46 protein-coding genes, 6 tRNA genes and 3 rRNA genes (2 of these 55 only partly in view) are annotated in these 57,671 nt (G+C 38.6%); 24 read left to right on the forward strand and 31 right to left on the reverse strand.

The genetic code is table 11. The features are described 5' to 3' along the window. The 8 genes from secA to TOL5_RS03335 all read left to right on the forward strand — a co-directional run. Positions 1-1,326: the final stretch of a preprotein translocase subunit SecA gene (gene secA, locus TOL5_RS03300; RefSeq protein ID WP_009584669.1), read on the forward strand. 1,395 nt of this gene lie to the left of the window's left edge; 1,326 of the gene's 2,721 nt are visible here — the last part of the coding sequence; its start codon lies off the left edge, out of view; the stop codon is at positions 1,324-1,326. Positions 1,327-1,464: 138 nt separating this feature from the next. Then, the gene (locus tag TOL5_RS03305) at positions 1,465-1,827 is read left to right on the forward strand and encodes a hypothetical protein (RefSeq protein ID WP_004830228.1); all 363 of its coding nucleotides are present in this window, start codon (positions 1,465-1,467) and stop codon (positions 1,825-1,827) included. Between the two features lie 168 nt (positions 1,828-1,995). Then, entirely contained in the window at positions 1,996-3,216 is a 1,221-nt protein-coding gene (gene argJ / locus TOL5_RS03310; protein ID WP_121774407.1) for a bifunctional glutamate N-acetyltransferase/amino-acid acetyltransferase ArgJ, read from the forward strand. A 149-nt stretch (positions 3,217-3,365) separates the two neighbouring features. Beyond that, positions 3,366-4,433, forward strand: coding sequence for a quinolinate synthase NadA (gene nadA / locus TOL5_RS03315; RefSeq protein ID WP_046760117.1), 1,068 nt, complete (start codon positions 3,366-3,368; stop codon positions 4,431-4,433). Positions 4,434-4,585: 152 nt separating this feature from the next. Further along, a tRNA-Pro gene (locus TOL5_RS03320) sits at positions 4,586-4,662 on the forward strand. Between the two features lie 44 nt (positions 4,663-4,706). Beyond that, positions 4,707-4,783, forward strand: a tRNA-Arg gene (locus TOL5_RS03325). A gap of 41 nt (positions 4,784-4,824) precedes the next feature. After that, positions 4,825-4,900 (forward strand) — tRNA-His (locus TOL5_RS03330). A 23-nt stretch (positions 4,901-4,923) separates the two neighbouring features. Next, positions 4,924-5,000, forward strand: a tRNA-Pro gene (locus TOL5_RS03335). 141 nt (positions 5,001-5,141) lie between these two features. Here the strand turns inward: TOL5_RS03335 and TOL5_RS03340 are convergent. The 3 genes from TOL5_RS03340 to TOL5_RS03350 are packed head-to-tail and all read right to left on the reverse strand — an operon-like array spanning position 5,142 to position 7,267. Continuing rightward, entirely contained in the window at positions 5,142-5,621 is a 480-nt protein-coding gene (locus TOL5_RS03340) for an OmpA family protein (protein ID WP_121775880.1), read from the reverse strand. Positions 5,622-5,637: 16 nt separating this feature from the next. Beyond that, positions 5,638-6,855 (reverse strand): sensor domain-containing diguanylate cyclase, encoded by a 1,218-nt coding sequence (locus tag TOL5_RS03345; protein WP_004830220.1) that lies wholly within the window; start codon positions 6,853-6,855, stop codon positions 5,638-5,640. 4 nt (positions 6,856-6,859) lie between these two features. Further along, a complete protein-coding gene (locus TOL5_RS03350; protein WP_009584663.1) occupies positions 6,860-7,267 on the reverse strand; it encodes a YfiR family protein in 408 nt (135 codons plus the stop codon). 613 nt (positions 7,268-7,880) lie between these two features. Here TOL5_RS03350 and TOL5_RS03355 point away from each other — a divergent pair. From TOL5_RS03355 to rrf, 5 genes are all read left to right on the forward strand, one after another. Beyond that, positions 7,881-9,419 (forward strand): 16S ribosomal RNA (locus TOL5_RS03355). Positions 9,420-9,478: 59 nt separating this feature from the next. Then, positions 9,479-9,555 (forward strand) — tRNA-Ile (locus TOL5_RS03360). Positions 9,556-9,599: 44 nt separating this feature from the next. Continuing rightward, positions 9,600-9,675: transfer RNA gene (locus TOL5_RS03365), tRNA-Ala, on the forward strand. Between the two features lie 357 nt (positions 9,676-10,032). After that, positions 10,033-12,923 (forward strand): 23S ribosomal RNA (locus tag TOL5_RS03370). Positions 12,924-13,093: 170 nt separating this feature from the next. Continuing rightward, positions 13,094-13,208, forward strand: a 5S ribosomal RNA gene (rrf, locus tag TOL5_RS03375). The 16S, 23S and 5S rRNA genes sit together here with 2 tRNA genes alongside, the layout of an rRNA operon. A 123-nt stretch (positions 13,209-13,331) precedes the next feature. Here the strand turns inward: rrf and TOL5_RS03380 are convergent. Beyond that, positions 13,332-14,705, reverse strand: coding sequence for a dihydrolipoyl dehydrogenase (locus TOL5_RS03380; RefSeq protein ID WP_121774489.1), 1,374 nt, complete (start codon positions 14,703-14,705; stop codon positions 13,332-13,334). Positions 14,706-14,915: 210 nt separating this feature from the next. Between TOL5_RS03380 and TOL5_RS03385 the strand changes: the two genes are divergently transcribed. Then, on the forward strand, positions 14,916-19,382 hold the full coding sequence (locus TOL5_RS03385) for a hypothetical protein (RefSeq protein WP_121774488.1): 4,467 nt from the start codon (positions 14,916-14,918) through the stop codon (positions 19,380-19,382). Positions 19,383-19,694: 312 nt separating this feature from the next. On the opposite strand, the gene TOL5_RS03390 is transcribed toward TOL5_RS03385, so the two are convergent. The 4 genes from TOL5_RS03390 to thyA form a co-directional block, all read right to left on the reverse strand. Continuing rightward, the gene (locus TOL5_RS03390; protein ID WP_121774487.1) at positions 19,695-20,135 is read right to left on the reverse strand and encodes an META domain-containing protein; all 441 of its coding nucleotides are present in this window, start codon (positions 20,133-20,135) and stop codon (positions 19,695-19,697) included. Between the two features lie 82 nt (positions 20,136-20,217). Next, positions 20,218-21,279, reverse strand: coding sequence for a DUF4105 domain-containing protein (locus tag TOL5_RS03395; protein WP_121774486.1), 1,062 nt, complete (start codon positions 21,277-21,279; stop codon positions 20,218-20,220). Positions 21,280-21,310: 31 nt separating this feature from the next. Next, complete coding sequence (locus TOL5_RS03400) at positions 21,311-21,823, reverse strand: dihydrofolate reductase (RefSeq protein ID WP_009586372.1); 513 nt, start codon at positions 21,821-21,823, stop codon at positions 21,311-21,313. Between the two features lie 79 nt (positions 21,824-21,902). Then, the gene (gene thyA, locus TOL5_RS03405; RefSeq protein ID WP_121774485.1) at positions 21,903-22,745 is read right to left on the reverse strand and encodes a thymidylate synthase; all 843 of its coding nucleotides are present in this window, start codon (positions 22,743-22,745) and stop codon (positions 21,903-21,905) included. A gap of 169 nt (positions 22,746-22,914) precedes the next feature. Between thyA and TOL5_RS03410 the strand changes: the two genes are divergently transcribed. Together TOL5_RS03410 and TOL5_RS03415 are read left to right on the forward strand one after the other, a co-directional pair. Continuing rightward, positions 22,915-23,712, forward strand: coding sequence for a YwqG family protein (locus TOL5_RS03410; protein WP_121774484.1), 798 nt, complete (start codon positions 22,915-22,917; stop codon positions 23,710-23,712). Between the two features lie 401 nt (positions 23,713-24,113). After that, entirely contained in the window at positions 24,114-24,641 is a 528-nt protein-coding gene (locus TOL5_RS03415) for a CHAP domain-containing protein (RefSeq protein ID WP_121774483.1), read from the forward strand. A gap of 88 nt (positions 24,642-24,729) precedes the next feature. Here TOL5_RS03415 and TOL5_RS03420 read toward each other — a convergent pair whose 3' ends face one another. The 3 genes from TOL5_RS03420 to lgt all read right to left on the reverse strand — a co-directional run bounded on the left by TOL5_RS03420 (position 24,730) and on the right by lgt (position 26,398). Next, positions 24,730-25,107, reverse strand: a complete 378-nt coding sequence (locus TOL5_RS03420) for a hypothetical protein (protein ID WP_004830201.1) — start codon at positions 25,105-25,107, stop codon at positions 24,730-24,732. Positions 25,108-25,118: 11 nt separating this feature from the next. After that, a complete protein-coding gene (locus TOL5_RS03425) occupies positions 25,119-25,493 on the reverse strand; it encodes a hypothetical protein (protein WP_010590969.1) in 375 nt (124 codons plus the stop codon). A gap of 86 nt (positions 25,494-25,579) precedes the next feature. Next, positions 25,580-26,398, reverse strand: a complete 819-nt coding sequence (lgt, locus tag TOL5_RS03430) for a prolipoprotein diacylglyceryl transferase (RefSeq protein WP_121774482.1) — start codon at positions 26,396-26,398, stop codon at positions 25,580-25,582. A 94-nt stretch (positions 26,399-26,492) separates the two neighbouring features. On the opposite strand from lgt, the gene TOL5_RS03435 reads away from it, so the two are divergent. Beyond that, positions 26,493-27,275: an NRDE family protein gene (locus tag TOL5_RS03435; protein WP_121774481.1), complete on the forward strand. Its 783-nt coding sequence runs from the start codon at positions 26,493-26,495 to the stop codon at positions 27,273-27,275. Between the two features lie 49 nt (positions 27,276-27,324). On the opposite strand, the gene TOL5_RS03440 is transcribed toward TOL5_RS03435, so the two are convergent. From TOL5_RS03440 to tatA, 4 genes are all read right to left on the reverse strand, one after another. After that, positions 27,325-29,490, reverse strand: a complete 2,166-nt coding sequence (locus tag TOL5_RS03440; RefSeq protein ID WP_221260660.1) for a PhoX family protein — start codon at positions 29,488-29,490, stop codon at positions 27,325-27,327. Between the two features lie 400 nt (positions 29,491-29,890). Next, a complete protein-coding gene (gene tatC / locus TOL5_RS03445; protein ID WP_004830193.1) occupies positions 29,891-30,673 on the reverse strand; it encodes a twin-arginine translocase subunit TatC in 783 nt (260 codons plus the stop codon). Beyond that, on the reverse strand, positions 30,670-31,137 hold the full coding sequence (gene tatB / locus TOL5_RS03450; RefSeq protein ID WP_004830192.1) for a Sec-independent protein translocase protein TatB: 468 nt from the start codon (positions 31,135-31,137) through the stop codon (positions 30,670-30,672). The genes tatC and tatB overlap by 4 nt, the downstream gene beginning before the upstream one ends. 17 nt (positions 31,138-31,154) lie before the next feature. Next, positions 31,155-31,379 carry a Sec-independent protein translocase subunit TatA gene (gene tatA, locus TOL5_RS03455; RefSeq protein WP_004830191.1) on the reverse strand — a complete coding sequence of 75 codons (225 nt, stop codon included), beginning with the start codon at positions 31,377-31,379 and terminating at the stop codon, positions 31,155-31,157. Positions 31,380-31,552: 173 nt separating this feature from the next. Here tatA and TOL5_RS03460 point away from each other — a divergent pair, with 173 nt between their 5' ends. Further along, positions 31,553-32,434, forward strand: a complete 882-nt coding sequence (locus TOL5_RS03460) for a permease (RefSeq protein ID WP_121774480.1) — start codon at positions 31,553-31,555, stop codon at positions 32,432-32,434. Between the two features lie 115 nt (positions 32,435-32,549). Here TOL5_RS03460 and rdgB read toward each other — a convergent pair whose 3' ends face one another. The 12 genes from rdgB to TOL5_RS03520 form a co-directional block, all read right to left on the reverse strand. Next, positions 32,550-33,173, reverse strand: a complete 624-nt coding sequence (rdgB, locus tag TOL5_RS03465) for an RdgB/HAM1 family non-canonical purine NTP pyrophosphatase (protein ID WP_009586398.1) — start codon at positions 33,171-33,173, stop codon at positions 32,550-32,552. A gap of 74 nt (positions 33,174-33,247) precedes the next feature. Further along, positions 33,248-33,742, reverse strand: a complete 495-nt coding sequence (locus TOL5_RS03470) for a hypothetical protein (RefSeq protein WP_009586397.1) — start codon at positions 33,740-33,742, stop codon at positions 33,248-33,250. Next, a complete protein-coding gene (locus tag TOL5_RS03475) occupies positions 33,739-34,146 on the reverse strand; it encodes a DUF4440 domain-containing protein (protein ID WP_009586399.1) in 408 nt (135 codons plus the stop codon). The genes TOL5_RS03470 and TOL5_RS03475 overlap by 4 nt, the downstream gene beginning before the upstream one ends. Positions 34,147-34,237: 91 nt before the next feature. Then, positions 34,238-34,615, reverse strand: a complete 378-nt coding sequence (locus TOL5_RS03480; protein WP_199934881.1) for a DUF4180 domain-containing protein — start codon at positions 34,613-34,615, stop codon at positions 34,238-34,240. Positions 34,616-34,676: 61 nt separating this feature from the next. Then, positions 34,677-35,273 (reverse strand): tetratricopeptide repeat protein, encoded by a 597-nt coding sequence (locus TOL5_RS03485; protein ID WP_009586388.1) that lies wholly within the window; start codon positions 35,271-35,273, stop codon positions 34,677-34,679. Beyond that, entirely contained in the window at positions 35,270-35,863 is a 594-nt protein-coding gene (gene metW / locus TOL5_RS03490; protein WP_004830182.1) for a methionine biosynthesis protein MetW, read from the reverse strand. The genes TOL5_RS03485 and metW overlap by 4 nt, the downstream gene beginning before the upstream one ends. After that, positions 35,863-37,023 carry a homoserine O-succinyltransferase MetX gene (gene metX, locus TOL5_RS03495; protein WP_009586392.1) on the reverse strand — a complete coding sequence of 387 codons (1,161 nt, stop codon included), beginning with the start codon at positions 37,021-37,023 and terminating at the stop codon, positions 35,863-35,865. The genes metW and metX overlap by 1 nt, the downstream gene beginning before the upstream one ends. Before the next feature lie 410 nt (positions 37,024-37,433). Continuing rightward, complete coding sequence (leuA, locus tag TOL5_RS03500; RefSeq protein ID WP_004830180.1) at positions 37,434-39,131, reverse strand: 2-isopropylmalate synthase; 1,698 nt, start codon at positions 39,129-39,131, stop codon at positions 37,434-37,436. 278 nt (positions 39,132-39,409) lie between these two features. Beyond that, positions 39,410-40,510 (reverse strand): alpha-hydroxy acid oxidase, encoded by a 1,101-nt coding sequence (locus TOL5_RS03505; RefSeq protein ID WP_121774479.1) that lies wholly within the window; start codon positions 40,508-40,510, stop codon positions 39,410-39,412. A gap of 74 nt (positions 40,511-40,584) precedes the next feature. Beyond that, positions 40,585-41,268, reverse strand: coding sequence for a Fe2+-dependent dioxygenase (locus TOL5_RS03510; protein ID WP_121774478.1), 684 nt, complete (start codon positions 41,266-41,268; stop codon positions 40,585-40,587). A gap of 72 nt (positions 41,269-41,340) precedes the next feature. Beyond that, positions 41,341-43,683 (reverse strand): TonB-dependent receptor, encoded by a 2,343-nt coding sequence (locus TOL5_RS03515; protein WP_171428646.1) that lies wholly within the window; start codon positions 43,681-43,683, stop codon positions 41,341-41,343. 419 nt (positions 43,684-44,102) lie between these two features. Further along, on the reverse strand, positions 44,103-46,406 hold the full coding sequence (locus TOL5_RS03520; RefSeq protein WP_121774476.1) for a TonB-dependent receptor: 2,304 nt from the start codon (positions 46,404-46,406) through the stop codon (positions 44,103-44,105). A gap of 431 nt (positions 46,407-46,837) precedes the next feature. Here TOL5_RS03520 and tig point away from each other — a divergent pair, with 431 nt between their 5' ends. The 4 genes from tig (at position 46,838) to TOL5_RS03540 (ending at position 51,234) form a co-directional block, all read left to right on the forward strand. Further along, positions 46,838-48,169 carry a trigger factor gene (gene tig, locus TOL5_RS03525; protein WP_042087465.1) on the forward strand — a complete coding sequence of 444 codons (1,332 nt, stop codon included), beginning with the start codon at positions 46,838-46,840 and terminating at the stop codon, positions 48,167-48,169. 189 nt (positions 48,170-48,358) lie between these two features. Beyond that, positions 48,359-48,970 carry an ATP-dependent Clp endopeptidase proteolytic subunit ClpP gene (clpP, locus tag TOL5_RS03530; RefSeq protein ID WP_005033741.1) on the forward strand — a complete coding sequence of 204 codons (612 nt, stop codon included), beginning with the start codon at positions 48,359-48,361 and terminating at the stop codon, positions 48,968-48,970. Positions 48,971-49,006: 36 nt separating this feature from the next. After that, complete coding sequence (gene clpX / locus TOL5_RS03535) at positions 49,007-50,317, forward strand: ATP-dependent Clp protease ATP-binding subunit ClpX (RefSeq protein ID WP_042087463.1); 1,311 nt, start codon at positions 49,007-49,009, stop codon at positions 50,315-50,317. A gap of 167 nt (positions 50,318-50,484) precedes the next feature. Further along, positions 50,485-51,234 (forward strand): DUF2846 domain-containing protein, encoded by a 750-nt coding sequence (locus TOL5_RS03540; RefSeq protein WP_009586384.1) that lies wholly within the window; start codon positions 50,485-50,487, stop codon positions 51,232-51,234. A gap of 51 nt (positions 51,235-51,285) precedes the next feature. Here TOL5_RS03540 and TOL5_RS03545 read toward each other — a convergent pair whose 3' ends face one another. The 4 genes from TOL5_RS03545 to TOL5_RS03560 form a co-directional block, all read right to left on the reverse strand. Continuing rightward, positions 51,286-51,819 carry a DUF2059 domain-containing protein gene (locus TOL5_RS03545; protein ID WP_009586393.1) on the reverse strand — a complete coding sequence of 178 codons (534 nt, stop codon included), beginning with the start codon at positions 51,817-51,819 and terminating at the stop codon, positions 51,286-51,288. 72 nt (positions 51,820-51,891) lie between these two features. Continuing rightward, positions 51,892-52,425, reverse strand: a complete 534-nt coding sequence (locus TOL5_RS03550; protein ID WP_005033732.1) for a DUF2059 domain-containing protein — start codon at positions 52,423-52,425, stop codon at positions 51,892-51,894. After that, entirely contained in the window at positions 52,415-52,984 is a 570-nt protein-coding gene (locus tag TOL5_RS03555; protein ID WP_121775009.1) for a hypothetical protein, read from the reverse strand. The genes TOL5_RS03550 and TOL5_RS03555 overlap by 11 nt, the downstream gene beginning before the upstream one ends. Positions 52,985-53,066: 82 nt before the next feature. Further along, entirely contained in the window at positions 53,067-54,590 is a 1,524-nt protein-coding gene (locus TOL5_RS03560; protein WP_005033728.1) for a fumarate hydratase, read from the reverse strand. A gap of 169 nt (positions 54,591-54,759) precedes the next feature. Here TOL5_RS03560 and TOL5_RS03565 point away from each other — a divergent pair, with 169 nt between their 5' ends. Continuing rightward, complete coding sequence (locus tag TOL5_RS03565; protein ID WP_121775010.1) at positions 54,760-55,386, forward strand: class I SAM-dependent methyltransferase; 627 nt, start codon at positions 54,760-54,762, stop codon at positions 55,384-55,386. 286 nt (positions 55,387-55,672) lie between these two features. Then, on the forward strand, positions 55,673-57,671 hold the 5' portion of the coding sequence (locus TOL5_RS03570) for a TonB-dependent receptor (RefSeq protein ID WP_121775011.1). The gene runs 215 nt beyond the window's last position; 1,999 of the gene's 2,214 nt are visible here — the first part of the coding sequence; it begins with the start codon at positions 55,673-55,675; the stop codon falls past the right edge of the window.

A 57,671-nucleotide genomic window follows, 5' to 3' on the forward strand; every position in this document is an offset into this window, starting at 1 on the left:
AAGCTTAAAGAAGCGGGCATTGCGCATGAAGTGCTGAATGCTAAACAGCATGAACGTGAAGCTGATATTATTGCACAAGCAGGTTCGCCACGTGCTGTTACGATTGCGACAAACATGGCAGGTCGTGGTACAGATATTTTGCTTGGTGGTAACTGGAAAGCTAAATTAGCCAAAATTGAACAACCTACTGCTGAAGATGAAGCACGTCTAAAAGCAGAATGGGAACACAATAATGAAATGGTGTTGAGTTCAGGTGGTTTACATATCATCGGTTCTGAACGTCATGAATCTCGTCGTATTGATAATCAGTTGCGTGGTCGTTCTGGTCGCCAAGGTGACCCTGGTGTTTCACGTTTCTTCTTGTCTTTAGAAGATGATTTAATGCGTATTTTCGCAGGTGATCGTGTTGTTGCAATGATGCGTGCAATGGGTTTACAAGAAAACGAAGCTATTGAGCATAAGATGGTTTCTCGTTCGATTGAAAATGCACAACGTAAAGTTGAAGCACGAAACTTTGATATTCGTAAAAATTTATTGAAATATGATGACGTCAATAATGAGCAACGTAAGATTATTTACTCTCAACGAGATGAGATTTTAGAAGAGAGTTCACTTCAAGATTATATTGAAGAAATGCATCGCGAAGTTGTAAAAGGTTTGATTGAGACTTATATTCCACCAGAATCCATCCATGATCAATGGGATATTGATGGTCTGGAAAATGCATTAAAAGAAGATTTAGGTATTGATCTTCCTGTTAATCGTTGGTTGGAAGAAGACCGCCGTCTTGATGAAGAAGCTTTGGTTGAGCGTATTTCTGATGAGATTGTTGAACGTTATCGTGGTCGTCGTGAGCAAATGGGTGCTGAAACAGCAGCGACTTTAGAACGTCACTTCATGTTGGGTTCATTAGATCGTCATTGGAAGGATCATTTGGCTGCGATGGATTATCTACGTCAAGGCATTCACTTACGTGGTTATGCACAAAAGAATCCTGAGCAAGAATACAAGAAAGAAGCATTTAACTTATTCGTTAATATGTTAGGTGTAATTAAGTCAGATGTGGTGACTGATATTTCTCGTGTTCATATTCCAACACCTGAAGAGCTTGCTGAAATGGAAGCTCAACAACAAGCACAAGCAGATGCAATGCGCTTGAACTTTGCTCATGATGAAGTAGATGGTTTAAGTGGTAATGTGACCAATGATATCGTTGATGCACAATTTGCAAATGACGATGTGGTTGAGCCACCAGAAAGTCGCAATGCACCATGCCCATGTGGTTCTGGGCTGAAATATAAGCAGTGCCACGGTAAAATTAATTAAACCGACTGAAAATTCAATAAAAAAGCAGAACAATTGTTCTGCTTTTTTTACAAGTTATTACGGTGAGTTAATTTTGATTGCAGGAAATATAATAAAATGGTATTAAGTTGCTCAATTGAATAGATATTCGGAAAGACAATGAAAAAACTATTACAACCTTTATTTGTTGCAACTTTAGCCCTTCCAGTATTGGCATTTGCAGATACAGCACCACAAACCACCACTGTAGAAAAAGTACAAGCAGCGACAGGTGCGGTAACAGCGCAAGCAGAAGTTAAAAACGAAACAACCACAGTGATTAGCCCACGTACAGGTATTCGTTATACTTTGGGGAATACGGGTGGACGTCCAATTATTCTCAAAACAGCAGCAATTGCGGCAGTGACACCTGCGACAGTAAATCGAGTTGTTGCATCAAATCCAGCACTTTCAGCATCTAGTCAAGAAAAAGTGAAACAAGCGTTATTGGCTGTGGATACCACAGCTCCAGCGCAACAATAACAAGCGATAGCAAGTATGAAGCCAGTAAATTTACTGGCTTTTTTATTTTATATTCAAATGAATAAACATTTCTTATAGTAAAAATAAATAAGCTTTTTAATAAGCTCGATTTTTAGCGAGAATTCTAATAAGCTGTGGTTCTTATTTAACTCATATGGACATTTAAAAATGGCTGTTGGTGACGTGTCTATGCCACATATGCATGTGGTGCAAGGTGTAAAAATTGGCTCTGCTGAGGCGTATGTCCGTTATCCAAATCGACGAGATTTAGTTATTTTTGAATTTTCACAAGGTACCAGTGTTGCTGGGGTATTTACCCAAAATGCATTTTGTGCAGCACCTGTTCATGTCTCTAAAGCGCATTTGGTACAGGCGAATCCTCGTTACCTCGTGATTAATACTGGGAATGCCAATGCGGGTACGGGAAAATTAGGTATGCAAAACGCTCAATTGACCTGCTTAAAGCTTGCTGAATTGGCGCAAGTAGAGGCTTTTGAAGTCCTGCCATTTTCTACAGGTGTTATTGGTGAACAATTACCAATTGAGCGTTTAACTCAAGGATTACAACCTGCTTTAGCAAGTTTGCGTGACGATGCATGGAGTGATGCCGCAACTGGAATCATGACCACGGATACCACACCTAAAGGCGCTTCAGAGCAATTTGAGCTGGATGGTATTATTTATACCATGACCGGCATTTCTAAAGGTGCAGGTATGATTCGTCCCAATATGGCGACCATGTTGAGCTTTGTAGCAACAGATATGCCTATTGCACGAACACTTGTACAAAAGATGCTGAAAGTTAGTGCAGACCAATCATTTAACCGTATTACGGTGGATGGTGATACATCAACCAATGATTCATGTATCTTTGCAGCAACCGGATGTGCTGGTGGTGTAGAAATCACTACAGAAGATGATGTCCGCTATACGGTAGTGCTTGAGGTTTTATCCCGTGTAATGAAGCGTTTGGCGCAACTGATCATTCGTGATGGCGAGGGAGCAACCAAATTTATTACTGTGGCAGTTGAAGGTGGTCATAATACACAAGAGTGCTGTGATATTGCATATAGTATTGCGCATTCACCACTTGTAAAAACGGCAATTTTTGCATCTGATCCAAACTGGGGACGTATCCTTGCAGCAATTGGTTATGCAGGTGTGAAAGATCTAGATGTTGAAAAAATTCAAGTTTGGTTGGATGACGTACAGATTTGTAAAGATGGTGGTGCTGCAGAAGATTATACTGAAGAAGCAGGCGCGCGCGTGATGTCACAAACTGAGATGACTATTCGTGTAGATCTTGGGCGAGGACCAGCCAAAGATACCGTCTATACCTGTGATTTATCCTATGACTATGTAAAAATTAATGCAGACTATCGCTCTTAAACATTGATATTTGAATTGAGCCTCATTCGTGAGGCTTTTTTATAACAAAACATTTTTCGAGGTGAATTTATGTGCAGTAAAAAGTACAATAAATTCACACAGGTATACCGCTAGCATGATGCCAGCGACAAGGGATGAGAAGACCTCTTATGAATGATGCGAATAATTTAATTGCCAACGAAGCAAAATCGATTGTGCAAGCGCATTTAGATCGTTTGGGTGAGCCAAAGGACAATTGTTTAAGTCCAGAGCTGAAACAACAAAAGTTTGATCAAATCAAGGCTGAACTGGAAAAGCAAAATGCCGTTTTAGTGGCGCATTATTACTGTGATCCGGAAGTGCAAGAACTTGCAGAAGCGACTGGGGGATGTGTTTCAGACTCTTTAGAAATGGCACGCTTTGGTCGAGATCATGAGGCATCCACATTGGTTGTCGCTGGTGTTAAATTTATGGGAGAAACTTCAAAGATTCTTTCCCCTGAAAAAAGAGTATTAATGCCAACACTAGAAGCGACTTGTTCACTGGATTTAGGTTGCCCAGTAGATGAGTTCACAGCATTTTGTGATGCTCATCCTGAGCACACGGTTGTGGTTTATGCCAACACATCGGCAGCAGTTAAAGCACGTGCAGATTGGGTGGTGACTTCAAGTTGTGCTGTTGAAATTATTGAACATTTAGACAGTCTGGGTGAAAAAATTATTTGGGCACCAGATCAACATTTAGGACGCTATATTCAAAAGAAAACGGGCGCTGATATGTTGTTGTGGGATGGTGCTTGTATCGTGCATGAGGAGTTCCGTGCGCGTGGTATCGAAAAGATGAAAGCCTTGTATCCAAATGCTGCTGTTTTGGTGCATCCTGAGTCACCTGAGTCGGTGATTGATATCGCAGATGCTGTAGGCAGTACTTCACAATTAATCAAAGCAGCGCAGACACTATCGCAAGATACCTTGATTGTGGCTACAGATCGTGGCATTTTCTATAAAATGCAACAAGCCGTACCTCATAAAACATTAATTGAAGCACCAACAGCAGGTGAAGGAGCCACATGTCGTTCTTGTGCACATTGTCCTTGGATGGCAATGAATGAACTCGATGGAATCTTGGCAGTTTTACAAAATGCTGATCAAGAAATATTTGTTGATCCAGCCTTAGCAGAGCGTGCAAAATTGCCATTAGATCGTATGTTGAACTTCAGTGCGCAATTGAAACGTTAAAAATTGTATAAAAAACACCTGAAATGCTTGATTAATATACATTTGACTTGTTTTTTTAACTTTTTTTCAAGATAGGTGTTGACGTCTTGTGGCGTCACGCCTAGAATGCACACCGTACCGCACGATGTGCGATACACTAAAGCTGAGATGAACGGAGCATAGCACAGCCTGGTAGTGCACCTGGTTTGGGACCAGGGGGTCGTAGGTTCGAATCCTACTGCTCCGACCAATTCTTCAAGGCAAGGTAACGGTGATATCAGTATCATTGGTCATGCGCCTGTAGCTCAGTTGGATAGAGCATCCGCCTTCTAAGCGGATGGTCACAGGTTCGAATCCTGTCAGGCGCACCATATGTTGCTTGATATTATAGAGCCTAAAACTTAATGTGACGGTGGATGTAGCTCAGTTGGTAGAGCCCCGGATTGTGATTCCGGTTGTCGTGGGTTCGAGCCCCATCATTCACCCCAATTCCTTAAGTTTGTTGTAAATTCGGAGCATAGCACAGCCTGGTAGTGCACCTGGTTTGGGACCAGGGGGTCGTAGGTTCGAATCCTACTGCTCCGACCATTTAAGTTAAAGCTTAAATATAAATTATCCGCTTTGAAGCGGTTTTTTTATGCCTGGAATTTGTATTGCTTCAATCCATATAAAAAGATGACGACAAAAAATAGACCTCTATTGAGATCTATTTTGAATAAAAGAAAATGATTAAGGGATAATAATCACAGCTACACGACGATTTTCAGCCTTATGCTCTTCAGTATCATTGGATTTAAGGGGTTGATCAGCTCCCTTACCAATGATTTGAATATTTGCAGGATTAAATTTTTCTGCGATAAAAATATCAGAGACATTTTGAGCACGTTCTTTGGACAACTTTAAATTGTATTCAGGATTACCGACATTATCAGTATGACCTACAATTTTTAGTTTATCTAAGTGATATTTATTGAGTTGTTTCGCTAAACGAATCAACTCAACTTGATGTTCTGGCTGAATATTGGATTCATTAAAACCAAACAACAAGCGTTCAGGTAAGCCTAAGCTCCAACCTTCATCCGTCAATACGAAACCTTCTTTCTTGAGTACGCGTGCTTGCTTATAGCTTAGACCACCCAGGTTCATACAGCCTGTGAGAGCTAAGCAAACGAAAGCAAGAATAGAAAGACGTATATTTTTTGCAATCATAACAATCCTCTAAACATTAAGAATGATAAATGAACCAATGGTGTTGTAGCGATTTTGCTTTATACATCGCTTGATCTGCTTGAGAAATTAAGTCTTCTGGACTAGAGGCTTTACTTGAAATAGCAATCCCTAGACTGAAACTAAAATAAATCTCTTGTCCTTTGTAAATTAAAGGATCTTCACAACATTTAATGAGATTTTCTGCAATAGAAATTAAATGCTCAATTTTAGAAATTGAACGTAAAATTATTGCAAATTCATCACCGGCAAGACGTGCAACGAAGTCATCTTGACGAATATGGCGTCTTAAACGAACCGCCATCTCTTTTAACACTTCATCACCAACCAAGTGTCCATACTGATCATTAATGGCTTTAAAATTATTATTATCAATAAACAGTAATGCTAAATTTTGGCGTTGATGAGCATCATCAAATAAACTACAGAGTACTTGATAAAAATAACTACGGTTTGGCAGTTGTGTTAAGTGATCATGTTGAACTTGATATGAAAGCTCGCTATTTTCATTTTGAAGATGTGTATGCCAAGACTGGATTTCATCAAGGAGTTGGTTAAAAACACTATTTAACTCTTGGAACTCTTTAACATCACTTTTAGGAAATCTTAAGTTATAAGCTTTTTGATTTCTTAAAAGTTGCGCGATTTGGATAATTGGAGAAAATGAGCCCATGATATGGCGGTAGGTGAGATTAACAGACCACCACACCGCAAAAACCATAAACAGCATTCCAAATGCTAGACCTAGAAAAATTTTAAAGATAAACATTAAAATTTCATTCGAGCTGCCATATAAAACAACTTGTCCAACAAATTGTCCTTGGTGTTGCACATTCAATTTAATTGCATCTTTTAAAAAAATATGATCAAAAATATTTTGAATATAAGAATAGTGTTCAATATTTTTTAAACTTTGTGCAACCTTTTGGCCTTGCGCATCGTATACCTCAATAAGACGTACAGAATGCTGGAAAGTATATTCATTGATAATTTGTGAAATCGCGATTTTATCTGAGAATACGAGTGCTGGTTGCACACGTTCAGAAACTGTACGACTGATTAATAGTAAATTTTGTTTTGCATAAGACTCAACTGTAAAGACTGAAATCGTGACAAAAGTTGATGTGCAAATAAATAGCGTGATTGCAAAAGTTGTAAATTGTGATTTACGAAAAAGCGTTTGCAAAGAGCTTGATTTAAAAAACTTATTGATCATGATTTTAATCCGAATTTTTTGCGAGTAACAAAACACGCGGATCAACATGTATTTTAGATCGAGCTAAGCTATCTAAATTAACTTTAAAAATAGTATTCCCTGTTTTGTTGGTAGAGAGGCAAAAAACACTTCCTATTTCACACTCAGCATTATTTGAGCTAAATGATAAAATTGTGGAGTTCAATGATTTATCTATTAATGTCTGCTCAGCTTGCGCGGTGATATTCGAAAAGAATACTGCATCGCAGTGACGACTTTTTAAATCTGTTGCGTGAATAGCATTTACACTAAAAGATGATTTGTTGGATTTTGCGTAATTAGAAAATTGAGTAGCATAATTTGGATTGTCTGCAACACATAATTCAGGTGAGGGTGTATTCCACTTTGCATAACTCAAAATGGATAAGGTCATCACAAAAATATTATGCGACGAGTTGGCCCAGGAATAATTGCAGCACAAGAGCAAAATTCCTAAACAGAATGTTTTTCTATTTATAAGAAGGGCCATATTTTACTTAATTTATTTAATGATAAAATCATTTGAAATAGTTTAAAGAAAAAATTCAAATATAAATAGGTCAAAATTTAAATAAAAATTTTAAAATATGATTAATAAAAATACAACTGAGCACTAAAATCAAAAATAATTAAAAAAGGGGGTTGTGTTAGGTTAGGAATGCTGTAGAATGCACATCCATCGGCGGTGATGAAGATTAAAACTTCTGATAAAACAATGACTTGGTTGAATTGATTAAGTTGGGTTTTAGAAAGGAAGTTTAAAAAATAATTTGAAATCACAGTTGACTTTCTAGAGATAGAGAGTAATATAGCCGACCTAGCTTGATGCTGACGAAGCATGAAGAAGATCATTAAGAGAATATGAAGAACAACTTGTGTGGATTTTTACTGATTGATTGATCGAAATATTATCATTGATTGATTGGTTTAAATTACTCGAAGTTTATTTGAGAGAATTTGTCAGAAATTGATGAGCCAGAATTGTGACCTTAAGTCACTAATGATTTTAACTGAAGAGTTTGATCATGGCTCAGATTGAACGCTGGCGGCAGGCTTAACACATGCAAGTCGAGCGGGGGAAGTTGCTTCGGTAATTGACCTAGCGGCGGACGGGTGAGTAATACTTAGGAATCTGCCTATTAATGGGGGACAACATCTCGAAAGGGATGCTAATACCGCATACGCCCTACGGGGGAAAGCAGGGGATCACTTGTGACCTTGCGTTAATAGATGAGCCTAAGTCGGATTAGCTAGTTGGTGGGGTAAAGGCCTACCAAGGCGACGATCTGTAGCGGGTCTGAGAGGATGATCCGCCACACTGGGACTGAGACACGGCCCAGACTCCTACGGGAGGCAGCAGTGGGGAATATTGGACAATGGGGGGAACCCTGATCCAGCCATGCCGCGTGTGTGAAGAAGGCCTTATGGTTGTAAAGCACTTTAAGCGAGGAGGAGGCTCTTTTGGTTAATACCCAAGATGAGTGGACGTTACTCGCAGAATAAGCACCGGCTAACTCTGTGCCAGCAGCCGCGGTAATACAGAGGGTGCGAGCGTTAATCGGATTTACTGGGCGTAAAGCGTGCGTAGGCGGCTTTTTAAGTCGGATGTGAAATCCCCGAGCTTAACTTGGGAATTGCATTCGATACTGGGAAGCTAGAGTATGGGAGAGGATGGTAGAATTCCAGGTGTAGCGGTGAAATGCGTAGAGATCTGGAGGAATACCGATGGCGAAGGCAGCCATCTGGCCTAATACTGACGCTGAGGTACGAAAGCATGGGGAGCAAACAGGATTAGATACCCTGGTAGTCCATGCCGTAAACGATGTCTACTAGCCGTTGGGGTCTTTGAGACTTTAGTGGCGCAGCTAACGCGATAAGTAGACCGCCTGGGGAGTACGGTCGCAAGACTAAAACTCAAATGAATTGACGGGGGCCCGCACAAGCGGTGGAGCATGTGGTTTAATTCGATGCAACGCGAAGAACCTTACCTGGTCTTGACATAGTAAGAACTTTCCAGAGATGGATTGGTGCCTTCGGGAACTTACATACAGGTGCTGCATGGCTGTCGTCAGCTCGTGTCGTGAGATGTTGGGTTAAGTCCCGCAACGAGCGCAACCCTTTTCCTTACTTGCCAGCATTTCGGATGGGAACTTTAAGGATACTGCCAGTGACAAACTGGAGGAAGGCGGGGACGACGTCAAGTCATCATGGCCCTTACGACCAGGGCTACACACGTGCTACAATGGTCGGTACAAAGGGTTGCTACCTAGCGATAGGATGCTAATCTCAAAAAGCCGATCGTAGTCCGGATTGGAGTCTGCAACTCGACTCCATGAAGTCGGAATCGCTAGTAATCGCGGATCAGAATGCCGCGGTGAATACGTTCCCGGGCCTTGTACACACCGCCCGTCACACCATGGGAGTTTGTTGCACCAGAAGTAGGTAGTCTAACCGTAAGGAGGACGCTTACCACGGTGTGGCCGATGACTGGGGTGAAGTCGTAACAAGGTAGCCGTAGGGGAACCTGCGGCTGGATCACCTCCTTAACGAAAGATTGACGATTGGTAAGAATCCACAACAAGTTGTTCTTCATTGATGTATCTGAGGGTCTGTAGCTCAGTTGGTTAGAGCACACGCTTGATAAGCGTGGGGTCACAAGTTCAAGTCTTGTCAGACCCACCAAGTCTACTGAACACAGAAGAGCAGATATATTAAGATCTTAAGCTGGGGACTTAGCTTAGTTGGTAGAGCGCCTGCTTTGCACGCAGGAGGTCAGGAGTTCGACTCTCCTAGTCTCCACCACTACTACGCAGTTACCTGATAAAAAAAGATTGATTATAGAAATTAATGAACTGAAGTTTATAGAGTTTATTAACTTCTGTGATTTATCACAGTGAACTACTTGCTGACGAGGCGGTAGAGAATCATTAACAGAATATATTTGAGTTGAAATAATTGTTTAACTCGTTTTATGAAGCTTAACAAGCAATTGTTAATGTGGAGTGAAATGAGAACTAGCGATAAAACTGAATCAAGCGTTTTGGTATATGAATTAAATTGAAGCTGTACAGTGATTAAGTTCACAAGCAACAAATAGAAGTGGTTAAATCCACATTGTTGATCCTCCTTGTAGGGATTAACGACTGTTTGGGGTTGTATAGTCAAGTAATTAAGTGCATGTGGTGGATGCCTTGGCAGTCAGAGGCGAAGAAAGACGTAATAGCCTGCGATAAGCTTCGGGGAGGCGGCAAATATCCTGTGATCCGGAGATTTCTGAATGGGGAAACCCACTTACCATAAGGTAGGTATCGCATGATGAATACATAGTCATGCGAGGCGAACGAGGGGAAGTGAAACATCTCAGTACCCTTAGGAAAAGAAATCAATTGAGATTCCCTCAGTAGCGGCGAGCGAACGGGGATCAGCCCATTAAGTTATATGTGTATTAGCGGAAAGCTCTGGGAAGTGCTACCGTAGAGGGTGATAGTCCCGTACACGAAAGTGCACATATAATGATGACGAGTAGGGCGAGGCACGTGAAACCTTGTCTGAATATGGGGGGACCATCCTCCAAGGCTAAATACTCCTGACTGACCGATAGTGAACCAGTACCGTGAGGGAAAGGCGAAAAGAACCCCTGTGAGGGGAGTGAAATAGATCCTGAAACCGCATGCATACAAGCAGTGGGAGCCAACTTGTTTGGTGACTGCGTACCTTTTGTATAATGGGTCAGCGACTTATATTCAGTAGCAAGGTTAACCGTATAGGGGAGCCGTAGAGAAATCGAGTCTTAATAGGGCGTTTAGTTGCTGGGTATAGACCCGAAACCGGGTGATCTATCCATGAGCAGGTTGAAGGTTGGGTAACACTAACTGGAGGACCGAACCCACTGTCGTTGAAAAGCCAGGGGATGACTTGTGGATAGGGGTGAAAGGCTAATCAAACTCGGTGATAGCTGGTTCTCCCCGAAAGCTATTTAGGTAGCGCCTCGGACGAATACCATAGGGGGTAGAGCACTGTTTCGGCTAGGGGGTCATCCCGACTTACCAAACCGATGCAAACTCCGAATACCTATGAGTACTATCCGGGAGACAGACTGCGGGTGCTAACGTCCGTAGTCAAGAGGAAAACAATCCAGACCGCCAGCTAAGGCCCCAAAATTATAGTTAAGTGGGAAACGATGTGGGAAGGCATAGACAGCTAGGAGGTTGGCTTAGAAGCAGCCACCCTTTAAAGAAAGCGTAATAGCTCACTAGTCGAGTCGGCCTGCGCGGAAGATGTAACGGGGCTAAAACTATATGCCGAAGCTGCGGATGTATACATTGTATACGTGGTAGGGGAGCGTTCTGTAAGCCGATGAAGGTGTGTTGAGAAGCATGCTGGAGGTATCAGAAGTGCGAATGCTGACGTGAGTAACGACAAAACGGGTGAAAAACCCGTTCGCTGAAAGACCAAGGGTTCCAGTCCAACGTTAATCGGGGCTGGGTGAGTCGACCCCTAAGGCGAGGCCGAGAGGCGTAGTCGATGGGAAATTGGTTAATATTCCAATACTTCTGTGTAATGCGATGAGAGGACGGAGAAAGTTAAGTCAGCCTGGCGTTGGTTGTCCAGGTGAAAGGTTGTAGGCATGCATCTTAGGCAAATCCGGGGTGCTCTATGCTGAGAACTGATAGCAAGCGAGTTTACTCGTGAAGTGGCTGATACTATGCTTCCAGGAAAAGTCTCTAAGCTTCAGTTACACAGGAATCGTACCCGAAACCGACACAGGTGGTCAGGTCGAGTAGACCAAAGCGCTTGAGAGAACTCTGCTGAAGGAACTAGGCAAAATGGTACCGTAACTTCGGGAGAAGGTACGCTGCTGACGGTGATAGGACTTGCTCCTTGAGCTATTGGCAGCCACAGAAACCAGGCCCCTGCAACTGTTTATTAAAAACATAGCACTCTGCAAACACGAAAGTGGACGTATAGGGTGTGATGCCTGCCCGGTGCTGGAAGGTTAATTGATGGGGTTAGCGTAAGCGAAGCTCTTGATCGAAGCCCCAGTAAACGGCGGCCGTAACTATAACGGTCCTAAGGTAGCGAAATTCCTTGTCGGGTAAGTTCCGACCTGCACGAATGGCATAATGATGGGGGCGCTGTCTCCAGCAGAGGCTCAGTGAAATCGAAATCGCCGTGAAGATGCGGTGTACCCGCGGCTAGACGGAAAGACCCCGTGAACCTTTACTGCAGCTTGACATTGAACTTTGATCTTACTTGTGTAGGATAGGTGGGAGGCTTAGAAGTAGCGACGCCAGTTGCTATGGAGCCATCCTTGAAATACCACCCTGGTAATATTGAGGTTCTAACTCTGTCCCGTTATCCGGGACGAGGACCATGTCTGGTGGGTAGTTTGACTGGGGCGGTCTCCTCCTAAAGAGTAACGGAGGAGTACGAAGGTGCGCTCAGCGTGGTCGGAAATCACGCGTAGAGTATAAAGGCAAAAGCGCGCTTAACTGCGAGACCCACAAGTCGAGCAGGTACGAAAGTAGGTCTTAGTGATCCGGTGGTTCTGTATGGAAGGGCCATCGCTCAACGGATAAAAGGTACTCTGGGGATAACAGGCTGATACCGCCCAAGAGTTCATATCGACGGCGGTGTTTGGCACCTCGATGTCGGCTCATCTCATCCTGGGGCTGAAGCAGGTCCCAAGGGTATGGCTGTTCGCCATTTAAAGAGGTACGCGAGCTGGGTTTAGAACGTCGTGAGACAGTTCGGTCCCTATCTACCGTGGGCGTTGGAAATTTGAGAGGATCTGCTCCTAGTACGAGAGGACCAGAGTGGACGAACCTCTGGTGTACCGGTTGTGACGCCAGTCGCATCGCCGGGTAGCTATGTTCGGAAGGGATAACCGCTGAAAGCATCTAAGCGGGAAGCCTACCTCAAGATAAGATTTCCCTAGGACTTTATGTCCTCTAAAGAGCCGTTGAAGACTACGACGTTGATAGGTTGGATGTGGAAGTGCGGTGACGCATGAAGCTGACCAATACTAATTGCTCGTGAGGCTTGACTATACAACACCCAAGCAGTTGTATATGAAGCATCATTTGATTCATAAAAGATCAAAGATACTTGATTTAGTTGTAAAGCTAGTTACAATAACCAACTCAAATGTTCTTCTGTTAAACTCATTTGGAACAAAGTAAGGCATACCAATAAGACCCGAAAAAGTCCATAACAGTTTGCTGGCGACAATAGCAAGAGTGAACCACCTGATCCCTTCCCGAACTCAGAAGTGAAACCTCTTAGCGCTGATGGTAGTGTGGGGTTACCCATGTGAGAGTAAGTCATCGCCAGCTTTTAATTCTAAAACACCCTCAACTAACTGTTGAGGGTGTTTTTTTATGCAAAATGAAAAGTGGAAAATAAAAGCTCTGCGTTGTGGTAGAGCTTTTAACTGAAAGTAATTTTTTATCTCAAATTTAATTTAATTGTCGTCTTGCATGTTTTAAAGCTGTTCTTATGCCTTCTTCCAATGTGGGGTGATAGAAAGGCTTGCTTAAAATTTCATCGATAGTGAGATCTTCTGCGATCATCCAAGACAGTAAATGTGCCATATGTTCTGCAGATTCAACAAAAAGCTCAGCCCCGAGCAATTTTCTGGTTTTTTTATCCACATAAACTTCCATTGCCCCTTTATTTTTTCCTAAAACTAATGCTCGCCCTTGTTTTTCATAAGACACGAATCCTGTAATAAATTCTATATTTGATTTAGACAGTGCAGCATAATTTTGACCGACCATTCCCATTTCAGGGCTACAGAAGACAATACCCAGCGGTGCCAGCGTATTTAAATTTTGAATTTTTGGGAAATTTAAACAGCTTGAAACAACATTCCTCCCTTCATGCGCTGCTTCATGTTGTAATGGCGTTTGTGTAAATGCATCTCCAACAATAAATATTGGAAAATTAGCGAGTTGCTTTGTAGCTTGATGAATAGGCAGATTTTTTAAATCTGAAAATGAAGCATCTATATTTTCTAAAGCAAGAGTTGATAAATTTGAACTTCGACCTGTTGCCGTTAAAACATAATCTACCTGTATTGTATTGGTTTCATCATTTTCTATAAATGAAACGGCAACACCATGTTCTGTATCTTCAATTGAGTTAGGTAAAATCTCGAATTTAATATCCAGCTCTTTTGAAAGGGTTGTTTGTGCAATTGCTTGTAAACTCGGGCTGGTGAGTACGCCGACTTTTTTGCTTCTTGCAAAAATAGTCGTATTCACGCCTAAACGATGCATGGCTTGGGCTAATTCAATGGCAATTACGCCACTCCCAATTACTGCAATTGATTTAGGTAGCGTTTTAAGTTCAAAGACTTCATCGGATGTGATGAGTTTATTCCCAATATTCTTTTTCCAATCTTTGTCGTAGGTTGGTGTTGAACCGACAGCCAAAATAAATGACTTTGCTTGATATTGTTGACCATTGACCTCAACTGTATGGGCATTTATAAACTTCGCTTCACCATCAATTTTATGTTTCTCTTCCCAGCTTTCTATATCTTTCAGTGTTGCTCGTGCAAAGCGATCACGTAAATTTTGGACATGTTGCATCACTCGATCTGTATTAATTTCTGATTGAACACTTAAGGCAACTTCATCTGCGTATTGAATATCATGCATTCGATTGGCTGTTGAGATTAAAACTTTACTTGGCATGCATCCGACTCGAACACAGGTAGTATCCCAAGGTCCTTTGTTAATTATCAATAGGTTGGAGGTATATTTAACTGCTTCTTTATATGCGCTGATGCCTGCTGTTCCTGCACCAATGATAATGATGTCGTACATTTCTGCTCCTAATTCTATGATATCAAAGTATTTTAAATCAATATCTAAGAAATACTGTCTAATACCTACACTTGGAATGTTGTCAAATTATATTTTTTCAACATATCACAAGTATTCGATTGAAAAAAATTGTAGATTTGAGTACATTTCGTGTAAAAGCCATAAAAGTATTTTTAGGGCAAATTTATACTAAATAAAATGGAACAAATTATGACTTATTTAACAAGTTTAAAAGAAATTGGGGTGAAAGCGACAGTTCTTGCTTCTTCATTGGCTTTAGTTGCTTGCGGTGGAGGTGGAGGAGGTTATTATGGAGATGATAATAAAAATACAGGAGGAACCGGTGGTGGGACTAATGGAAATGGTTCGACTACAGATCCCAAAAAAGTTGTAGAAAGTCTCGGATTATCTTTACAAAGTTCTGAAGCGAAGCCAATTGAAGTTGCTTACGATAATTCTAAAATTTTAGTCTCAGTTCAAGCTTTGAACAGTGATAAAGGTGGTGTAGCGGCTAAATTGATCAATTTGTCGATTGCAGATAGTGAAAATCTGGGTGTAACGAGTAAGAGTTCACAAGTGACTACAGGGGATGATGGTCTCGCAGTATTTGAACTAAATATTCCTGCAATGAATGCTGCTTCTGGTAAAGTACAACTGACAGCAACTGTAGACGGAACAACAATTAAGCAAATTTATACACTAAATATTAAAAAAACAAGCACAATTCAAAGTGAATATAATCTTAAAATTCAACAAGGCGTTGTGCTTAATTTACCAAAAGGCACAGCTTCTATAACTGCTCAAGTGACTGATAAAAATGGTGGCGTAAAGCAGAATCAAACAGTCTCTTTAGCCTTACCTGCTGAAATGCAAGGTAAATTCTCTATTTCTACAGGTTCAAGCTTAATTACTGATAGTGCTGGTAATGCTACTTTTACAATTGTTGCAAATAGTGATTTAACAGCAGATGATATTGCTAAATTGGCTTCAACTTCTGCAAATTTAGATTTTAAATTAGTAGATGAGTTTAAAGCTGAAAGTAAAGCGAATGCATCAATCACATTTAAAGATGTTACTCAGATTGTTCAAAAATTAGAAATAGTTACTGAAGATAACCCTATTGTTGCTCAAGGGGGAACGACAAAAGTTATTGTTGTTGCGAAAAATAGTGATGGCAACCTTTTAACCAATAAGAAAGTAAAATTATCTTTTACTGATAGTAGTAGTGTATATGGTGTAACCATTGATCAGCCAGAAGTGATGACGGACGCAAAAGGTTATGCGACATTTACCCTTAAATCTGCATCGTCTTATCCAATCGCATTATCTCAACAAGGTATTAATTTAAAAGCAGTATATAGTGAATCTGCTGATATCTTTGCAACATCAACGGTTAAAGTAACAACCGCTGATACAAGTGCATCCAACCAACTTGGACTTCAACGTCTTGAAATTGCTTCTTCATATCAAATCAATGCAAAAAACGATTCTATTACTATTACTGTTAAAGGCATCAATAACAAAGGTGAAGCTGCAACTCAAGGTAAAGTTAAATTAAGCTTGAATGCAGAAGCAACTTCGAATGGTGTGACTTTTGATGGAAGTGCAGAACAGGAATTTAAAACAGGTTATGTTACTTATACCTTAAAAACAAATGCTAAAACGCCTGATGCTGTTGAAGCATTAGTTGCAGCTGGTATTACTGCTACTTTTACTGCGGATAATAACATATCTAACAATATTAAAATTGCTGTAGAAGATGAAGCCAAATCTGAAGAAGCGCTAAGCTTTTTAGCAATTGATCCAATAAATACTGCTTATGACTACACCAAGGATCAGACTATTGTTGTTAAAGTAAAAGCTACAGGTGTAAAAGGTGGTGCATTAAAAGGCGAAACTGTAACTTTAGGCTTTAGTAAAGCTTACTCTGTTCCAGAGTTGCAAAATTTAGGTTTGAGCTTAACGAGCTCAGCCGATGCTCTTACTGACGCAACAGGTTATGCAACGTTTACATATTCATATAAAGCAAGTGGCAGTGCGGAACAGAAAGCGTTGGTCGAAAATGGTCTTGGATTGATTGCAAAACCAGCCAACGGCATTGGGGCGGCAAGTACAGTTAATCTCAATTTTAAAGCACCAACAGCGCAAGGTGAAATTGATTTAGATCATTTGAATGTTGGAGTACCATCTGGAAGTGTAATTTTAACTGTTAATCAAGAACACAATATCTCCGTCTCAGTGGATGCTATAGGTACTGATGGTAAAGTTCTACCAAATCAAAAAGTTTCCATTGGGCTTAATGATGCTGCAATCAGTAATGGGGTTAGTTTTGGTGCAGATACAACATCGACCAAGGTGACAGATTCTAATGGTAAAACTACATTTAATCTAAAAATTAAGGCCAGTAATGGAGCTGAATTGACAAATTTAGTAGCAAATGGTCTTACTGTTGCGATTAAGGGGCTACGTAAAGATGGTTCAGCTTATACGGTTACTCGTAAAATTGAAATTGCCCAACCCGTAGTTTTAATTCCAGATCTAGCGGCCTTAAATCTTAGTTATGATGTCCAAACCGTTTCGGTCTTAGGTGGTGAAGTACGCGTTAAAGTAATAGCGAAAGATGAGTATGGTGTAACTATTCCAAACACGCCTGTAGCGATTGCTTTATCAAGTTTAGCAGGTTCAAGAGTGTCTTTGTCAGATGCTACTGTTACGACGAATAGTAAAGGGGAAGCAGAGTTTACGATTAAAGTTTCAGAAGGTTTATATGATGCAAACTTAATTAAGAATGGTATTACTTTTGCTGTAGTTGGAACCAATCTTAACAATGGTGATCGTATCCAGCAGACTGGTACTATTCAAGTTGCTATTCCTCAAGATTCTGTAAACCTTCGTTTAACTGCTGATAAAAAAGAATTAGAATTTGGTAAGAGTTATCAAGTTCAAGTTGCAGTAAAAGATGAATTAGGTGCAAATACAGGCTATCCAGTTAACTTAGCTTTAAATAAAGAAGCTTATGATGCTGGAATTCGATTAAGTAATGATTCATTAGTAACTGCTGCAAATGGTCAGACGCCAATAACAATTGTGATTCCAAAAGACATTCCAAGTGCTGCTAAGCAAGCATTAATTGATTTAGGTTCTAAGGCAATTCAAATCAAAGGTACGATAAAAAATCCAAAAGGTGTTGATGTTGTATCTACCTTAGAGTTCAGTGTTTTTGAAGCTGTTAATCCAAATCATTTAACTATAGGCTCTTCTAAATCCAGTCTAAGTGTTTCTGGTGATAAAACAATTGTTACAGTGCAATTGCTGGATAATAATGGTTTGCCTGTTAAAGATGAAGAGGTAACTTTAGCTGCGAATAATTCTGCAACATTAATTATTGGTACACCTGGTGATGGACATCCGACAAATACAAGTAAACCACAGACAGTAAAAACAGATTCAACAGGAAATGCTTTCTTCTCTGTAGAAGTCGATGGTAATACTGCGGATGCAGATTTATTGTTGGCAAGTGGAATTGAACTTACTGCAAGTAATACCAATGCAAATGGGGCCTTAACAACACAAATTTATCGTTTAACAGCATTTAAGCCTTCACCAACAGCGCCACAGCCTGCTCGCTATAACTTACGAATCGAGTCGAATAAAGCAACTCTCAACGTACGTAATGATCTAGCAAATGTCACTGTAAGTTTAGTAGATCAAAATGGTGGTGGTGTAGCGAATAAGTATGTTAGTTTGAGTATCAAAGATTTTATTCGTAATGGTGCCATTATTGTTGGCGCATCTGGTTTAACAACAGATCAAAATGGGCAAGCAGTATTTAAAGTTAAAATTGATGAAAGTGCACGTAATCCAAGCTATACAGCTACAGCATTTGATGCCGATGATTTAAATCTATCAGCAAGTTTCAGCGAAACTGGATATTTGGACGCGACTCAAATTTCTCGTATTGATGTTGTCCAGTCAGTTGTGCAAAATCCAATTGCATCAATAGTCATTGGTGTTAATCCTACAGAAACGGGATCTTCAAATGATGGCGTGTACTATACAAAAAATCTATCTGTAAGTGTCGTTGATTTTGATGGTAAGCCATTAGCGAATCAAAAAGTCGAAATGGATATCAATCCAACTAATTATATCAAAGGTCGTTATGTATGGGCATTAGCACCTGTTCCAGGTTCTAGTCCTGTACTAAAATGGGTTGGTCCTGGTGATAATTATTATTTGGATAATCCAAATAATTATATTGATTCAAATGGCGCAGTGATGAATAACAATGGAACCCCAGCAGATACTAGTGATGATTTTAGTGTATCGGCAGTAGTTAATCCATCACGTGGTTGTGCTGTAAGTTCACCTTATAATGCGATTACCAATAGTGAAGTAACCAGTATTCCAGTTAAGGTGCCAACGTTCCTAGGGCAGGGTGCTACAGCTACATATACAACGGATGCTGATGGAAAATTTGACTTCGTGATTCGTTATCCGAAGATTTATGCTCAATGGCTTAATGTACAAATTGGTGCTTCTTCACAAGTTGCAACTTTACCATTTAGAACAACATATAATCTTGGATTAGCTTCAGTTGCATCGGATTACAGCACTGATGGAACTTATGGACCAAATTTAAAAAGTCCTTATGGTATTAATACGATTACATGCCCGTAATTCTTTTAGGTTGAAAAAACAGCGCTTCGGCGCTGTTTTTTTATTTTACGGATGTACCCATACTCACGCCCACAGTGGGTCTCACATTCATTGAGCCACATGCAGATAAAAATAGGCAAGAGATTAAGATCAGACCAACAACTTTCATTTAAATATTCTCAATTTTAAATCAGCACTATTCTAAGTCGAATTATTCGTTTGCGTGTGTAGTAAAATTATTGTCTTTATTTTTTTACTGATTTAAAGTTGGATGGTGCTAAAAGCCTAAATGCTTAAACTTTTAGCCAATCTATGTTATTAGTTTTTTAAAGTTTAAGGTGTCGTAAACTGCAAAACACGATTACCATGTTGATCGACTAACTTTAAGGTCTTGTCATAGACTTGAAAGCCCTGAACTTTGCTTAAAGCTTCAGTATATTGTGTGGCGATTTGCATGCTGCTTGGACAAAGCATTTTGGTCGAAGCCAATTGCCCGATGGTGACATGTTGTCCTTTTAACGCATATTGTCCCATGATGCGATTACAGCCATCACTACCACTTATACGTAAATCTGAACCGAATTGAATACTGGGAGCATTACGTGAGCTTGGGTCAGCCTTATATTCTGTTGCACCAATATGTGTGAGGGTCCAATTTTTATTTTGTAATAAACTGAGGTTTTGTGTTTGCTGGGTGCTACTTGGTGTTGAGGTACATCCAGTTGCAAAAAGTGTTGATGTTATTATTGTCGCTGCAATAATGGTTTTGAACATGAGTGTTCTCCCTAATCTTGTCATAATTTTATATCAATAGAAATGAAGTATATCACTGGATTAATTTAAACACCGTTACATATTATTTCGCATATTCTTCTGGTAAATTTAAACGGAGAACCTTAGAAAAATTAGCACTATTTTGATATTTAAAATGTGCATATTCATCAGTTCTTGGATTCACATGAGCTTTTTCGTACCATTCATGCATAGACCACTGATGATTTAGAGCACCTAGATCGTACAAATAATTGGGTAAATACCCAGAAGCAATTAACCGATAGTCTGTTGGAAGTTTTTGAGCTGAAATGGCTTGAACCATATCAAAAACCAAAGTTGTGCAGTTGCTGGTTAGGGTGTTATACCATTTTGGATGCTTGGCTAAATCTGCAGATTTAGATAAGTATTCTTCAAATAATGCTTGGCTTTCAGCCTTTGGTAATCGAACAGGGAAAAAATAAACTTGTTCGCCTCGGATATTGCTTCGTGTATAGACAATATCTTTTTCATCTGCGGCAATGAGGCTTAGCTCAAACTGTCTAAAGAAACCACCTATCGCAGAAAAACTTTCATTTTTTTCTTTACGAATTTCGATTGAGAAAACTAAAGGTCGTTGATTTGAAAAATTAAAACTCACTAAGGTATGCGCAATTTGTGGTCCCATCCAATATGAGGTGATGATATTTACACCTGTAATATCATCTAAATTATACGTTCGTGTTTCCCATCGCTCATCATATTGATCTGTTGTATGCCAATCGAAATTTCGAACATTATGAATTGTGACCAGTTGACCTTGCTTTTCATAGCTAAAAATTCTGGAAACTTCAGGACTCCATTCACGGTCTTGTTTAGCGGGAATATTGAAATACCAAACTAAGCTCAGAAGAAATGCAACCAAATAAATTAAACTGTCAATTTTTCGAGTAAATAGATTCTTGGTAAAATAAATTCCAAGAATGCTCAGCGCAAAAATTGCCCATAGGATAATAATAAAATAGCTAAAGATTTGACATAAAGGTTGTTGAATCCAAATGGCAAGACAAAACCAAATACTCGTCATGAGAACAAATAAGCTAAATAAGGAATGGATTAAACCCATTCCTAATCTGTGTAGCATTGGTTTCGTTTTTAAGCTATCCATAAGCAGCTATTTTTATTAATAAAGTTCAGTGCTATTTTCTATATGTTGCAAATTCAAAAGCAATAGCTGTTTTGTCGTCAACATGTGACTCGCTGGCGACTTTCTTAAATTCTTGAGGAATTTCTGGATAATGTGCATCACCTTGAACATCAAGATCAATATGAGTCAGTTCAAGTCGATCTGTAATATGAATCGTTTGCTTGAAAATTTCACCACCACCAATAATAAAGATGCTGGTTGGTTTTTCTGAAGCCAAAACATCAGGAATGGCTTGTTCCAAAGCAGATTCAATACTGTTGGCCGTTTTTACACCCTCAAACTGCCAATCTGAATCACGTGTAATGACCCAATTTACACGCTTTGGTAGTGCGCGTCCCATTGATTCAAGTGTTTTACGACCCATGACAACCACGCCACCTTGGGTAATTTCTTTGAAATGTTTTAGGTCTGCCGAGATGTGCCAAGGAAGATCATTTGCTTTACCAATGCAGTGTTGTTGATCCATAGCAACCACATGAACAATTTCAAAATTTTTAAATGTCATACTCAATCCACTTCGTCATCCATTCAATGATTTTCCTCCTTGAAAGAGGGAGCAAAATCACAAATTGGATTATTAAAAATTACACAGCAACTGGAGCTTTAATTGCAGCATGGGATTCATAACCCACGATTTCAATATCTTCAAATTTGAAATCAAAAATATCTTGAATCGCAGGGTTAAGTTTGAGCTGACATAATGGCAAAGGTTCACGGGTCAATTGTAATTTTGCCTGTTCAAAATGGTTCACATACAAATGTGTATCACCGCCAGTCCAAACAAAGTCTCCTACGCCTAGACCACAAACTTGTGCAATCATATGAGTCAGTAATGCATAACTGGCAATATTGAAAGGAACACCCAAGAACACATCAGCACTACGTTGATACAGTTGGCAAGACAGTTTTCCATTTTGAACGAAGAACTGAAATAAAGTATGACATGGCGGTAAAGCAACTTTGCCTGCTTCTTTTGGATTCCAACCTGATACAATTAAGCGACGTGAGTTTGGATTGGTCTTAATTTCATTAATTAACCAACTGATCTGATCAAAACCATCATTTTCAAATAAACCATTTTCTTTTTGAGTTGCCCCAAAATTACGCCATTGATGACCATAAACAGGACCAAGTTCACCTTCAGGACGACCAAAACGGGCAGTTTGTTCCGCAGTAGACCATTCATCCCAAATCGACACTTTATTGTCTTTTAGATATTGAACATTGGTGTCACCTTTTAAGAACCACAATAATTCAATCACGATTGAGCGGAAATGAACTTTTTTAGTGGTAAGTAAAGGGAAGCCCTTAGACAAGTCAAAACGCATTTGATGACCGAATACAGAACGAGTACCTGTACCTGTACGATCACCTTTGTCACCGCCATTGTCTAGGATATGTTGTAGAAGGTCTAAATACGCTTTCATAGAAGTTCCAATTTGGGAAGGGGGATGGTGCAAATGACAGATTATGTCGCACCATTACCCATTCGTAATACTTTCGAATAGTCTCAGAGTTTATACTAATCTGGCTTTGTTTTTAACAAAGAATATTTTTCTGTTTGTGACTTTAATCGAATATTTAGAGAATTTGAAAATGAGTATAAATTTGAATGAACTTCCAGTAGCTTTACAAGCGTATAAACAGCAAATTGCGGCAACTAAAAAAGACAGCATCGAAATATCATTACTGCCTGCTGAGCATTTAGAAATTTGGCAGAGTAAAGTTGGCGGACATCCTTATTTACCTTTAGCGCAGCAATATCCGCAAAGCTCAGAAGGCGAAAATTTACAATTATTGGCGCAAATCAATTTTGCTGAATTACCAGAAAATAATATTTATCCCCAATCTGGGATTTTGCAATTTTTTATCAATCCACATGATGACTTATATGGAATGGATTTTGATGATCAGCAAAAGCAAGATGGTTTTAAAGTCATCTTTCATGACAGCGTTGAACATGATTCTGCAAATTTGCAAACAAATTTTCCAAGCTTTGATGGAGATGATATTTATAGCCCGATTGCAGGTCAAGCTGCGATTCAGTTTGAGAAATCTGAAAGTTATATCGATATGAATAACTTTGATTTTGCTGAAACAGTGACAGATCCTTATGACAGAGACGATGAGGAAGAGTTCTGTGACGAATATACCGAAGTCATTTCAGCGAGTGGGCATCGTTTAGGTGGGTACCCATTTTTTACTCAAACTGATCCACGTGAATACAATGAGTCGATTCAAGACTATGTGCTATTACTGCAAATTGATACAGATGATGCAGGTGAAGTAGATATCATGTGGGGTGATTCGGGAGTAGGTAATTTCTTTATCCATCCTGACGATCTCGCCAAGAGAAATTTTTCTAAAGTTGTTTATAATTGGGATTGTTATTAAGTATTTTTTGGTGAGCGAACAAGCTGATGTTTTGCATCAGCTTTGAGATAAATAGCGATGTTAATGATTTAGTTTTAGTGCCAATAAAAAACAAAAAATGTGACCAAATTGACAGTTTAATATATTGATTAAATTAAGAAAAAGTTTTACCAATACGGCTAATAAAATTATTTATGCTTGTTTTTTGATCAAACAATCCTTGCCTGTTTTTAAGCTAATCTCAAAAGTTTCAGTAAGTTGAAAGCGCACAAATGAGATTTATTAACACTTACATATTTTTTTACATGTTTTAAGTCTACATTTTAAGATTTGCTGATTAGTATTCATGGCTTGTGAAAAGTTGTTATTGGTTTAAACAAGGTGGTTTGAATCAATTCAAAAGGGCAGTTTGAGGACAGTACATGATTTACGACCACAATGTTAATATGAATGAATACGTGAATCCCACGGTTCATATTCAGATTCGATCGGAAAATCAAAATAATAATTTTCGACCAGAAGAATACCTAAAAAGCAAAGCCTTTGAAAATTTTAAAAATCAAACTGAAGCGTTCAAGAAAGAGAGTTTAATCGATATTGGTAAATTCACCGAAAAACTCGTTAGCATGTCACGAAGCACTACAGCACATCGTTGTGCAAGATATGTGCGGATTGCATTAGAGTCAGCAGGTGCCCGTTTTTCTGATCATCCTGTAGCAGCATCAGATTGGGGGGCAACCCTGACAGAAATTGGTTATAAACAAATCCGCCCAGATTTTGATAATCCGCAAGAAGGTGATATTTATATCATCAACAGTACAAGCCGTCATCGCTATGGGCATATCGCCGGCTTTACAGGTACACAATGGGTTTCTGATTTCAGACAACGTAGTTATGATGTTTATAAAGATCCCAATGTGACATATGAATATTATCGTCTTGAAGCCTAGTTGATTCGCCCACTTTTCTCAAAATACCCAATACAGAAGCAAGTTTGAAATCATTCCTTTGCTTTTTTATTGGGTATTTTTGATTTGATCAATCTGATTCAAATCGTTTAGCACGATTTTGATAGATCGATACAATAAATAGACCTAATGCAGTAAAACCCACCGCTTGAATTGATATCCATAATTTATGTGATGGCGGCAATAAAAACAAAATCAGCAACAAAGCGAAAATTGGGAAAATAGAAAAAAGAATTTTAAATCCCTGAGCATATGGGTGTGTTGTGGAAAGTTTTAAGCGCAATTGGAACAAAATATGAATCAATACGCCTAATAATAAGCACACGACTGTGAAAATAGGGCTTAACTTTTCAATTGAAGCGCAATAATAAATGATTGCACAGGTCAAAACTGAGCTGATTAATTTAATTTCACGTGTACATCGTGAGGAATACCAAAAATCTAACATTATTTAGATACTTACTGTGGTGTATTTTTATTGAGTAATGACAACGGGGAAAAAATACATACTGCCAAAACCATAAAGCCGATACCTTGTGCGCCCGGAATTAAAATTTCACCCTGATTCATATTTTTGAAAATCAAGACTAAGAGCAAAGCTAAGGGAATCCAAGTCAATAAACGATAGAATAGTCCAGTTGGATTTTTCGCAGCAAAATGAATTTTACAGTAACGACAGATCAAAAAAATAAGTCCTGTGCCAGCAAAAAGCAAAATATTATCGATAGTTAAAGGTTGATACCAATATAATCCAATACTGAGTATTGCGGATAAGATGAAGAAAATTAATTTCTTGGTGATTGAGACTTTAGGATCAAACCAAAATTCAAGCATAGTAATTTCATTAAAATTGGACCTTTCTAATTTAGCATAAAAAAGGTGAAGCATCGCTTCACCTTTTAAAACTTAAACATAAATGCTTAAGTGTTTTTTTGTGGACCCCAATCAAAGATTTTCTTTTGGTACGCATACCAAATCAGCCATAACCCCGCAAGGATCATTGGAAATGAAAGGATTTGACCTTTGGTCATCCAACCAAACAAGATATAGCCCTGATCTGCATCTGGTTCGCGGAAAAATTCCATAAAGAAACGCGCACAACCATAACCTATTAAGAAGATTGCAGAAACTGCATAACGTGGACGAGGTTTGGCACTGTAGAACCAAAGAATAAGGAACAGCAATAAACCTTCACATAATGCTTGATAAATTTGTGAAGGATGGCGAACTAAATGCAATGGGTCAGTTGGAAAAATCATCCCTAAGGCAAAGTTAGGATCAGAGACTTGACGTCCATACAATTCACCACCAATAAAATTACCAATACGACCAAACATTAAGCCTGTTGGTACACAAGGTGCAATAAAATCAAGTGTTTCAAACCAAGTCTTTTTATACTTATGACACCATAACAGCATGGCAATCATTACCCCAAGGAATCCACCATGGAAACTCATACCGCCTGTCCAAACTTTAAAAAGCCAGATTGGGTCTGCTAAGAATTTATCAAACTCATAGAATAAGACATAGCCAATACGACCACCCAAGACGACACCAAGTGCACCATAGAATACTAGATCGGAAACCATTTCGGCATTCCAGTGATCGCGTTGTTTGGCACGGTAGTTGGCAAGTCCCCAGGCACATAAAAATGCCAAAAGGTACATGAGTCCATACCAATGAACTTTGACTGGACCCAGTGATATTGCAACTGGGTCAATATTCGGGTAGGTGAGCATTCCTAATCCTTGATTTTCTATTTTGCACAGATTTTAGCTGAAAGATATTAAAAATGTTGTACATTCAATGTGTAAACTTCATGGAATGTGCTTTATGTGTATTGTGGCGTTGGCTTGGCAGGTTTTAGATGACTTACCCGTATGTTTGATCTCCAATCGCGATGAATTCTATCATCGTCCGAGTACTCAATTACAACAGTGGTCAGAACACGGAATAATTGCAGGACAAGATTTACAGTCGGGTGGAACATGGATGGGCGTTACTCCACAGGGGCGATGGGCGATTGTGACCAATTATCGCGATGGAGCAGATAAACAGACTTATCCCACCACGCGCGGAGATTTGGTTCAAAGTTTTTTAGAATCTGAGCAAACACCTATCCGTTTTGCCCAAGCACTTGAACAACGGCAGCGAGACTATGCGGGTTTTAATCTATTTGTAGGTGATCAACATCAAGCTGTGTATATGAGTAATCGTGGTGAAGCCCCACAAGTTTTATCGCAAGGCGTATTTGTGGTTTCCAATGGATTGATGTCTGATGATTGGGAGAAAACTAAGCATTTGCGTAAACGATTTACCCAAGAATTTTTACCAATGCTACAAGTCACTTCTATTCTTGAATCAGATTTACAGCATGCAGTTTGGGATATTTTGGAGGATGAGCGCAAAGTTATTCCAGATTTACTTCCAAATACAGGGATCAATGCAGAGATGGAAGCGTTATTGTCTTCAACATTTATACAAAGTCCAGTCTATGGCACACGTTGTTCAAATTTTTTAAGAATTGGTCTCTCTGAGCTGGACTGGATTGAAAAAACGCAACAAGGTGAGCATTCGGGGGAACTGGTCGAAATCAAGTGTAATATTGAAAGATAAAAAGCCATGCAAAACTAAATCTGCATGGCTTTAAAAGCATAATACTTATTTAACCTGCAATCACACCACCATCTTTGCGTGTGATCACGACAGTTGCTGAACGTGGACGAGCAACTTTATTATTCGCATCCTTTTGTGATGCAGGCCAGTGACTTGAAGGTTTATCAAAGCTTGGTGAGTCTTCACCAGGATGTTGAACATTGATGAAAATCGCTTTGTAGTCCGGAGTCATGGTCACACCCGTAATTTCACATTGTTTTGGACCTGTAAGGAAACGACGTAGATTCTCATCGGTCACTTGCTTGCCAACAATGGTTTCTTGCCCCGCTGAGGTGATTGCTTTTGCACCATCACCGACTTTACCTGGCAATGCGGCAAGCATCATACAGTTGGTTGTATCTGTATAAGCACCATCATCGGTTTGAATCCAAAGAACACCACGAGGGTCAAACCACATGCCATCTGGTGAAGACAAATCATTATTATCATTCAATGCAGATAGGTTAATGTTGCTCGCCATTTTTGCTTCAGCACCAAATAGATAAATATCCCAAGTTAAGCTTTCTGCTGTGGTTTTATTATCTTTCTCATGGAAGCGGATAATATGACCATTGACGTTGCCTTTACCGCCTTCAGGATCACTATAGTTTCTTGGGTTGGCGGCATCTAAAGCATGTGTTGTACCACGATTTGAGTTGTTCGTAAGCGTGACATAGACCTCACCATTTTCAGGATTCACTGCAACCCATTCTGGACGATCCATTTTAGTCGCTTTGACGGCATCACCAGCAAGTCGTGCAAATGTTGTGACATCCGCTTGAGATTTAAATGGATACACTGTATTGGTATCATTTAAACCATTTTTTCCATATGCCAACTCAATCCATTTACCCGTACCATCATTGTTGAACTGAGCTACATAAAGTTTGCCACTGTTCATATATTTATCACCAGCGCGATAACCGCCATTGACATCTTTGGCATCCCATTTGGCATCCGATACGAATTTATAAATGTATTCGCCACGTGAATCATCGCCCATATAGAAAGTCAAATTTTCACCTTCGATTAAACGACTGGCACGACAATCCTCATGCGCAAAACGACCTAATGATGTCCGTTTTACTGGGTTTGAACGACTATCAAATGGGTCAATTTCTACGATCCAACCAAAAGTATTGGCGCTGTTACGATAATCTTTGTCAGCAGTCTCTGCGGTAATAGACGAATTCCAACGATCATATAAATCTTGACTTTCGATTGCACCAATTGCCGTTTCCCAGCCATAACGAGAACTTGCACCATCTTTTAAGCCATAGCGATTGAGTGCAATGATTTCTGAAGCAGTCCGCTTTGTATCATCCCCTTTGTTACGTACAAAATAACCAATGAAGTTTTCTTCTGTGGTGAGGTAGGTTCCCCATGGTGTATAACCATTACCACAGTTGTTATGCGTACCGCGTGTTTGCTTTGCCGACGGTGAATATTTGGTTTTAATTAAATCTGAACCTGCAACAATGCCCGCAAAATCCATCACTGTAGATGCGGTAATACGGCGATTGAATGGTGAACTTTTAACAATATCTACTTTTTGAGAAGTTGCATCTTTTTTTAATTCAATAATGGATACGCCGTGTGCGTTCATTTCACGAATAACTTCATCTTCTGGACGACGACCATTGACTCTTGTTGCACCTTTAGGATGTAAAAAAGTTTGGTTGATGTATTCATGGTTCATTACCAGTAAACCACTATTTGATGCTTTTGCATCATATTTAGCTGTACTGGAATTTAAACCAAAATAGCTCATCCCATCATGACAATCCCCTGATCGTGCAGTGAAACTCACGCCTGAAGGAACGTTGTTGTCATCCCATTCAGCAAGGTTTTGTGTCAGTGGATCTCCGAGCGCATAAAGAACTGTAGCTTCGTAGCCTGCTGGAACAGTAACGATATCATTCAGATTTTTTGCAACAGGTGTAAAGCTGAGTTTTTCTGGTTTTTTTACCGAACTATCTGTATTTGAATGATTGTCATCGTCATCATTACAACCTGTCAAGCTAGATGCTAAAGCTAATGCTGCTGCACCACTGGCTGTTTTGGTAATTAAACTACGACGAGAAATCCGTTGTTCTAAAATATCACGGAAATGAATGTTATTCGAAGTATTGTTATCTAACTCTTGATCTTCATGATATGGCGTGAGGTCTGTCATAAGATTCCCTATGGCTTTAACTTTAGATGAAATGTGATTTTGATTCAGCTTAAAAACATAGCGAACTAATATGTAAACTCTCTTACTTTTATATTTAATATTGGTTAAATTTAATATTAATTTAAGAAAGTAATAGGGTTGTCACAAAGAGATAAATGTTGAGTAATTTGTTGTTAATTTATACATTAAATTTATGATCTATATTTAATAGTGAGAATTTATTCGGTGTAAAATATTAATATTCACTGAGTTTTAATCAAATTATTTTAAATATTAATAGTAAAAATTAGGTGATATATCTTTTGATTGTTGAGGGGGCGATGGTCAGAGAAATTTTGAGAATAAAAAAATGGCTTTTAAAAAGCCATTTGAGTGTTGAATATTTTCTTATTTTTATGATTTAGACATCTGCAGTTTTGCGCTTTTCGATCATTTTACCGAGTAACAAGCCGAGTTCAAATAACATCCACATTGGAATGGCTAACATAATCATTGATATTGCGTCTGGTGGAGTAATAAACATCGAGACAAAGAAGCAGCCAACGACAATAAAACGACGTTTTTCAGCCAATGTCTTCGTGGTTACGAAGCCAATAAGAATCAAAACTAAAGTAATAATTGGAATTTCAAAGGTTAGACCAAAGACCAAGAACAGCTTTAAGCAGAAACTTAGATAGCTATTAATATCAGTCATCGGTGCAACTGTTTCAGGAGAGACGCTGATGAAAAAGTGTAAAATTGAGGGTAAAGCAACGAAATAAGCAAATGCGATACCCGAATAAAACAGAATAATGCTGCCAAATAAGAGTGGAAATGCTAGATTCTTTTCTTTTTCGTACAGTGCTGGTTTAATAAATGCCCAAAGTTGATAAATAATAAAGGGCATAGCGAGCATCAGTGCAATAAAAAAATTCAACTTAAATGGTGCCATAAATGTTGCAGTGACATCCGTTGCAATCATGGTTGATGTTGCAGGCAATTGCTTTCTTAATGGTTCTGATAGCGCAATATAAGTTTTATTGGCAAAAGGCAATAAACAAAAAAAGATCAGAATCAATGCACCCACAATTTTAAATAGATGCTTACGCAACACCATGAGATGTTGTGTAATCGGCATTGCATCTAAAGGGGGACGTTCTGTCGATGCGCTGTCTTGTACCTGAGGCGCGAGTGAATCCGTCATACGGCTACCTTAAGTTGTGGTGCTGAGACCATCTCGATGGGAACAATTTGTGGAGCTGGCATCATGCAACTTTGCTGATTTAAACCATGATTTAACATATAAATAGAAGGAACCTGAGTTTCTAGTTTATGGTAATGGTATGTTGCTAAAAGATTTTTTTGACCTAGCTGTTCAGCATGGGTTTCTTGTTCTATCGCAATTTTTTGTTGTTGTAGCTCTTGCATCTGAGCTTGCATTTTTTGTTCAAGTTCTTGAATCTTCTGCATCTCTTGTTGCATTTGCTCTCTAAACTCAGAAAGACGTAACTCACGATCGATATCATTTTGGACACTTGTGATCGCCCGTTTAAATTTACTGTACCATTTGGCAGCAAAACGAGCAGCTTCAGGAAGCTTATCGGGTCCCAATACCAAAAGCGCAATGATCCCGAAAACTAACAGTTCTGAAAATCCAACATCTAACATGATCTACGCCTCACCGATTAGTGTTTTACAGTAGAGTTCACATCAGTATTGGTCGTTTGATGCTCTAATGTACGAGTTTCAGTGATTGAAGCTTGGGTCGCTTCTTCATCTTTGATTGATTTCTTAAAATCTTTTACTGCACCGCCAACGTCTTTACCTAAATTTTTCAGTTTCGATGTACCAAATAGTAAAATCACCACGATTGCAAAAATAAGTACATGCCAAATCGATAATCCAGCCATAGTTTTAACTCCTATTTTATTTAGAGCTATAACAACAGTTATCCGTGACAGAAAAGTGACATTAATATTTCAATTTAAAGACAGAAAATATTTTTGAAATATTTTGCGATGTTAAACACTATCGATTTTGGAAAGTGCTAGTATGATCATGATTTGAGAATAAGGGGTATATTGTGGCTTTGTTATTTCCAGTTCTGTCATTTATTTGTGGGTTAATACTGGCGAATAGCAAATTTTCAATGAATTTAAAGACGATGATGTCTTTATTGCTGGCACGTGTCTTTATCCCGATTGTCATCATCTACAATATGGTTTTTTATAAATCGGGCAGTATTGCTTTAATTCTATTTGCCTTTTTCTCATGCTTTATCCTTTTCTTTGTTTACTTAAAACGCTCGAAAGATCGTTTGGCATCGCTATGTTTTAGTTATACCAATATGGCATGGTTAGGCTTTCCAATCGCTTTAGCGATTTTTGGTGCTGAGTATAGTATGGCCATGATTCCGCTTTATATCGGTGTTTCGATTTTTGGCAACTCATGGGCTGTGGCCTCTGTAAGCTCAGCGCCTCAATCTAAGGTATTACTGTTTAAAAAAGTGCTTCAATCACCGCCCGTGATTGCTTTAATCATTGCAGGACTTTTACGTTGTTTTGATGTGCAACACTTTCAAACCCAGCAATGGGTGGATTGGATATATAACGCCTCTAAGTGGAGTATGAGCTTTACGGGGATGTGTGTATTGGGGATGTGGTTAAGAAAAACCAAAGTGCATGTGGACGACTTATTGATCAGTACTCGACTGGCAATACTGAAACTGTTTTGTGGGATGATCTTATGTAGCTTGGCGTATTTCTTTTTACCAGTTCCGCAGATTCATGACTATATCGGTGTGATGTTCTTACTATTTTGTTTACCTCCAGCCGCCAATATTGTGGCTTTAGAAACGCACTATCAAGGAACGGGTATTTCAGCAAAGTATATTGCTTCAGGAACAATAGTCAGTTGTGTGATATGTGTCTTATATGGTGTGTTGATTCATTTTTTATCATTCTAATTCTTTATTTTTGTTAATTTGGAAGGTTCTGAAAAGCCTCATGATTTCTTTGTGCGTCTATAAATTTTATTCCTCCCTCATTTTAAAGTAGGGGAGGAATTTTCAAAGGTAATTTTTATTTCAAACTGGCTTTAAATAATTGCATCGCTTGACCACGATGACTTATTTTATTTTTGTCTTGTTTGCTCATTTCTGCACTAGAAATCCCCAACTCTGGTAACCAGAACAGTGGATCATAACCAAAACCATTTTCACCACGGGCTTGTTCTAGCACCTCACCTTGCCAGATACCTTGGAAAATCTGTGGTAAAGGATCATCCGCATGCTCAACTAATGCTAATACGCAGACAAACATGGCTTCGATCACCTGATTCTCTTTTCGCAACGGCTTGAGGTTTTCAAGTAGTTTTGCATTATTTGCTGCATCATCGCCGTGTTCACCTGCATAACGTGCTGAGTAAATTCCTGGCGCACCACCTAATACAGGAACACAAATCCCAGAATCATCTGCAATTGCGGGTTTACCTGAAATACGGCTTGCATGACGCGCTTTGATAATTGCATTTTCAATAAAGCTTAAGCCATCTTCAATCGCATCTTCGATATTCAACTGACCTTGAGGAATCACGTCAACAGGTAAAGCCAATTCAGCAAACAGTTTTTCAAACTCAGCAATTTTGCCTTTATTATTACTGGCAAGTACCAGAGTTCCTTGGGATAACCAATCTTTAGATGACATGATCCAAACTCAGAAAGTTAAAATGATGCTATTTTAACTGAATCTGTGAATTAAAATGTGGCTAAATTTGATGATTAGCGCTGTTTTGCGCGAGGAGGGATGTAATGGTCTAGCGCTTGCTTAAGCTCAACGATGTCATCATTACGCATCAGCCCTGAGCTCAGATTGAGTTTTTGGATACTTTGGTCTTTCATGATCAAGCGTAAATAATAATGACGATCCAAGAATGTTTTTTTGAGTTCTATTTGAGCAATATCCTGCAACAAAACTTCTTTCTTAATGACACCTCTGCCTTTGAATTCGATGGTTCGGATTTTATCCTGAGTCAAAACCAGAATAGGGGATTGATTTTTAAATAGTAAAACTGCTTTTCGACTCAAGAAATATGAAAAACTTGCCAATAATGCAATGACAAAAATTAAATAAAGACTTTTAACACCATTCTTAAATTCAAACAGTTCAATAATGAGGAGTAGGGTAGCGTACCAAAATGGGCAGGCAAAAATACCAGTAAAAATTGCCAGTGGAAGCATTTGACGATGAGAAGCATAATATTTTTTCTTATTCATATTTTTCCATGTATAGAAGAATCTGACTCAGCGGACAAATGCAAAAGCGTACCTTGATGAAAAATCATTTGCCATACTTGCTGATCATTCATTACCCAGATCGAAGCACGTAAAGCTGAATTGTATTTTACTTGAGTATTGGTATCGACTTGATAGCTGAGGTAAGTCAACAAAGCACTATGAGCAGAGATTTGCTGTAGTTCGAAGTCTTGTGCATGAATCATATCTGTGTCCAGATCATTTAAAAGTGCTTCAAGCATTTGGCTTTTTTTTATGATCCGACCTGATTTAGTGATTTCTTTGAAATCGGGGTGCAAGCGCTGATCCAATATTTTATGGTTCCGTCGCTCAGAATGATGTAATTGGCATTCAAATTGGATTAATTGAGCGAGCGTTTCTTGCATTATGTTGAACTCCTATTGAAATATTTAAAAGTCTGACAATCAGTGCTGATTGAAATGAGCCTTGTTATGCACGAAGTGTTATCCACTTAAACTAGTTTTTTAATTCTTGTTTGAGCTTATGTTCCAATTCAGCATAGTTTTCTATAAACCAGCATGCCTTTCCATGATTTGATTCATAAACAAAATCTGTGAGTGCCTTACTGTTACGGGTATATTTTTCAATATTTCCTACAAAGGCTAAACGGATTTTATAATAGACAAATTTTTGGATGAATTCGCCTGCAATTCTATTTTCCAATTGAAAAAAGCACTTTTCTAAAGATGTTACAGGCAATGCAATCAGCGCTATATTTTCAGCAAATGCCAAACTCAACAGGTCATTGATATTGTGCAATGAATACGTTGTAGCCTCATTTTGAGGAATAATTAAAATTCGTGTGTTATGAAAAAGTTGAACCATATGTGTCATTTGTAACTACTCGTTGTTGCATAAAAAAAGCACCCGAAGGTGCTTTAAAATATTTTCAAGCTTATTGAGCTTGAATCCATTGATCTGCACGTTGTGTTGCTGTACGAATTTGATCTTGAGTTAAGTTCGCAGCCAAAGCCGTTTTTTTACTTTGAGACATATTGATCACTTTATTGTCTAACATGCCATCGCGTGTAGAAAGTTCATACCATTGGTACGCACCCATATAGTTTTTCTTTTGCTCTTCCATGACTGCAAGGTTAAAGCTCGCACGGTTGTCGCCGTGGCTTGCTGCCTTTTCAAAGTATTGACGTGCAAATGTTTCATTTTTAGCAACACCTAAACCGTCAGCATACATACGACCTACATTTAACTGAGCCGCAGAAATACCTTGGTCAGCTGCCGCTTTAAACCATGTAAATGCTTGTTTAAGATCTTTAGATACACCACCAGTACCGGCTTGGAAATGTGTTGCTAAATAAAATTGTGCTGCTGGTTGTCCAGCTTTCGCTGCTTTTTGTAAATCTGAAACATTCATATGTGCATACTGAGCTGCCATCGCTGAAACAGATTGTTGTTGCTGCGGTACATAGTCCGCATGGGCTTGAATACTGAGCAGCCCAAAAAATAATGTACTGCCTAATAATAATTTCTTCATAGAGCGCTCACTCGATAAATAGCGACTTCGCCGAACAAATTTGGGACAGCTTTACTTAAAAAGCTCCCTTGTTGGTTCCCATTTACAGCGAGTCGATCAATAATTTGAATCTGATTTTCAGCACATAAGGCTTCAAAATCGCGAAAAGTGCATAAGTGGATATTAGGTGTATTGTACCACATATACGGTAAGGCATCAGAAACAGGCATCTTTCCTTTCAGTGCAAGGAATGAACGTGTCTTCCAATACGCAAAATTAGGAAACGTAATAATTGCTTGTTTCCCCACACGCACCATATCGCGCAGAAGCACATCAGGTGCATCTACAGCTTGCAAAGCTTGTGCCATTACGACGTAGTCAAAAGACTGGTCAGCAAAGCGTCCCAAACCGAGGTTTAAGTCTTGTTGTATAATATTTAACCCTTTGCTGACCGCAATTGCAATCTTTTCTTGATCAATTTCTAATCCATAAGCATGAATTTGCTGTTTTTTGCTCATTTGTGACAATAATTCACCATCGCCACAACCTAAATCGAGCACACTTGCACCAGGATTGATCCATTTTTCAGCCAATTGTTGGTCAATACGCATTACAAAGCCTCCTTAGGTGTTGAATTGAGGTGTTCAGTACCACCTAAAAATGCACGTAAGGATTTGACGTACAATGGGATTGGGAACAGAAAAGAATCATGCCCCTGTTCAGCATCAATATCTAAGTAGCTCACTGGTTTTTGATTGGTGATCAAGGCATTGACGATTTCTTGAGAGCGTTCTGGGCTAAAACGCCAATCCGTGGTAAATGACACCACTAAAAAGCGGCATTTGGTATTGGACAAAGCTTTGGTTAAAGATTGTTGGTACTCACGTGAAGGATCAAAATAATCCAAGGCTTTGGTCATGATCAAATAAGTATTGGCATCAAAGTTACGACTGAATTGTTCACCCTGATAACGTAAATAGCTTTCGACTTGGAACTCTACATCAAAACCATACATAAATTTGCCAGATTTTAAATCACGACCAAATTTCTGTTTCATGGCTTCTTCTGAAAGATAGGTAATGTGTCCAACCATACGCGCCAAAATTAAGCCACGCTTTGGATAACTATCTAACTCCAGATAACGACCATTGTGAAAATCAGGATCAGACAAAATGGACTGACGAGCGACTTCGTTAAATGCAATATTTTGTGCTGAAAGTTTAGGTGCACTGGCAATAATGACGCATTTCTGTAAACGGTCAGGATAATCAACAGACCATTGTAAAGCTTGCATGCCACCCAATGAGCCACCAATAATTGAATACCAAACTTGGATTCCCAAACGATCAGAGAGAAGTGCTTGAGTTTTTACCCAGTCACGCACAGTCACTAAAGGAAAGTCAGGACCATATGGGCGATTTTCATTTTCAGGGTTAGGCGATGTCGGTCCTGTTGAACCACTACAACCACCAATATTATTTAAGGCGACCACAAAGAATTTTGAGGTATCAATGGCTTTTCCAGGTCCAATACATGCATCCCACCAGCCAGCTTTTTTATCATCGTCATGATGGTAACCCGCAGCATGATGATGTCCTGAAAGTGCATGACAAATGAGAATGGCATTTGATTTGTCAGCATTCAACTCACCATACGTTTCCACCATGATTTCATAGCGTGGCAACACTCGACCACATTCAAGTTCTAACGGTTCTTCGAATTCAAACTTTTGTGGAGTCACAAGCCCCACTGAATCAGCTGGAAAAGACACTGGAAATATTCACCTTAAAATTTTAGGTAACAGAATAAATTGATGTTACTCACAACGACATCATCATTATTGCGAATAAACGAATGATACGAAAGTCATTTTTCAACTGCACATGACTTTAGTCTAGGTTTAACCACTAGGTTTTAATGCCTTAAATGATGATCATTCAGCCAATACTTTAATTTTGCTCAAATTTTATTGCACAATTAATGACAATATCAAAAAACATATTTTGTGAATAGTTGCTGATCGATATTGAGTTGATCCAAATCGCATTTAGATCAAATGAATGGTCAAAGCGCTTTTAACTTATCCCTGCGTCATGATGTGTAATATCAATCAATATCAATAGATAAAAGAAAGGATACCACTCAGGGGTATCCCTTCTAAAGTCATTTAATTGATATAGCTTATACAGCAGCTGCGATCACTTGATCTGTGCTGAGTACCCCTTGATCAATTAAACGATTGGTCGCTGCAATTATTGCCTCAATAGATGAGGTCACAATGTTGTCATGTACACCAGCACCAAATGCTGACTTACCTGTGCCTTGAACTTGAAGTTCAATTAATGCCAAGGCTTTGGCATGTGCACCAGAGCTGATACTACGTTCTTCATAGTTCAAGACATCAATTGGTAATTGAAGTGCATTTAAAATCGCTGAAATTGGACCATTGCCTTCACCACGTAAACGCTGACTTTCTCCATTCACGACTACCTCAAGCTCAATGACCTGATTGCCATTTTCGTCTGAAAGTCTGTAGTTTTTCGCTGAATAATGAGCATCTTTTGCAGAAACATAAGTGTCTTTAAACAAAGTCCAGATTTGCTGCGCTGAAACTTCGACACCTTCTTCATCGGCAACTTGCTGAACAATTTGCGAGAATTCAATTTGCAAGCGACGTGGTAATACAACGTTGTAGTTTGATTCTAATAAGTATGCAATACCACCTTTGCCCGACTGTGAGTTGACACGGATAACCGCATCATAATCACGACCTAAGTCTTTAGGGTCGATTGGTAAATAAGGCATATCCCAAATTTCTTCGTCTTTTTGGAACTCAAAGCCTTTTTTAATTGCATCTTGGTGTGAGCCAGAGAATGCAGTAAAGACTAAATCGCCTGCATATGGATGTCGTGGATGGACTGGTAAACCTGTACATTCTTCAATAGTGGCGATAATTTCATTAATATTAGAAAAATCTAATTCGCAAGCTACACCTTGGGTATACATATTCAAGGCAATTGCAGCCACGTCAACATTACCTGTACGTTCGCCGTTTCCAAATACACAACCTTCAACACGATCAGCACCTGCCATGATTGCCAACTCAGATGCAGCAATACCACATCCACGGTCATTGTGGCAGTGTACAGAAATGATCACTCCATCACGACGGGCTAAATTACGATGCATCCATTCAATTTGATCTGCGTAGACATGAGGACCAGATACTTCCACAGTCGCAGGCAAGTTTAAAATAACTTTATTATCCGGAGTTGCTTCCCAAATTTCGGTTACAGCATCGCAGACATCTTTAGCGACTTCTAATTCAGTCGCAGTAAAGCATTCTGGGCTGTATTGAAAAATGAATTCGGTTTCAGGCTGTTTTGCAGCATATTCTTTAACTTTGGTTGCAGCATTGATTGCCAATTGTTTGGCACCATTCACATCGACATTCAACACTTTCTTACGGAAGGTTGGAGAGTTTGAGTTATAGATGTGAACAATAGCACGTTTAGCGCCTTGCAATGATTCAAAGGTACGTGCAATCAAGTGATCACGAGCTTGTACTAAAACTTCGATATAGACGTCATCTGGAATATGACCTTCCTCAATCAATTTGCGTGTGAAATCAAAATCAATCTGAGATGCTGAAGGAAAACCAATTTCAATATGTTTAAAGCCAATTTTGACCAACATTTGGAACATTTTGAATTTCTGTTCGATGTTCATCGGTTCAAAAATTGCTTGGTTACCATCACGGAGGTCGGTACTCATCCAAATAGGCGCTTTATTGATTTCGTTGTTTGGCCACTGACGGTCAGGCAAGTCTACACGCTGGTACATGCGACGGTATTTTTTACTTGGATCAGCCAACATCATGAGGGAACTCCTTGTGTAGTTGTCGTTGCTCGCTTCTTGGGTAAAGGCAACTTACTACCGATATAGATTGTGTCTATCTGTTCAATTTACAAGTATTTTTATGGTGAAAATAATGTAAATTTTCATAAATATATATGTGGATATCACGATATAAATTTAAACACTGAAGACTTGCAAATGGTTTAACTTGAGATTAATTCTAAAACAGTTGTCTTGGAAATAATTTCCTTAATTTGCATAAAAAATATCAGTTGAGAGAAAAATTTCCTTTGAATGGCTTAATCTTGAAAAATATATTCTTGATTGATTTCATTTATGCGAGCTGTTCCCATTAATGCCATGGTAATTTCAAATTCTTCCTTTAAAATTTTAAGCACATGTGCAACCCCTAAAGCACCTGCAACAGATAATCCGTAGATTGCTGGTCGCCCGATCAGCACCGCATTTGCACCTAAAGCCAACGCTTTAAAAACATCGGTACCACGACGAATACCCCCATCTAAAAGTAGGGGAAAGTCATTCGGTACGACCTTACGAATTCGTTTCAGTGCTTTGAGTGGTGAAATGGCACTATCGAGCACACGTCCACCATGATTGGAGACGATCAGTCCTTTTACACCAGTTTCGACAGCTTTTTGAGCATCAAGCGGATGTAAAACCCCTTTTAAAATCACAGGTAAAGAAGTTTGAGCAATCATAAACTCAATATCCGCCCATGTCGGTGCAATTTGCATTAAGCCCTGAAAAACTGGATGTTGAACTGCTGAGATTTCGGGCAGAGGAATATGTGTAGGTGTGTGTGGATGTTGCATTCCTTCGGGCAATTGAAAATTCACACGACGTTCACGATCACGAATACCTGTATGTGGTGAGTCCACAGTGATCACAATTGCTTTAAAGTTTTGTTGTTCTGCTAAACGCACCAAACCCAACGATTTTTCACGATCTCCTTGCCAATACAGTTGAAACCACTTCAATGGATTTTCCTTCTTGATCAAACGCATATCGGTGTTGGTAAATGTGCTCAGTAGCATATTACTTCCGAGGACCTCAGCAGCTAGGGCTGTTGCTGCCTCACCGTCTGGATGAAACAATTGCTGATGTCCAATGGGTGCAAGAAATATCGGATGAGGGAATACTTCGCCTAAAATTTTACATTGCGTTGAACCTTGGGTGAGGTCATTCAGTAATCTGGGGATGAGTTGAATTTTTTTAAATTGTTCTAAGTTGTCACTGACACTTTGTTCATCCATCGCCCCACCTTGAAGGTAGTGCCAGGTATTTTCAGCTAAATGCTGTTCAGCCTGCTTTTCATAATCAGCAATAGTCTGTAAATGGGGGGGGATTTGTGTGAGAGGTTTTAGGATTTTTTTATTCATGGATGATTTCTCATTTATCCAAATTTACACAAAAGGGTTGATCAATTACTGTATAAATAACCTGTGAATTAAATTTATAAATCACTCCATTCGCGCAATAGATTGTGATAAATCCCAGTTAGACTAATTACTTGCTCATGTGTTGCAGAAAGTTCTATGGTCAATTTTTGAATATTCTGATCAAGATCAAACAACATTCGCCGTTGAGCATCCGAAGAAACAAAACTTTGTACCCAGAAGAAAGAGGCAATGCGAGCGCCTTCAGTGACAGGATTAACACGATGCAAGCTGGTGGCAGGGTAAACAATCGCATCGCCTGCGGGGAGTTTTACTTCTTGTGTTCCGAACGTATCTTCAATAACCAGTTCTCCACCTTCATATTCATCAAGATTGGTCAGAAAAACAGTACAAGATACATCGGTTCTTAGATACTGATTTAACTGAGGATGGTGACGAATCGCATTATCGACATGCATGCCAAAGTTTCCACCGTGTTGATAGCAATTGAACAGGGGGGGCAAAAAAGTTTTTGGAAGGGCAGCACTAAAAAAAAGAGGATTTGAATTCGCTGCATGTTGAATGATTTGACCAAGCTCAACAGCTTCGTTGCAGTCCTGTGCAAGCTGTAAATTATTTTTTAAATGTGCGGATTGATAACCTGTGGTTACTTTACCATCTATCCATTCCGCTTGAGAAAGTTTTTGACGACAATGATTCAGCTCATCCATATTGAGTAAATTTGGAATGTGTAAAATCATGATTTTCTTCCCCAAAAAAGAAACAGCGCCTGATCAATCAGACGCTGAATTTTAACATAGTTTGTCTACATCTTAGAATTTATAGTTGATATTGAATACACCTTTACGACCTTCACCTGGCATCGCCCAACCATTGTTACGAATATGGGTATAGTACTTTTCATCACTTAAGTTTTGTCCTAATAATTGGAAACTTAAATCTTTGTTGTAGCTATATGTCACAGAGGCATTGTGAATCAAATAATCATCAGATTTGATCTGTTGTACAAGATTATTTGTCGCTGAACGTGTGCTTAAATACATTTCACCTTGATAGGTTAAACCGTATCCAGCTTGCCATTGATCATTAAGTTGATAAGTGGTCCATAAGCTACCTGAAACTTTCGGAACATTGACTAACTTATCGCCTTTTTGGAAATCAATATTAGGTGAACCATTGACTTTGGTTTGATCATATTTACCCTCCATATAGGCTGCACTTGCTGTGATGTTCCATTTAGGTGTTATTTCACCAGCTAAACCAAACTCAACACCCTGAACATAGTTTTTACCATCTAATTTTGCATCAGGCTGTCCCGGTATATCATTGGTTACACGGACTTTATCTTGTTCATTGCGGAATACTGCGGCAGAAATTAAGAAATTAGGATTTGCTTGCCACTTCGCACCAACTTCATAGGCAACAGCATTTTCAGGATCAGTACTACAAGAGTTTGCTGTGATTGCATTATTGGTAATGGTTTGAGAACATCCACCACTTGCAGTGTTTTGTACAGGCTTTTGAGCATTGGCATAAGACAAATACAGACTGGTTGCAGGCGTTGGCTTAAACGTTAAGCCAGCATTATAGGAAATTAAATTATCAGATTGTTTGTAGTTTTGACCACGAGTTACGGCTGCTGTAGTTGTAGAAACAGTGTCTGAACGATATTGACCATCAGTATAGTCATTACGTACACCAAGGTTGAGTAACCATTGTTCACCGAACTTTAAAGTATCAAACAAGTACGCGGAATAGACATTTAAATAGCCTTCAGCTACACCTGTTTTACGGAAGTTTGTTGGACCATGCCAAAAGTTATCTGGATTATATACATTCATGTAAAGCGGCGTTGTAATGGAACTACCAGCAGATGAACCATTTGAATTATATAAATACCCAGCTGTTGTAATTGAATAGTCTTCACGACTAAAACCTACACCAGCGACAACAGCATGATCAATGATTCCTGTTTTAAATTGCATATTGATATTGGTGTCATTGGCAAATTGTTTATTGTGGGTATCTCGATAATAGCCACGGGGACCAGAAATATAATAAGAACCATTTGGTACTGTAATGGTCGTTGAACCAGAAGTCACACTACAATTCTTATAACCTGTTTGATTTGTATTTGTAATCGCTGTTGGTGATGTACCATCTGCTAAGCAGAAGGTACCCTGCGGTGCAGATACAGTCGCTTTTTGTTCAATATCACTATAACGGGTGATTGAGTTGAGTTTTGCGTTAGGGCTGATTTCGCTTTCTACTTTGAATGTGACAACTTGATTTTCAATATCTTGTTGATCTAGATTGCGATAACCATAGCTGTTTTTATCTGAAATCCCTTTGACCGGTTTGCCATTATAGTAAGGTACACCGTATTGTGGTTCATTTTCATCTTTTTGATAAAGGTAAGATAATGTTGCTTTGGTCGTATCACTTATGCCAAATGTAAGAGTAGGTGCAATTCCCCAGCGCTTCATTTCTTCATCACGACCTGCATAAGTGTTTTGATGCCCCATAACGTTTAGGCGGAATGCTAAATCTTCATCTACAACTTTATTAAAATCACCAGTAAAGCGTTTATAGTTGTCTGAACCGAATCCCAATGTGATTTCATTGCTATCACGGTTTTTAGGCGTTTTTGAAACTAAATTGACACCGCCACTAATTTGACCTACGCCGTTTTCAACAGAGTTTGCGCCTTTGATGACTTCAACAGCTTCATAGTTGAATAAATCTGAACGGTTGGTTAACGCTGCATCTCGTAAACCATCAACCGTGGTGTTATAGGTTGCGTCGTATCCGCGCAGATTGATTTTATCTCCATAACCGCCACCACCTTCACCCGCACCGAAACTTATACCTGGGGTTGTTGCTAATGCCTGCTGCAATGAAAGTAAACCTTGATCTTTAAGTGCTTTTTCAGTGATCACTTGTACTGTCTTAGCTGTATCTAAAACCGTTTCTGTACGTTTGGTCGAGGAAGTTTTAGGTGCTAAATAGGATGCATTTTGCTCTGCACGTGCCTGAATTGTTGGGAGTTGGGTAGGAGGAGTTTCCTCAGCAGCAGCAAACGCTAAATTGGGTAAAGCAATTGCCAATGCAACTGTTTTCACTTTTTTGTTTTTTACAGAATACTTTCGAGCCATTTTTGCATCCATCGCAGATCATATTGAACTTATCCAGTACTGCGCAAAGACTTTTATGTCGCAATAATGGAGAAATTGTTAAGGTATGTAATCAATATTGCGAATTCTAATGATAATTATTTTCATTAACAATGTGTGTAAATAATTATTCATACGGAAAAACTGTTTAATTCATTCAATATAATTAAAGAAAGCTATAGAGGATATGATTGATTGAATTTGATCATATTGCTGAAATATAGTGTATTTTTAATGATTGGTAAAAAATAACTATTGGAAATTATAGGATAATTTTTTAGTAAGGATTAATAACAATGAGATTTATCTTTAATAAAAAGACACGACGAGTTAAATTATAGGTAAAAAAAATGGCCCCTATAAAAAAGGCCATTTCAATTGAATTTTTTAAATATTAACTATTAATATTTAAAGTTGATCGACAATACTGCATTACGACCTTCAGCCTCTGTTGCATAGTGTGATGCATAAGCTTTGGTGAAATAACGTTTATCTGAAAGGTTGTTTAGATTTAATTGTAGATCAACATTTTTGTTAACGTTATAACGTGCCATTGCATCATAGCGAACATAGCCTGGAACAAATTTAGTATTGGCAGCATCGCCGTAAACTTTATCCATCGCTATTGCCCCAACACCTAAATTCAATTGTGGAAGCACTTGATAGGTTGTCCATAGAGTGGCTGAGTTCTTCGCTACGTTTTGAACTTGATTTCCATTGGTTGAACTTGGAGAATAAGTTCCATCAGTATTTTTTGTAAAACCAGCATCTACGATTTCACTATCTAGATAGGTATAACCTGCACTGATTGCCCATTTATTGGTAATATTACCATTCGCACCTAATTCAATACCATCTACACGAGTTTCACCAATATTACGTGTGAAACCATCAGTGTCTAATGCACGTGTATTTTCTTTCTCAGTACGGAAAATAGCTGCTGTTAAATTTAACTTATCACCAAACAGATCCCATTTTGTTCCAATTTCATAGGTTTTAACTTCTTCTGGCTTTAAGTTATTAATTGCACGAGATTGTTCATCAGTGGTGTTACGTCCTGGAACACTAATTCCTTCAGAACCATCACCAGCATCCACACCGACAGGGTTTGCTGAAGTTGCATAGCTTAAATAAATGGAACCATTTTCAGCAGGCTTAAAAGTTACGCCTAATTGGTAGTTAAAGAAGTCGTTATCAGAGGTATAATGTGTGCCAGCTTTAATTGCTGTCGCGCCTGAACCTGAATCTTGATTATATTTCATGTCAGTTTCGAATTTATCCCAGCGAACACCCAAATCGAGTAACCATTGAGGCGTAATTTCAATATTATCTAAAGCATAGACTGATTGTGTTTTAGAGGTAATATTGGTTACATTTGGATTAGCAGTTACTTTCCCTAGCCATGCATCATGAGAGTTAGGATTGTTTAAATCAGTACACCAACCATTAGAGTTTGTCAGCGAACATGCGTTATTTGCATTGTTATTACTTGAACTACCGCCAATTTTTGATGTATTCGGGTCTGTAACTATATTCGTTCCACGATCAGAATCTTGTTTTGAGTATTCTGCACCGATATTAAACTTATGTTTGAAAGCACCTGTATTTAGTTTACCTGTTAAAGCCAATTGATCAGTAAAACTGTCGGTGCTTGTAAGATTGGTGTTCACACGACGCCAAACTTTACCATTGACAATGTTGCCTTGGCTGTCATCTGGTTGAGTCCATAAGTAATTGTTTTTTGATTTACTATAAACCGCAGTGTTGCTTAGTGTAAGATTTTCTGTAAGATCATGTTCTAACTTTAATGTACCACTTTGATTTTCTTGTTTTTGGAAATCGCGATCTAACCAACCATAATAAATGCCTTGTTTAACATCGACAGGCTTACCAACAGTCGCTTTCTTAGAAACATCATAATTATATGGTACACCTGAATCAGGTGTATCGTCTGATTTTAAATAATAATAACTTAAAGTTGCACGAGTTGGCGTGTCTAAACCAAAAGTAATACTTGGTGCAATACCAGCACGTTTATATTCAGCACCATCATCTTGCCCAGCTTTTTCGTTGTGATGTCCCATCACAGCAACACGTGCAGCAATACCATTACCAAAATCTTTATTACCATCTAGGGTGATACGTTGATAATTGTCTGTACCACCTGCAACTGAACCTTCTAGAAAGTCACCTTTTTTAGCGACTTTAGAAATCATATTAATGCTACCACCAGAAGTTCCAGCACCGCCCATAGCAGAGGCTGAACCTTTGGTTACTTCAACTTGTTCTACAGCAAACATTTCACGGTTTTGTGAAGTTGAATTACGAACCCCATCTACATACATAGAGCTTTCAGAGTTATAACCACGGATAAATGGACGGTCTCCATTTGGGTTACCACCTTCACCAGCACCAAGGGTAATCCCTGGAACTGTGCGAAGTGCATCGGCAAGAGTTGTGACTTGCGTATCTTCAATAAGTTTTTTTGAAATAACTGATACCGACTTAGGTGTATCAAGAAGTGGGGCAACAAATTTTGTATTAGCCGACTGATCTACTTTTAAACTTTGTTCTGCAGTCGCTTGTGCTTTAATTGTTGGTAGTTTTGCGATTTCGTCCTGAGCGATAGCTGACGTTGCAATAACTGAAAGTGATGAAGCGATTGCTGTGCTAACAATCTTTTTGCGTGATTTGATAAATGACATACTTTAACTCACAAAGAGTAGTGTAAATTTGTATGCGAATAATAATAATTCTTATTTTTTTATGCATTAGTTTGTGATTGTATTTGCCGATTGAATTAGAGAAACTTGAAGTAAAAATAAATAAATTTAGCTGTTATTTTTGATTTAATGGATTGAAAGAAATAATTTTTTTTATACTTGTTAAATATTTCAAAATGTAAAAAAAGTGAAGCGTGTGTAAATAAAATTTTAGATTTAGGTAAATTCATCAAAATGTATTTAATCCTGAGAAATGAATTGATTTAATTTTTTGTTTAAAAAGTCAGCATAAAAGATAAAAACAATCATTGAAATAAAATGATTTACACAGGTGTTTTGTATATATTCAAATGTTGTCATATAATGTGGCACTTTTTGAAAAACTGTAATTATTAAATTCTATCGAGGAAGCCATGCAAGTAACTTCTGAAGCGGTTTCGGGCGTTGCCCGTCGTTTAAATGTATCTGTACCGACGAGCCGTATTAACGAGCAGTTTGAAGCTCGCTTGAAACGCACTGCTAAAACTGTGAAGATTAACGGCTTCCGTCAAGGTAAAGTGCCTGTAAATGTTGTACGTCGTGAATATGGCGCGGGTATTTATCAAGAAGTTGTCAACGATATTATTCGTGACACCGTATTTGAAGCAATTCAACAAGAAAAAATCAATGCTGTTGGTATGCCAAACATCGACAAAGTTGAAAACAAAGATGATGCTTTAGTTTATCAAGCAACTGTTGAAGTTTATCCTGAAGTTGAAGTTAAATTTGATGGTCTAGAAGTATCTCGTAAATCGTCTGAAGTTACAGACAAAGATGTTGACGTAATGCTTGAAAACCTTCAAAAGCAACGTGCTGAGTGGACTGAAACTAAAGGCATGGCGAAGAAAGACATGCAAGTGACTTTCGACTTTGAAGGTACTGTAGACGGTGAAAAGTTTGAAGGCGGTGCTGCTGAAGACTTTAAACTTGTTTTAGGTTCTGGTCGTATGATCCCTGGCTTCGAAGACGGTATCGTTGGTATGAAGAAAGGCGAAGAGAAAGTAATTGATGTTACTTTCCCTGAAGACTATCAAGCTGAAAACTTGGCTGGTAAAGCTGCGCAATTCAAAATCACAGTTAAACTTGTTGAAAAGCAAAAACTTCCTGAAATTGATGCTGAATTCCTAAAAATCTTTGGTTTAACCGAAGAAGAAGGCGTTGAAAAATTAAAAGCTGACGTTCGCAAGAACATGGAACGTGAAGTGAAAAATGGTTTGCGTAACCAAGTGAAAGGTGCAACTTTTGATGCACTTGTTGCTGCAAACGAAGTTGAAGTTCCTGAGTCTATGTTGGCTCAAGAAATTGACCGTCAACGTCAACAAATGATTCAACAATTTACTCAACAGTTTGGTGCTCAAGGTGCAAAAGCATTTGACAGCAGCATGCTTCCAGATGAGTTGTTCAAAGAGCAAGCTGAGAAATCAGTGAAGCTTGGCGTACTTGTGAGTAAAGTATTGGCTGATGCTAAACTTGAAGTAGATCAAGCACGTGTTGATGCTTATATCGAAGATATGGCTTCTTCTTATGAAGATCCAGCTGAAGTGATTGAATATTTCAAAAATGACAAGCAACAACGTGCTCAAATTGAAGGTGTTGTGTTAGAAGATCAAGTGGTTGACCACATTTTGGCTAGCGCTAAAGTGACTGATGAAGCTGTAAGCTATCAAGATTTGTTAAAAGAGCAACAAGCACGCCAACAAGGCTAAGTTGTTTGATGTTGAAAAAGGCGCTTTGGCGCCTTTTTTTATGAGTTTAAACATTGGCTTAGTTAATCTGTTCACAATACTTATGCAAAAAATATCGGATATTTAGTTGGGAATATTTTGCATTTTCAGCAATTATCCCTCATATTGTGAACATGAGTGACGTAACAAAAATTCAGGAATAAATAACGTATGTATGTTCCATCAATTGAAAGCGCTTTAGTGCCAGTAGTCGTAGAACAATCTTCACGTGGTGAGCGTTCTTTCGATATTTTTTCGCGTCTTTTACGTGAACGTGTGATTTTTTTAACGGGTGAAGTTGAAGACAACATGGCAAATCTTATTGTTGCACAAATGTTGTTTTTAGAAGCTGAAAACCCAGATAAAGATATCCATTTATATATCAATTCACCAGGCGGTTCTGTTACGGCAGGTATGGCAATTTACGATACCATGCAATTTATTAAACCTGATGTGGTGACATATTGTATGGGGCAGGCTGCATCAATGGGTGCGTTCTTATTGAATGCAGGTGCGCAGGGTAAACGTTATTGCTTGGAAAATGCTCGTGTGATGATTCACCAACCACTAGGTGGTTTCCGTGGTCAGGCATCGGATATTGAAATCCACGCACGTGAGATTCTATTTATCAAAGAACGTTTAAACCGTTTAATGGCTGAACACAGTGGTCAGGATTACGAAACTGTTGCCAAAGATACAGATCGGGATAATTTCATGACCGCGCAGCAAGCAAAAGAATATGGTTTAGTGGATCAGGTATTAAGTAAACGACCTCAAAACTAAGCATTTATAGATATGATTTAAGAATTTGGAGTGAAAATGTCCGATCTTCCTCAAGGACAAAAGCATTGTTCATTTTGCGGTAAAACGCAGTCTGAAGTCGGTAAGCTGATTGCAGGCGAGGACGCATATATTTGTAATGAATGTGTGGATGTGTGTCTAGACTTAGTGCAAACGAGTCAGCAAGTGGAAACTGGCGATTGGGCATCACGCCCATTGCCTAAGCCTCATGAAATTCGTGCGGCATTGGATCAATATGTGATTGGTCAAGATACTGCAAAGAAAACGCTTTCAGTGGCTGTATATAACCATTACAAACGTTTGAAAGTTTCTCAAACTGGACATAAACCTAAAGATGCAGTTGAAATTGCAAAAAGTAATATTTTGCTGATCGGACCAACAGGTTCAGGTAAAACCTTGCTTGCGCAAACTTTAGCTCGTCTACTTGATGTACCTTTTGCAATGGCGGACGCGACAACATTGACTGAAGCAGGTTATGTTGGTGAAGATGTTGAAAACATTATTCAAAAGCTGTTGCAAAAAGCAGATTACGATGTAGAGAAAGCGCAAAAAGGCATTATCTACATTGACGAAATTGACAAGATTACCCGTAAATCTGAAAACCCATCAATTACGCGTGATGTCTCTGGTGAAGGTGTACAACAAGCATTGTTAAAAATGATTGAGGGTACAGTTGCATCCATTCCGCCTCAAGGTGGACGTAAACATCCACAGCAAGAGTTTATTCAGGTTGATACTGCAAATATCTTGTTCATTTGTGGTGGTGCATTCTCTGGTCTTGAAAAAGTGGTACAACAACGTCAAGAGAAAGGTGGAATTGGCTTTACTGCGGATGTGAAGAATAAGGATGATACTAAAAAAGTTTCTGAATTATTCCGTCAAGTTGAAGCAGCTGACTTAGTGAAATTTGGTTTAATTCCAGAGTTTATTGGTCGTTTACCTGTGATCGCAACTTTAGAAGAGCTTGATGAAGAAGCATTAATGCAGATTCTGACTGAGCCTAAAAATGCTTTAACACGCCAATATCAATATTTATTTGAAATGGAAAATGTTGATCTTCTCTTTGAAGACTCGGCATTACGTGCGATTGCGAAAAAGGCTTTAGAGCGTAATACAGGTGCACGTGGTTTGCGTTCTATTTTGGAAAACGTTCTACTTGAAACGATGTATGACTTACCAAGTCGCACTGATATTGGTACAGTCATTATCAATGAAGCAGTGATCAATGATAAAGCTGTGCCTGAGTTCAAACCTGAACGGCAACCCAAGCAAGAAAGCAATGAAGTTGAAAAAGTAGATCTAAAGGTTTTAGACAGTAAATCGGCTTAAATGTTCGATTTTACTCAATATTACTTTTGCATCTTATCTGAAACGTGTAAGTAGCTTGACTATTTACACGTTTTTTTATTTTTAAATTGTCATTGTAATGTTAAGCTCACTGTGCAGAATATTGTTTCTTAAGAATGAAAATAAAAAATACGCGGTGAGGGAAAATCATGCGTTACATCGGTCTCGTTGTTTTGATGAGTTGTGGATTAGCAGCTTGTCAGAGTCATCAATCTGTAGAACAGCAATCAACCAAAGTTGTTTCGACTTTAGATCCTATTGATTTTAAAAAAGAACAATCATTGGTTCATGAAAAGCTTGATCAATATAAAGTGAAATCTTTTTCTGTAGGTTCTTGGGTCAATCAAAAACCCGGTCAGTACTTTCATTTGGTGAAGCCACAGAATCCTCAAGCTGCTGTGATTTATTTTTATCGTCCAGATAGTCGCTGGAACAGACAAGAAATCATTCCCACCAATTTCTTTTTAAATGGTAAGCGGATTCCGAGTTTAATCAGTAATCACTACTATTGGATTGAACTTGCTGAAGGTGATTATAAATTAAGTCTAAGTCGCCCTTTAACAGTTTTTCATTTTCAAAAGCCTAAGGTTGCCTATTTCTCAGTAGAGGCAGGTGGGCAATATTTTGTCAAATATGAGGAAGAAAAATTCCGTGGTGGACCAAACGGTGAGGCAGGGCTATTACGTGTTGGACCATTGATGCAAATGCCAACCCGACAGGGCTTAAAAGAAATTGCCATGACGCAACTTAAAACACCTGGGTTGAACTTTGTGGCAGAGGTGACGGCGGATGGGCGTGTGATTAAACCGCAAGAGAAAATTAAAGGTGCCCCATATAAGGTGAGTGATGATGTGCACTTGGGGCAACCCTTTAAGCTTTGGAATCCAACGACTTGGTAAGCTTTTAAGTATTCAGATTAAAAAAGAGAGCGAAGCTCTCTTTTTTAATGTTTAAGGGGTATTCGCCGCTTTTTTTAATTCAGCAAGTTTCTTATTTATCTCTTTAAAATCTTGTTCGGTATTTTGAAGGATATTGCTAAGTTGAGTATTCATCATCTTCATCGTTTCTTGAGCAATTTGTGGAGACTTTTTAAGTATAGATTGCCCCACAGCACTCGAATAAAAGTCGATTTGTGCTTGTACTTCTTCCGCATTGAAAACGTCTTTATAAATTTTGAGATAAAGTGGTTTAATTTGTTCCCAAGACACCGTTTTCTGACTTTGAGCATACATTTTATCTGCCAATTCATTGGCAACAATTTGTTCTTGTGGACTTAATTGTTCCTTGTTTACGGACATTTTAATGATTTGATAAGCCTGCTGATCTAATTGAGGACGGATCTGTTGCATCGTTTCTTGTAAAAGTTGATCAATGTTCATCACTTTTAACAATTGTTGTACTTGTTGATCAGATGCTTGTGCTGCAAAAGCAAAATTGGCAGTTAGACATGAGCCAAGCAGCACTAAATGTTGTAATAATTTCATAATATACCTATAGGATCACGTTGTTATTTATACGACAAAGGTGTTACCAACATTCGAAAACAATATAAAGCTTTATTGGGTTTGCAGTATAGGTTTTAAAATGGCTTCCATTTTATCTTTAATCACTTTTTGATTTTCTGCTTTAAGCATTTGCTTCTGTGAGAATTTAGTGGTTTCTTGCATGACTTCAGTCATCAATAGATTCATTTTCTGATTGATCGATTGCCCTAAAGGTGTGCTGAGGAACGCAATATTGGCTTGGATTTCTTCTTCAGTAAAGGTTTTTTTAAAAAGTGATTTGAATAAAGCAAGATATTCAGGATCTGTAATCATTTTTTGTTGAACATCGCTATAGAGAGCACTAATTTGCAGTGCCGCATTTTGTTGATCAATGTTGAGTGTCTGAGCGCCAGTCACTTGCCGAACAAGATCTTCAGCTTGCTCATCAAAATAGGGCTGCATATCTCGAGTACTTTGTTTGAATATCTCGGTGATATTGGAAAGTTGCATTAATTTGTCTACGCTTTTATCTGTTGCTGGAGATGCAAAGCTTGACACTGTCATACAGCATAAACTTAAAGTTAAAGCGAACTGTTTAATTTTCATGAGTTTTCCTTTCTTTATTATCCTCTAACCGATGTAGTTGTTGAATAATTTCTCCAATTTTATTGCGATATTGCTGAATAAATTGAGGATCATTAATTGCTTTATCAATCGCAGCATTGCTTTCTATGAATATTTTCGTGTCAACATTTGCAAGTTTTGTGTACAGTGCTTGGCTTGGCGTTGTGTCATGCTGATAAAGTGCTTCAATTTCTTGAGGGCTTAACGATTCTAAAATAATTTGCTTGGTTTGACTGATAAATTGTGGATCTCGAAGAATATCTTTCGTCATTGATTGATAAACCGCGACAATTTCTGGGATGATTTGTTTTTCGTTATCCGTGAGTTGTATCGTACTTATCCCATTTTTAATTAAATTTTCTGCTTGATTTTGATAAATACGCTTTGCGTCTTCATTCGCTTGAAGACGCCATATTTGATTGCCAATGATACCCTGTGTGAGTCGATCAAGGGATTCACTTTCTGTATTTGAGGCAAAGCTTTGTATAGAGATCGAGAATAACAATAATACAGAAAAAATAATATATTTTATAAAGTTCATGACCTGACTCAAAATAAAAAGCACCCTAATCATAGAGTGCTTTTCAAGTGATGCTCAAGCTTAATTTCAGCTTTTATGCAGATTAATTTGCAGCATCAACAACTGGAATTTTGCCAATTTTTGCTTGCCAAATTTTTGGTGCAGTTGCATGAACAGAAGTACCATTTACATCAACAGCGACGGATACAGGCATATCTTGTACTTTGAATTTGTAAATTGCTTCCATACCTAGGTCAGCAAATGCGACAACTTCAGCTTCACGAATGGCTTTAGATACTAAATAAGCAGCACCACCAACAGCCATTAAATATGTTGCTTTATTGTCTTTAATTGCTTCAACAGCAGCAGGACCACGATCCGCTTTACCGATCATACCGAACAAGCCAGTTGCTTCAAGGACTTGACGTGTAAACTTATCCATACGTGTTGCTGTTGTTGGACCAGCAGGACCAACAACTTCATCACCTACAGGATCTACAGGTCCTACGTAGTAAATGAATTTACCTTTTAGATCTACAGGTAACTGTTCGCCTTTATTGAGCATATCCACCATACGTTTATGCGCAGCATCACGACCTGTATAGATGGTACCATTTAATAATAATGTATCGCCCGGTTGCCACGAGTTCATTTCTTCTTGTGTGATATTGTCTAAATCAACACGTTTAGATGTTGAAGTATCCCAAGTCACTTCTGGATAATCTGAAAGTAAAGGTGCTTGAATATGTGCAATACCCGAACCGTCTAATTGGAAATGAGCATGACGAGTTGCAGCGCAGTTTGGAATCATACCGACTGGCTTACCAGCAGCATGACAAGGATAGTCTTTAATCTTAATATCAAGAACAGTCGTCAAACCACCAAGACCTTGAGCACCAATACCTAAAGCATTCACTTTTTCAAAGATTTCAATACGAAGTTCTTCGATCTGGTTCTGTGGACCGCGGCGAAGTAATTCGTCCATATTGATTTCTTCCATGAGTGATTCTTTTGCAAGCATCATGGCTTTTTCAGCAGTACCACCAATACCGATACCGAGCATACCAGGAGGGCACCAACCTGCACCCATCGTTGGTACAGTTTTAAGCACCCAGTCTACGATCGAGTCAGAAGGGTTCAACATTGCCAGTTTAGATTTATTCTCTGAACCACCACCTTTCGCTGCAACAGTAATATCGACTTTATTGCCTGGAACGAGTTTGTAGTGAATTACAGCAGGTGTATTGTCTTTGGTATTTTTGCGACCAAAAGCTGGATCTGCTAAAACTGAAGCACGGAGTACGTTGGTGTTTTCTAAATAACCTTGGCGTACACCTTCATTGATCGCATCATCTAAGCTCATGGTTAAATCAAATTTAACATCTAAGCCCACGTCAACAAATACGTTAACAATACCAGTATCTTGACAGATTGGACGATGACCTTCTGCACACATACGTGAGTTAATTAAGATTTGTGCAATTGCATCCTTTGCAGCTTGGTTCTCTTCACGATCATAAGCACGGCTCATCGCTTGGATAAAGTCTTGTGGATGATAGTACGAAATAAACTGAAGCGCGTCCTTGACCGATGTGATCAAGTCATCTTGTTTGATAATAGTTGTCATATCAAAAATCTCTTGAGCGGGCTGTTAGCTAGCGGGCTGAATTATACGTGATATTGCTTGTTTTGTGGTGGCTTTGATGGATTTTTAGGCTAAAGTTTTATTATTTTATTTGGGCTAAAAACTTTATACTGATTATAGAATAAAAGCTTGCAATGGGCACAGAAGCGTTATGGGAAAGCATACTCATCTTGCAGATAATATTATTGAAATTTATAACAATAAAGCCTACGCATGGACTGCATTAAGAGGGTCTTGTTTATATGAGAAAGTATGGTTAGATCAGTTTTTAAAATTACTTCCACAACACTCAAATATACTGGACTTAGGTTGCGGTTCAGGACAACCCATAGCAGCTTATTTGATTGAGCAAAGCCATAATGTGACGGGTGTAGACAGTTCAGAAGAAATGCTGGATATGGCGCGAGAAAATTTTCCTGAAGATCTGTTTCCAAACTGTACTTGGATTCAAGCGGATATGCGCACAGTTGAACTGATTGAAAAGTTTCAGGGGATTCTAGCTTGGGATAGTTTTTTCCATTTATCACCTGAGTGGCAAAGGGCAATGTTTCAACGATTTGATCGTTTTGCAACACAGGATACGGTTTTAATGTTTACCAGTGGACCTGCATTTGGAGAGCAAATTGGAGAACTGTTCGGAGAACCTCTATATCATGCCAGCCTAACGCCAGAAGAATATATCCAATTATTCCATAACTATGGCTTTAAAGTGATTAATAGGGTCGTAGAAGACCCTAATTGTACGGGACATACAGTTTGGTTGGTGCAAAGAAAATAATTGGTGTTCATTTAATCAATTGAATAAAATAGTTAAATGATTGTAAATGTGATAAATGTCACGTAAATAGCGCAAAAATATTTTAATTATTTTTTTGAATTTTATAGATATTTTTTAGAATTATTTAGTTAATGCTTAAGATTATTATTAGTTTATTTCAATAAAAATATGCTCAAATAAGGAGAAAATGGTTGTTTATGTGCAGAGATTGATATATTTATGTAAAAAATTATGAAAATTTGTATTATAATGATAATTATTATCATTACGATTTTTTGAGGATGCAATGCGTTTTGTCAAAAAAAGCTTAACACTCATGATGCTATCAACGGGATGCCTGTTTGTTTCCACTCAGGCATTTTCTGATTCTGATACGGTTAAACAAGAACAAAAAACCAATACAGCAACACTTCCCACCATTGTGATTGAAGCAATGGCAGATGGTGACCCCATTAAAACCTATGTGGACTATAAACAGGCCAGTGTGACGCGAAATGGTTTGGATAAGAAAGATATTCCTCAAACTGTAGATACGATTGATGTGTCTAAATATAAGTTGTATGGCGCAAATGATTTAAGCGTGATGTTACAGGGAACTCCTGGTGTTTCGACCAGTTATGACACGAGAAATGATGGAATCACTATTCGTGGATTCAATGCCGATGAGAATGATATCTATCGTGATGGGATTCGTGAAAGCGGACAATACCGACGCAGTACCGCCAATGTTGAACGTATTGAAATACTCAAAGGACCAGCTTCTGTGCTCTATGGACGAAGTTCAGGCGGTGGCGTGATTAATATGGTGACCAAAGTTGCCAATTTTGACTCAAAAAGTTCAATTGGTGCTTATGTTGGGTCTTATGATAACGTTGGTGGAGTCATTGATTTCAATAAGGTACTTAATGACAACTGGGCTGTGCGTTTAGTCGGTGAAAAGTCAGATACCAATAGCTTCCGCTCGGGAATAGGTTTTAATCAGGAAATGTTATCTCCAAGTTTGACCTATCGTAGTGATGACGAAAAATTACTTTGGACGACTGAATATACTTATGACAGTTTAAACAGAACGCCTGATCGTGGTCCAGTCTATAATGAGTTGCCATCAGGGGTTTCAATTAAAACGGGCTTTGCAGGTACAAATGATAATATTGTTGATGAAACCAAGTCATTTAGAACTGATCTGAAATATGAATTTGCACCAAATTGGAAATTTCATTGGGCATTGAGTCATCGTGAATCTTTTCAAGATTTTGATAACTTCTTTAGCGGTACATGGTGTTCAGCAGCAGGGTTACAAAATGATGGTAAAAAATGCGACTGGCAAGGAAAAATTCGTCAAAACTATGCTTGGCAGCAAACCACCAATAAAACACTCTTAAATACCTTTGACATTACAGGTCAATTTAAAACAGGTGTTTTAGACCATAAGGTTATGTTTGGTAGTGATTGGTCAAATGAAAAACGAGAACCAATTTTAGGGAATTATTCAAGTGGTGGCAGTGCTGGACTCTATTATCGTTATGTCAATCCATTTGATACGTCTGATAGTTATTTATCTGATGGTTGGTCTAAGCTCAATGGTTCTCGTCCAGCAGAAACCTCTCACACTAAAACCGATGCAAGCTCTTTAAGCTTCTTCTTACAAGACCTAATTTCATTTAATGAAAAATATAAAATAATGTTAGGTGTTCGTTACGATAGTTATGATTTTGCGACCAATGATGTTCGTAATCAGCGTAAACGTTCATATCGGGATGAAAGTTTAAGCCCTAATATTGGTTTTGTTTGGCAACCAGTTGAGAGTCAAAGTTTTTATACCTCTTATAGTAAAAGTTTCTCTCCTTATGGTGGTCGAGGATTGTTATTGGTGAGTACAACGGTAAGTCCAAGTACATACGATGCTGAACCGCAATATAATGAGCAATATGAGATTGGGGTAAAAAGTGATTGGTTGGATGGTCGTTTAAATACTCAGCTTTCTGTATTCGATATTACTAAAAATAACATACGTTATCAGCCTGACTCAGTGAACAGACCAAATGACTGGGAAGTCGGGCAGAAACAACAATCACAAGGTGTGGAGTTTAGTTTTATTGGTCGAGTCTTAGATAATCTCTATGTGCGAGGTGGTTATGGTTATACCGATGCTAAATGGAAAAGTGATAGTCGTACTGGTGTAAAAGATGAAGATGTTTTAAAAGGTAAAAAGCTCAAAAAAATTTCTGAAAATACGGGCAACCTATTTGTACGTTATTTACCAACAGAGAAATGGTATGGTGAAG

This window comes from Acinetobacter sp. Tol 5, from assembly GCF_019702905.1.
Lineage (GTDB): Bacteria > Pseudomonadota > Gammaproteobacteria > Pseudomonadales > Moraxellaceae > Acinetobacter > Acinetobacter bereziniae.

Bases quoted from the DNA above. Each gene is read 5' to 3' on its own strand.
- TOL5_RS03305 (WP_004830228.1), top strand. From the start codon at position 1,465: ATGAAAAAACTATTACAACCTTTATTTGTTGCAACTTTAGCCCTTCCA.
- argJ (WP_121774407.1), top strand. From the start codon at position 1,996: ATGGCTGTTGGTGACGTGTCTATGCCACATATGCATGTGGTGCAAGGT.
- nadA (WP_046760117.1), top strand. From the start codon at position 3,366: ATGAATGATGCGAATAATTTAATTGCCAACGAAGCAAAATCGATTGTG.
- TOL5_RS03340 (WP_121775880.1), bottom strand. From the start codon at position 5,621: ATGATTGCAAAAAATATACGTCTTTCTATTCTTGCTTTCGTTTGCTTA.
- TOL5_RS03345 (WP_004830220.1), bottom strand. From the start codon at position 6,855: ATGATCAATAAGTTTTTTAAATCAAGCTCTTTGCAAACGCTTTTTCGT.
- TOL5_RS03350 (WP_009584663.1), bottom strand. From the start codon at position 7,267: ATGACCTTATCCATTTTGAGTTATGCAAAGTGGAATACACCCTCACCT.
- TOL5_RS03380 (WP_121774489.1), bottom strand. From the start codon at position 14,705: ATGTACGACATCATTATCATTGGTGCAGGAACAGCAGGCATCAGCGCA.
- TOL5_RS03385 (WP_121774488.1), top strand. From the start codon at position 14,916: ATGACTTATTTAACAAGTTTAAAAGAAATTGGGGTGAAAGCGACAGTT.
- TOL5_RS03390 (WP_121774487.1), bottom strand. From the start codon at position 20,135: ATGTTCAAAACCATTATTGCAGCGACAATAATAACATCAACACTTTTT.
- TOL5_RS03395 (WP_121774486.1), bottom strand. From the start codon at position 21,279: ATGGATAGCTTAAAAACGAAACCAATGCTACACAGATTAGGAATGGGT.
- TOL5_RS03400 (WP_009586372.1), bottom strand. From the start codon at position 21,823: ATGACATTTAAAAATTTTGAAATTGTTCATGTGGTTGCTATGGATCAA.
- thyA (WP_121774485.1), bottom strand. From the start codon at position 22,745: ATGAAAGCGTATTTAGACCTTCTACAACATATCCTAGACAATGGCGGT.
- TOL5_RS03410 (WP_121774484.1), top strand. From the start codon at position 22,915: ATGAGTATAAATTTGAATGAACTTCCAGTAGCTTTACAAGCGTATAAA.
- TOL5_RS03415 (WP_121774483.1), top strand. From the start codon at position 24,114: ATGATTTACGACCACAATGTTAATATGAATGAATACGTGAATCCCACG.
- TOL5_RS03420 (WP_004830201.1), bottom strand. From the start codon at position 25,107: ATGTTAGATTTTTGGTATTCCTCACGATGTACACGTGAAATTAAATTA.
- TOL5_RS03425 (WP_010590969.1), bottom strand. From the start codon at position 25,493: ATGCTTGAATTTTGGTTTGATCCTAAAGTCTCAATCACCAAGAAATTA.
- lgt (WP_121774482.1), bottom strand. From the start codon at position 26,398: ATGCTCACCTACCCGAATATTGACCCAGTTGCAATATCACTGGGTCCA.
- TOL5_RS03435 (WP_121774481.1), top strand. From the start codon at position 26,493: ATGTGTATTGTGGCGTTGGCTTGGCAGGTTTTAGATGACTTACCCGTA.
- TOL5_RS03440 (WP_221260660.1), bottom strand. From the start codon at position 29,490: ATGACAGACCTCACGCCATATCATGAAGATCAAGAGTTAGATAACAAT.
- tatC (WP_004830193.1), bottom strand. From the start codon at position 30,673: ATGACGGATTCACTCGCGCCTCAGGTACAAGACAGCGCATCGACAGAA.
- tatB (WP_004830192.1), bottom strand. From the start codon at position 31,137: ATGTTAGATGTTGGATTTTCAGAACTGTTAGTTTTCGGGATCATTGCG.
- tatA (WP_004830191.1), bottom strand. From the start codon at position 31,379: ATGGCTGGATTATCGATTTGGCATGTACTTATTTTTGCAATCGTGGTG.
- rdgB (WP_009586398.1), bottom strand. From the start codon at position 33,173: ATGTCATCTAAAGATTGGTTATCCCAAGGAACTCTGGTACTTGCCAGT.
- TOL5_RS03470 (WP_009586397.1), bottom strand. From the start codon at position 33,742: ATGAATAAGAAAAAATATTATGCTTCTCATCGTCAAATGCTTCCACTG.
- TOL5_RS03475 (WP_009586399.1), bottom strand. From the start codon at position 34,146: ATGCAAGAAACGCTCGCTCAATTAATCCAATTTGAATGCCAATTACAT.
- TOL5_RS03480 (WP_199934881.1), bottom strand. From the start codon at position 34,615: ATGACACATATGGTTCAACTTTTTCATAACACACGAATTTTAATTATT.
- TOL5_RS03485 (WP_009586388.1), bottom strand. From the start codon at position 35,273: ATGAAGAAATTATTATTAGGCAGTACATTATTTTTTGGGCTGCTCAGT.
- metW (WP_004830182.1), bottom strand. From the start codon at position 35,863: ATGCGTATTGACCAACAATTGGCTGAAAAATGGATCAATCCTGGTGCA.
- leuA (WP_004830180.1), bottom strand. From the start codon at position 39,131: ATGATGTTGGCTGATCCAAGTAAAAAATACCGTCGCATGTACCAGCGT.
- TOL5_RS03505 (WP_121774479.1), bottom strand. From the start codon at position 40,510: ATGAATAAAAAAATCCTAAAACCTCTCACACAAATCCCCCCCCATTTA.
- TOL5_RS03510 (WP_121774478.1), bottom strand. From the start codon at position 41,268: ATGATTTTACACATTCCAAATTTACTCAATATGGATGAGCTGAATCAT.
- TOL5_RS03515 (WP_171428646.1), bottom strand. From the start codon at position 43,683: ATGGCTCGAAAGTATTCTGTAAAAAACAAAAAAGTGAAAACAGTTGCA.
- TOL5_RS03520 (WP_121774476.1), bottom strand. From the start codon at position 46,406: ATGTCATTTATCAAATCACGCAAAAAGATTGTTAGCACAGCAATCGCT.
- tig (WP_042087465.1), top strand. From the start codon at position 46,838: ATGCAAGTAACTTCTGAAGCGGTTTCGGGCGTTGCCCGTCGTTTAAAT.
- clpP (WP_005033741.1), top strand. From the start codon at position 48,359: ATGTATGTTCCATCAATTGAAAGCGCTTTAGTGCCAGTAGTCGTAGAA.
- clpX (WP_042087463.1), top strand. From the start codon at position 49,007: ATGTCCGATCTTCCTCAAGGACAAAAGCATTGTTCATTTTGCGGTAAA.
- TOL5_RS03540 (WP_009586384.1), top strand. From the start codon at position 50,485: ATGCGTTACATCGGTCTCGTTGTTTTGATGAGTTGTGGATTAGCAGCT.
- TOL5_RS03545 (WP_009586393.1), bottom strand. From the start codon at position 51,819: ATGAAATTATTACAACATTTAGTGCTGCTTGGCTCATGTCTAACTGCC.
- TOL5_RS03550 (WP_005033732.1), bottom strand. From the start codon at position 52,425: ATGAAAATTAAACAGTTCGCTTTAACTTTAAGTTTATGCTGTATGACA.
- TOL5_RS03555 (WP_121775009.1), bottom strand. From the start codon at position 52,984: ATGAACTTTATAAAATATATTATTTTTTCTGTATTATTGTTATTCTCG.
- TOL5_RS03560 (WP_005033728.1), bottom strand. From the start codon at position 54,590: ATGACAACTATTATCAAACAAGATGACTTGATCACATCGGTCAAGGAC.
- TOL5_RS03565 (WP_121775010.1), top strand. From the start codon at position 54,760: ATGGGAAAGCATACTCATCTTGCAGATAATATTATTGAAATTTATAAC.